Genomic DNA, 49,637 nt, shown 5'->3' with positions numbered 1-49,637 from the left:
GCGGTTTGCCATTCGTGAGGGTGGGCGGACCGTGGGCGCCGGCGTGGTCACCAAGATCCTGGAGTGAGGTGAGGCATGCCCAAGATCCGCATCAAGCTACGGGGCTTTGACCACAAGACCCTGGACGCCTCGGCCCAGAAGATTGTGGAGGCCGCCCGGCGCTCCGGGGCCCAGGTCTCGGGTCCCGTGCCCCTGCCCACCCGGGTGCGGCGCTTCACCGTGATCCGGGGTCCTTTCAAGCACAAGGACTCCCGGGAGCACTTTGAGCTTCGCACCCACCACCGTCTGGTGGACATCCTGAACCCCAACCGCAAAACCATCGAGAGCCTCATGTCCTTAGACCTGCCCACCGGGGTGGAGATTGAGATCAAGACCGTGGGGGGTGGCAAATGAAGGGCATCCTGGGCATGAAGGTGGGCATGACCCGGATTTACCGGGAGGACCGTGCCATTCCCGTCACCGTGATCCTGGCTGGGCCCTGCCCTGTGGTCCAGCGGCGGACCCCGGAGAAGGACGGGTACACGGCGGTCCAGCTGGGCTTCCTGCCCCAGAATCCCAAGCGGGTCAACCGGCCCATGAAGGGGCATTTCGCCCGGGCCGGGGTGGGTCCGGTGCGCATCCTGAAGGAGATCCGCGACTTCAACCCTGAGGGCGACGTGGTGACTGTGGAGATTTTTAAGGCTGGCGAGCGGGTAGACGTGACCGGCACCTCCAAGGGCCGGGGCACGGCGGGGGGGATGAAGCGCTGGAACTTCGCCGGCGGTCCTGACTCCCACGGCGCCCATAAGATCCACCGCCACCCGGGCTCCATCGGCAACCGCAAGACCCCGGGCCGGGTCTATAAGGGCAAGCGCATGGCTGGCCGCTACGGGGCGGAGCGGGTCACGGTGATGAACCTCGAGGTGGTGGACGTGATCCCCGAGGAAAACCTCCTCTTGGTCAAGGGGGCCGTGCCGGGACCCAACGGGGGCCTGGTGCTGGTGCGCCAGACCAAGAAGGTGGCCAAGTAAAGGAGGGCATGGTGTACCAGATTCCTGTTCTCTCCTCTTCCGGCAAGCGGGAGCTTGCCGCCGATCTCCCCCAGGAGGTTAACCCCCATCTCCTATGGGAGGTGGTGCGCTGGCAGCTGGCGAAAAGGCGCCGGGGGACGGCCAGCACCAAGACCCGGGGCGAGGTGGCTTACTCGGGCCGCAAGATCTATCCCCAGAAGCACACCGGGCGGGCCCGCCACGGGGATATCGGCGCCCCCATCTTCGTGGGCGGGGGTACGGTCTTCGGACCCAAGCCCCGGGACTACCGCTACACCCTGCCCAAGAAGGTGCGGCAGGCGGGGTTGGCCATGGCCGTGGCCGATCGGGCCAAGGAGGGCAAGCTCCTTCTGGTGGAGGACTTCGCCGGGGTTAACAGCAAGACCAAGGAGTTTCTGGCCTGGGCCAAGGCCGTGGGGCTAGATGGCTCGGAAAGCGTGCTCCTGGTGACGGCCAGCGAGCTGGTGCGCCGGGCTGCCCGGAACCTCCCTTGGGTGGTGACCCTGGCGCCGGAGGGGTTAAACGTCTACGATATCCTGCGCACCGAGCGCCTGGTCATGGACCTGGCGGCTTGGGAGGCCTTCCAGGCCCGCATGGGGGGTGAGGCATGAAGACCGCCTTTGACGTGATCCTGGCCCCGGCGCTTTCTGAAAAGGCTTACGCCGGCTTCGCCGAGGGCAAGTACACCTTCTGGGTCCACCCCAAGGCCACCAAGACGGAGATCAAGAACGCCGTGGAAGCGGCTTTTAAGGTCAAGGTGGTGGGGGTGAACACCATGATGGTGCGGGGCAAGAAGAAGCGCCTGGGCCGCTACCTGGGCAAGCGCCCCGACCGCAAGAAGGCCATCGTGCAGGTGGCCGCCGGGCAGAAGATCGAGGCCCTGGAGGGCCTCATCTAAACCTAAGCCGGGTGGGGAGCCCGGCCCCGATCCGGCAAGGGAGGCATAGAGGATGGCAGTCAAGAAGTTCAAACCCTACACCCCAAGCCGCCGTTTCATGACGGTGGCGGACTTCTCCGAGATCACCAAGACCGAGCCGGAGAGGTCCTTGGTCAAGCCCCTGAAGAAGACGGGGGGGCGGAACAACCAGGGCCGCATCACCGTGCGCTTCCGGGGGGGCGGCCACAGGCGGCTTTACCGCATCATCGACTTCAAGCGCTGGGATAAGGTGGGCATTCCCGCCAAGGTGGCGGCCATTGAGTACGACCCCAACCGTTCCGCCCGCATCGCCCTTCTGCATTACGCCGACGGGGAGAAGCGCTACATCATCGTTCCCGAGGGCCTGCAGGTGGGCCAGCAGGTGGTGGCGGGGCCGGATGCTCCCATCCAGGTGGGCAACGCTTTGCCCCTCCGCTTCATCCCTGTGGGCACCGTGGTCCATGCGGTGGAGCTGGAGCCCAAGAAGGGGGCCAAGCTGGCCCGCTCCGCCGGCACCAGCACCCAGATCCAGGGCCGGGAAGGGGATTACGTGATCCTGCGCCTGCCCTCGGGGGAGCTTAGGAAGGTGCACGGGGAGTGCTACGCCACCATCGGGACCGTGGGCAACGCCGACCACAAGAACATCGTCCTGGGCAAGGCGGGGCGCACCCGGTGGCTTGGCCGCAAGCCCCATGTGCGCGGTGCTGCCATGAACCCGGTGGACCACCCCCACGGCGGCGGCGAGGGCCGGGCACCCCGGGGCCGGCCTCCCGCTTCCCCCTGGGGCTGGCAGACCAAGGGCCTCAAGACCCGGAAGCGGCGGAAGCCCTCGAGCCGCTTCATCATCGCCCGCCGCAAGAAGTGAGGTGAGCCATGCCGCGTAGCTTGAAGAAGGGCGTTTTCGTAGATGACCACCTCTTGGAGAAGGTTCTGGAGCTCAACGCCAAGGGGGAAAAGCGGCTCATCAAGACCTGGAGCCGCCGCTCCACCGTCGTCCCCGAGATGGTAGGCCATACTATTGCGGTCCACAACGGCAAGCAGCACGTGCCCGTCTACATCACCGAGAACATGGTGGGGCACAAGCTGGGAGAGTTTGCCCCCACCCGCACCTACCGGGGGCACGGGAAAGAGGCTAAGGCCACCAAGAAGAAGTAGCCATGGAAGCGAAAGCCATTGCCCGTTACGTGCGCATCTCCCCCAGGAAGGTCCGCCTTGTAGTGGACCTGATCCGGGGGAAGAGCCTCGAGGAGGCCCGCGCCATCCTGCGCTACACCCCTAAGCGGGGGGCCTATTACGTGGCCAAGGTGCTGGAGTCCGCTGCCGCCAACGCGGTCAACAACCACGACATGCTGGAGGACCGGCTTTTTGTGAAGGCGGCCTTTGTGGACGAGGGGCCCGCTTTGAAAAGGGTGCTTCCCCGGGCCCGGGGCCGGGCGGACATCATCAAGAAGAGGACCAGCCACATCACGGTGATCTTGGGGGAGAAACATGGGAAATAAGATCCACCCCATTGGGTTTAGGCTCGGCATCACCCGGGACTGGGAGTCCCGCTGGTATGCGGGCAAGAAGCAGTACCGCCACCTCCTGGTGGAGGACCAGAAGATCCGCGAGGTCCTCACCAAGGAGCTCTACCCGGCTGGTTTGGCCCGCATCGACATCGAACGGGCTGCGGACAACGTGGCCGTGACCGTGCACGTGGCCAAGCCGGGTGTGGTCATCGGCCGGGGCGGGGAGAAGATCAAGGTCCTGAGGGACACCCTTTCCCAGCTCACCGGCAAGAACGTGGCCCTGAACGTCCAGGAGATCCACAACCCTAACCTCTCTGCTCCCCTGGTGGCCCAGCGGGTGGCGGAGCAGATCGAGCGCCGCTTCGCCGTGCGGCGGGCCATCAAGCAGGCGGTGCAGCGGGTCATGGAGGCGGGGGCCAAGGGGGCCAAGGTGATCGTCTCCGGCCGCATCGGCGGCGCCGAGCAGGCCCGCACGGAGTGGGCCGCCGAGGGCCGGGTGCCCCTTCACACCCTTCGTGCTAACATAGACTACGGCTTCGCTTTGGCCCGCACCACCTACGGGGTGCTGGGGGTCAAGGCTTACGTGTTCCTGGGCGAGGTGATCGGCGGACAGAAGCCCAAGGCCCGCCCCGAGGGGCCGAAGGCGGAGGAAAAGCCCCGCCGCCGCCGCCCAGCGGTGCGCGTGAAGAAGGAGGAATAGGCCATGTTGATGCCTAGGCGCATGAAGTACCGCAAGCAGCACCGGGGTCGCATGAAGGGGGCGGCCAAGGGGGGTGATTACGTGGCCTTCGGGGACTTCGGCCTGGTGGCCATGGAGCCCGCCTGGATCACCTCCCAGCAGATTGAGGCGGCCCGTGTGGCCATGGTGCGCCACTTCCGCCGCGGGGGCAAGATCTTCATCCGCATCTTCCCCGACAAGCCCTACACCAAGAAGCCCCTCGAGGTGCGGATGGGTAAGGGTAAGGGTAACGTGGAAGGGTATGTGGCGGTGGTGAAGCCGGGCCGGGTGATGTTCGAGGTGGCGGGCGTCACGGAGGAGCAGGCCCTCGAGGCCTTGCGCATCGCCGGCCACAAGCTTCCCATCCGGACCAAGATCGTGAGGAGGGACGCCTACGATGAAGCCCAGTGAGATCCGCAAGCTCTCTCCCAGTGAGATCGAGAAGCTGGTTCGGGAGAAGAAGCGGGAGCTGATGGAGCTTCGCTTCCAGGCCTCCATCGGCCAGCTCTCCCAGAACCACAGGATCCGGGAGACCCGGCGCCTCATCGCCCGGCTCCTCACGAGCCTGAACGAGAGGAGGAGGGCCAATGCCTAAGAAGGTGCTGACCGGGGTGGTGGTGAGCGACAAGATGCAGAAGACCGTTTCGGTACTGGTGGAGCGCCAGTTCCCCCACCCCCTCTACGGCAAGGTGATCAAGCGCTCCAAAAAGTACCTGGCCCACGACCCCGAGGGAAAGTACAAGGTGGGGGACGTGGTGGAGATCATCGAGTCCCGCCCCATCTCCAAGCGCAAGCGCTTTAGGGTGTTGCGTCTGGTGGAGGGGGGAAGGTTGGACCTGGTGGAGAAGTACCTGGTGCGTAGGCAAAACTACGCCAGCCTTTCCAAACGGGGAGGTAAGGCATGATCCAGCCCCAGACCTACCTGGAGGTGGCCGATAACACCGGGGCCCGCAAGATCATGTGCATCCGCGTGCTAAAGGGCTCCAACGCCAAGTACGCCACCGTGGGGGACATCATCGTGGCCAGCGTCAAGGAGGCCATCCCCCGGGGGGCGGTGAAGGAAGGCGACGTGGTGAAGGCGGTGGTGGTGCGCACCAAAAAGGAGGTCAAGCGCCCCGATGGCTCCGCCATCCGCTTTGACGACAACGCTGCCGTCATCATCAACAACCAGCTGGAGCCCCGGGGCACCCGCGTCTTCGGCCCCGTGGCACGGGAGCTCCGGGAAAAGGGCTTCATGAAGATCATCTCCCTGGCTCCGGAGGTGCTCTGATGCAGGCCAAGCTACATGTGAAGAAAGGGGACACGGTTCTGGTGGCCTCCGGCAAGTACAAGGGCCAGGTGGGCAAGGTGAAGGCCGTGCTGCCCAAGAAGGGGGCGGTCATCGTGGAGGGGGTGAACATCGTTAAGAAGGCGGTGCGGGTGAGCCCCCAACACCCCCAGGGTGGCTTTGTGGAGCAGGAAGCTCCCCTGCATGCCTCCAAGGTGCGCCCCATCTGCCCCGCGTGCGGCAAGCCCACCCGGGTGCGGAAGAAGCTCCTGGAAAACGGCCGCAAGATCCGGGTGTGCGCCAAGTGTGGCGGGGCTTTGGACGTGGAGGGATAAGATGCCGCTAGAGGTTGCTCTGAAGAAGAAGTACTACGAGGAGGTACGGCCCGAGCTCATCCGCCGCTTCGGCTACCAGAACATCTGGGAGGTGCCTCGCCTGGAGAAGGTGGTGATCAACCAGGGGCTGGGGGAGGCCAAGGAGGATGCCCGCATCCTGGAGAAGGCTTCCCAGGAGCTCGCCCTCATCACCGGCCAGAAGCCGGCCATAACCCGGGCCAAGAAGTCCATCTCCAACTTCAAGCTCCGCAAGGGGATGCCCATCGGCCTCAGGGTTACCCTGCGCGGCGACCGGATGTGGATCTTCCTGGAGAAGCTCCTTTCCGTGGCCCTTCCCCGCATCCGCGACTTCCGGGGGGTGAACCCGAACAGCTTTGACGGCCGCGGCAACTACAACCTGGGGTTGAGGGAGCAGCTCATCTTCCCGGAGATCACCTACGACATGGTGGACGCCCTTCGGGGAATGGACATCGCGGTGGTGACCACCGCCCGGACCGACGAGGAGGCCAGGGCCCTTTTGGAGCTTCTGGGCTTCCCCTTCCGCAAGTGAGGCGAGCATGGCGAGAAAAGCGTTGATCGAAAAGGCTAAGCGTACCCCCAAGTTCAAGGTGCGGGCCTATACCCGTTGCGTGCGCTGTGGGAGGGCCAGGAGCGTGTACCGCTACTTCGGGCTCTGCCGGATTTGCCTTAGGGAGCTGGCCCACAAGGGGCAGCTTCCCGGGGTGAAGAAGGCCAGCTGGTAGGCCGTGGCCGGTCGAGGGGGTTCCCTCGAAACCGCATGGTCCAGGAGTGAGGTAAAAGGAGAGAGGAAATGTTGACAGACCCCATTGCCGACATGCTGACCCGGATCCGGAATGCCACCCGGGTCTACAAGGAGAGCACCGAGGTACCTGCCTCCCGCTTCAAGGAGGAGATCCTCAAGATCCTGGCTCGGGAGGGCTTCATCAAGGGGTACGAGCGGGTGGAGGTGGACGGCAAGCCGGTTTTGCGCATCCACCTCAAGTATGGGCCCAGGCGCCAGGGGCCTGATCCCCGGCCTGAACAGGTCATCAACCATATCCGTCGCATCAGCCGTCCTGGGCGACGGGTGTACGTGGGGGTCAAGGAGATTCCCCGGGTGCGCCGCGGCCTGGGGATTGCCATCCTGTCCACGCCCAAGGGCGTCCTTACCGACCGGGAGGCCCGGCGTCTGGGCGTGGGCGGGGAGCTTATCTGCGAGGTGTGGTGATGTCTAGGATTGGCCGGCTTCCCATTCCCTTGCCCAAGGGGGTCACCCTGGAGGTGACCCCGGGGCTCGTCAAGGTTAAAGGCCCCAAGGGCGAACTTTCTGTGCCCATCTCCCCGGAGATGCGGGTGGTGGTGGACGGGGGGGTGGTGCGGGTGGAAAGGCCCTCGGATGAGCGCCGGCACAAGAGCCTGCACGGCCTCACCCGGACCCTCATCGTCAACGCCATCAAGGGGGTTTCCGAGGGGTACGTGAAGGAGCTCCTCATCAAGGGCATCGGCTACCGGGCCCGGCTTGCGGGACGGGCGGTGGAGCTCACCGTGGGCTTTAGCCATCCCGTGGTGGTGGAGCCTCCGGAGGGCATCACCTTCGAGGTGCCCGAGCCCACCAAGATCCGCGTTCTAGGTATAGACAAGCAGAAGGTGGGCCAGGTGGCCGCCAACCTGCGCGCCATCAAGAAGCCCAGCGCCTACCATGAGAAGGGCATTTACTACGCGGGCGAGCCCGTCCGCCTTAAGCCCGGCAAGGCCGGGGCCAAGAAGTAGGGGGAACCATGGCACGGCTTACCGCATACGAACGCCGCAAGTTCCGGGTGCGTAACCGCATCAAGCGCACGGGCCGGCTCCGCCTGTCCGTCTTCCGGAGCCTTAACCACATCTACGCCCAGATCATCGATGACGAGAAGGGCCATACCCTGGTGGCCGAGTCCAGCCTGGCCCTGAAGCTGAAGGGCAACAAGACCGAGGTGGCCCGGCAGGTGGGGCGGGCCCTGGCGGAGAAGGCCAAAGCGTTGGGGATCACCAAGGTGGCTTTTGACCGCGGCCCCTACAAGTACCACGGCCGGGTAAAGGCTCTGGCGGAAGGGGCCAGAGAAGGGGGCCTGGAGTTCTAGGTCGCTTAGCGAGGAGGAAGCATGCCCGAGACCGACTTTGAAGAGAAGATGATCCTGGTGCGGCGCACCGCCAAGACCTATCAGGGTGGCCGCCGCTTCCGCTTTGGGGCCTTGGTGGTGGTGGGTGACCGGCAGGGCCGGGTGGGCCTGGGCCTGGGCAAGGCTAAGGAGGTGCCCCTGGCGGTGCAGAAGGCGGGGTACTACGCCCGTCGCAACATGGTGGAGGTGCCCATCCAAAACGGCACCATTCCCCACGAGATCGAGGTGGAGTACGGGGCCTCCAAGATTCTCCTGAAGCCCGCAGCCCCAGGCACGGGGGTGATCGCAGGGGCAGTGCCCCGGGCCATCCTCGAGCTCGCGGGGATCACGGACATCCTCACCAAGGAGCTGGGGAGCCGTAATCCCATCAACATCGCTTACGCCACCATGGAGGCCCTCAGGCAGCTTAAGACCAAGCAGGATGTGGAGCGCCTGCGGAAAGGCGGTGAGGAGTGATGGCCAAGCTCAAGGTTAAGCTGGTGAAAAGCCCCATCGGCTATCCCAAGGACCAGAAGGCGGCCTTGAAGGCCCTGGGGCTGACCAAGCTCCACAGGGAAAAGGTCTTTGAAGACCATCCCGCCATACTGGGCACCATCAAGAAGGTGGCCCACCTGGTGCGCGTGGAGGTGCTGGAATGAAGCTTGCTGATCTAAAACCCAATCCTGGGGCCAACAAGAGGCGGAAGCGGGTGGGGCGGGGCCCTGGCTCCGGCCACGGCAAGACGGCCACCCGGGGTCACAAGGGTCAGAAGTCCCGCTCCGGTGGCCTTAAGGACCCGCGCCGCTTTGAAGGGGGGCGCTCCACCACCCTGATGCGCCTGCCCAAGCGAGGGATGCAGGGCCAGGTGCCCGGGGAGATTAAGAGGCCCAGGTACCAAGGCGTGAACCTGAGGGACCTGGCCCGCTTTGAAGGGGAGGTGACCCCCGAGGTGCTGGTCCAGGCTGGGATCCTGAAGAAGGGTTACCGGCTTAAGGTGCTGGGGGAAGGGGAGGCCAAGCCCCTTAAGGTGGTGGCCCACGCTTTTTCCAAGACCGCCCTGGAAAAGCTAAAGGCTGCGGGCGGCGAGGCCGTCCTACTGGTTGCTGTGCCCGAAGGGCAAACGCCTAAGGAGGCTTAGGATGCTTAAGGCCTTCCGGAGCGCCCTGGCCATTCCCGAACTGCGCCAGCGGATCCTCTTCACCCTGCTGGTGTTGGCCGCCTACCGCCTGGGGGCCTTTATCCCCACCCCAGGGGTGGACCTGGACAAGATCCAGGAGTTCCTGCGCACCACCCAGGGAGGGGTTTTCGGCATCATCAACCTCTTTTCGGGCGGTAACTTTGAGCGCTTCTCCATCTTCGCCCTGGGAATCATGCCCTACATCACCGCCGCCATCATCATGCAGCTTTTGGTCAATGTGATTCCCACCCTGGAGAAGCTTTCCAAGGAGGGTGAAGAGGGCCGCCGCATCATCAACCAGTACACCCGCATCGGCGGCATCGCTCTGGGGGCTTTCCAGGGTTTCTTTCTGGCCACCGCCTTCCTGGGGGCGGAGGGGGGGCGTTTCCTCCTTCCGGGCTGGTCCCCCGGTCCCTTTTTCTGGCTGGTGGTGGTGGTCACCCAGGTGGCGGGCATCGCCCTCCTCCTTTGGATGGCGGAGCGCATCACCGAGTACGGCATCGGCAACGGCACCAGCATGATCATCTTCGCCGGGATCGTGGTGGAGTGGCTGCCCCAGCTCGTCCGCACCATCGGCCTCATCCGCACCGGGGAGGTCAACCTGGTGGCCTTTCTTTTCTTCCTGGCCTTTATCGTCTTGGCCTTTGCCGGGATGGCAGCGGTGCAACAGGCGGAAAGGCGCATTCCTGTCCAGTACGCCCGCAAGGTGGTGGGCCGCAGGGTCTACGGGGGCCAGGCCACCTACATCCCCATCAAGCTGAACGCTGCCGGCGTCATCCCCATCGTCTTTGCTGCCGCCATTTTGCAGATTCCCATCTTCCTCACCGCCCCCTTCCAGGACAACCAGGTGCTTCAGGCCATCGCCAACTTCTTCAACCCCACCCATCTTTCCGGCCTGCTCATTGAGGTGGTGCTGATCGTTCTCTTCACCTACGTCTACACCGCGGTCCAGTTTGACCCTAAGCGGATCGCGGAAAGCCTCCGGGAATACGGGGGCTTCATCCCCGGCATCCGCCCGGGGGAGCCCACGGTCAAGTTCTTGGAGCACATCGTCTCCCGCCTCACCCTCTGGGGGGCCCTCTTCCTTGGCCTGGTGGCCGCCCTGCCCCAGATCATCCAGAACCTCACCGGGGTGAAGAGCATCGCCTTTTCCGGCATCGGCCTTCTCATCGTGGTGGGCGTGGCCCTGGATACCCTTAGGCAGATTGAGAGCCAGCTGATGCTAAGGAACTACGAGGGGTTCCTTTCCAAGGGCCGCATCCGCGGCCGCACGCGCTAGGAGGGGGGATGGGGGAAGCGGTGATCTTCTTGGGGCCGCCGGGGGCGGGAAAGGGCACCCAGGCGGCCAGGCTGGCGGAGGAGCTGGGCTTTAAGAAACTCTCCACCGGGGACATCCTGCGGGACCATGTGGCCCGGGGCACGTCCCTGGGGCAGCAGGTGAAGCCCATCATGGACCGGGGGGACCTGGTGCCGGATGAGCTCATCCTGGCCCTTATTCGGGAGGAGCTTTCGGAGCGGGTGATCTTCGACGGCTTTCCCCGCACCCTGGCCCAGGCGGAGGCCCTGGACCACCTGCTTCAGGCTACCGGGACCCGGCTCCTTGGAGTGGTGCTGGTGGAGGTGCCGGAGGAGGAGCTCATCGCCCGGATGCTCAAGCGGGCGGAGCTCGAGGGGCGCTCGGACGACAACGAGGAGACCATCCGGCACCGGCTCCGGGTCTACCGGGAGAAAACCGAGCCCTTGGTGCAGTATTATGAAAAAACGGGTGCCTTGAGGCGGGTGGACGGCCTGGGTAACCCCGATGAGGTCTACGCCCGCATCCGGGCAGCCCTGGGAATCTGATGGCCATCAAGCTGAAGAGTCCATGGGAGATTGAGCGCATGCGGGAGGCGGGTGCCCTCCTCACCGAGGTGGTGGAGGAGGTGGGCCGGCATGTGGAGCCCGGCATCACCACCAAGGAGCTGGACCGGATCGCCTACGAGGCCATAAAAAAGCGCAAGGCCAAGCCGGCCTTCCTGGGCCTTTACGGGTTTCCCGCCACCTTATGCACCTCGGTGAACGAGGTGGTGGTCCACGGCATTCCCTCCGATGAGCCCTTGAAGGAAGGGGATATCCTTTCCGTAGACGTGGGCCTTATCTACGGGGGCTTCGCCGCCGATATGGCCCGCACCTTTCCCGTGGGCAGGGTTTCCCCGGAGGCGGAAAGGCTCATCCAGGATACCGAGGCCGCCTTCTGGGAGGGGATGAGGTACCTCCGCCCAGGTTTCCGCATCGGGGATGTGGCCCATGCGGTGCAGACCTTTCTGGAAAGCCGTGGGTATGGGGTGGTGCGGGAGTTCGTGGGGCACGGGGTGGGGCGGGAGATCCACGAGGACCCGCAGCTGCCCAACTTCGGCAAGCCGGGAACGGGCCCCAAGATCCGGCCGGGCATGACCCTGGCCCTCGAGCCCATGGTCACCCTACGCCCGGCTTCTGTGGTAATATTGGAAGATGGCTGGACGGCGAGCGCCGGACCTGGCAACCTCGCCGCCCACTACGAGAACACCGTCTTGGTGACGGAGGAGGGCCCGGAGCTTCTCACCGGGGTTTCCCTAGTGCGGGCGCGGTAGGAGGGGTATGGCGAAGGAGAAGGACACCATTCGGGTAGAAGGCGTGGTTACCGAGGCTTTGCCCAACACCACGTTTCGGGTGAAGCTGGACTCGGGACCGGAGATCCTGGCCTACATCTCGGGCAAGATGCGCATGCACTACATCCGCATCCTGCCCGGGGACCGGGTGGTGGTGGAGATTACCCCCTACGACCCCACGCGGGGCCGCATCGTGTACAGGAAGTAGGAGGCGAGATGAAGGTACGGGCATCGGTTAAAAAGATGTGCGAGAAGTGCAAGGTGGTGCGCCGGCACGGCCGGGTGTACGTGATCTGCGAGAACCCCAAGCACAAGCAGCGGCAAGGGTAAGGAGGGAACGTGGCGAGGATTGCAGGTGTGGAGATTCCTAGGAACAAGCGGGTGGACGTGGCCCTCACCTACATCTACGGGGTGGGGCCGGCCCGGGCCAAGGAGGCTCTGGAGAAGACGGGCATCAATCCGGCGACCCGGGTGAAGGACCTTACCGAGGCGGAGGTGGTGCGCCTTCGGGAGTACGTGGAGAACACCTGGAAGCTGGAAGGTGAGCTCAGGGCTGAGGTGGCCGCCAACATCAAGCGCCTCATGGATATCGGCTGCTACCGGGGCCTCCGCCACCGCCGTGGATTGCCGGTGAGGGGGCAGCGCACCCGCACCAATGCCCGTACCCGCAAGGGTCCCCGCAAGACCGTGGCGGGCAAGAAGAAAGCCCCTAGGAAGTAGTTCTAGGGCCAGTGGATACTCCTAAGGCTGAGGGAGAGTATGGCCAGAAAAGCGACCAAGAAGAAAGTCAAACGACAGGTGGCCAGTGGGAAGGCGTACATCCACGCCTCCTACAACAACACCATCGTCACCATCACCGACCCGGACGGCAACCCCATCACCTGGTCCTCGGGTGGGGTTATCGGCTACAAGGGGAGCCGCAAGGGCACCCCGTATGCGGCCCAGCTGGCGGCCATGGATGCGGCCAAGAAGGCCATGGCCTACGGCATGCAGAGCGTGGACGTGATCGTGCGCGGCACCGGGGCGGGCCGGGAGCAGGCCATCCGGGCCCTCCAGGCCTCGGGCTTGCAGGTGAAGTCCATCGTGGACGACACCCCTGTGCCCCACAACGGCTGCCGGCCTAAGAAGAAGTTCCGCAAGGCTTCATAAGGAGTAGGAGAAGATGGGTCGTTACATTGGTCCAGTTTGCCGTCTTTGCCGCCGGGAAGGAGTCAAGCTTTACCTGAAGGGGGAGCGTTGCTACAGCCCCAAGTGCGCCATGGAGCGCCGCCCCTACCCTCCGGGGCAGCACGGGCAGAAGCGCACCCGCCGCCCTTCCGACTACGCGGTGCGCCTGAGGGAGAAGCAAAAGCTCCGCCGCATCTACGGGATCTCCGAAACCCAGTTCAAGAACCTCTTTGAGGAGGCCAGCCGCAAGAAGGGGGTTACGGGTACCGTCTTCCTAGGGCTTTTGGAGTCCCGCTTGGACAACGTGGTCTACCGGCTGGGCTTCGCCGCTAGCCGCCGCCAGGCGCGGCAGATGGTGCGCCACGGCCACATCACCGTAAACGGCCGCCGGGTGGACCTTCCCGCCTACCGGGTGAAGCCTGGGGATGAGATCGCCATCGCCGAGGGTAGCCGCAACCTGGCCTTCATCCGGGAGAACCTCGAGGCCATGAAGGGCCGCAAGGTGGGCCCCTGGCTCTCCTTGGATGTGGAGGGGATGAAGGGTAAGTTCCTGCGCCTGCCCGATCGGGAGGACCTGGCGCTTCCCGTGAACGAGCAGCTGGTGGTGGAGTTCTACTCCAGGTAGCCCTAAAGGGGCCCGGCTTGACCGGGCCCATGTGTTGCCGGCAAGGAGGTCTATGTTAGAGAGCAAGCTGAAAGCCCCGGTCTTCACGGTGCGCACCCAGGGGCGGGAGTACGGGGAGTTTGTCCTGGAGCCCCTGGAGCGGGGGTTCGGTGTCACCCTGGGCAACCCCTTGAGGCGGATTCTCCTTTCCTCCATTCCCGGGACCGCGGTTACCAGCGTCTACATTGAGGATGTCCTCCACGAGTTCTCCACCATTCCTGGGGTCAAGGAGGACGTGGTGGAGATCATCCTGAACCTCAAGGAGCTGGTGGTGCGCTTCCTGGACCCCAAGATGCAGACCACCACCCTGGTCCTGAAGGCGGAAGGCCCCAAGGTGGTCAAGGCGGGGGATTTCGTGGTGCCCCCCGATGCGGAGATCCTGAACCCGGACCTCACCATCGCCACCTTAGACAAGGGAGGCAAGCTTTACATGGAGGTGCGGGTGGACCGGGGCGTGGGGTACGTGCCCGCCGAGCGCCATGGCATCAAGGACCGCATCAACTCCATCCCCGTGGACGCCATCTTCTCCCCCGTGCGCCGGGTGGCCTTCCAGGTGGAGGATACCCGGCTTGGGCAGCGCACCGACCTGGACAAGCTGACCCTGCGGATCTGGACGGATGGCTCCGTCACCCCCTTGGAGGCCTTGAACCAGGCGGTAGAGATCCTCAAGGAGCACCTTTCCTATTTCGCCAACCCGCAGGCCACCGCCCTCCCTGCCCCGGAACCGGCTTCCGTGGAGCGCGCGGAAGGAGAGGAGGACCTGGACCTCCCCCTGGAGGAGCTTGGCCTTTCCACCCGCGTTCTCCACAGCCTCAAGGAGGAGGGGATCGAGTCGGTGCGGGCGCTTTTGGCCTTGAACCTCAAGGACCTGAAGAACATCCCCGGCATCGGGGAAAGGAGCCTCGAGGAGATCCGCGAGGCTTTGGCCAAAAAGGGATTCGCCCTAAAGGAGTAAGACCATGCGCCACCTGAAGTCTGGAAGAAAGCTGAACCGTCACTCTTCCCACCGCCTGGCCCTTTACCGCAACCAGGCCAAAAGCCTTCTCACCTACGGCCGCATCACCACCACCGTGCCCAAGGCCAAGGAACTCACCGGCTTCGTGGACCACCTCATCCACCTGGCCAAGCGGGGGGACCTGCACGCCCGCCGCCTGGTGCTGAGGGACCTGCAGGACGTGAAGCTGGTGCGGAAGCTCTTCGATGAGATCGCCCCCAAGTACCAGAACCGGGCCGGAGGGTACACCCGGGTGCTCAAGCTGGCGGAACGCCGGCGGGGGGATGGGGCGCCCTTGGCCCTGGTGGAGCTGGTGGAGTAGGGGCGCCGAAAAAGGGAAGGATGCCCGTGAGCGTCGGGCCCCGGGATAGGGTGCCGGCGCTTACGCGTTCTCTCCTCCCCGCCCCTGAAGGAGCCTTAGGAGCTGATCTTCCAGCTCGCCGATATAGGCGGCCAGGGTGTTCCCGTGCTTTTCCAGGGTTTCCGCCAGGCGGGCCTCGAGGGCCCGGATCTCCTCCTTCTCCGCCTCCGCTAGGCGCTTGAACTCCGCCTCCAAGTAGCCTCTAAGCTCGGTGTATCGGCTCTGCTCCGCCTCCTCGGCCAGCTTCTTGTAGTGGAGAAGCTCCCGGGCGTAGCGCCGCACCTCCAAAAGGGCGGCGGCCTCCAGGCCGATGGTGAAGATGAGGTAGAGGAGGGAAACCGCCCCCAGGGCCACCACCAGAACCAGGCCCAAGGGGGCCTCCACCCGGGTGAGGCCCAGGGATAGGGAGGTGGGCTTGGTGATCTCCCCCCAGTTGAGCCAGGAGAAGAGGACCAAAAGAAGGAGGACAAGGAGGGCAAAAAGGGTACGCGCGCTCATAGGTCGGCCTCCATAGGGCACTGGGGGGATTATACACTCTTCCCCATGGGATACCTGTACCTGCTCCTGGCCGCCTTCCTTTGGGGTCTCATCGGCCCCGTAAGCCGCCTGGCCTTTCAGGAGGGGCTTACCCCCCTGGCCGTGGCCTTTTTCCGGGCAGGCATCGCCTGGGTCTTCTTCGGCCTGCACGCCCTGCTCCTGCGCCAGGTCCGGGTGGAAAGGCGGGATGCCCTGCCCCTCCTTCTTTTCGGCCTGGTGGGGGTTTCCCTCTTCTACGGTTCCTATCAGCTGGCGGTGGTCTACGGGGGGGCGGCCTTGGCCTCCGTCCTCCTGTACACGGCCCCAGCCTGGGTGGCCCTCCTTTCCCTGGCGGTCCTAAAGGAGCCTCTGGACCGCACCGGCCTTTTGGCGGTGGCCCTGACCCTGCTGGGGGTGGGGCTTATGGGCGTGGGAGGGGGAAGCGGGGTGCGGGTCCTATCCCTCGCCCTTTTCTTTGGGCTCCTTTCCGGCTTCACCTATGCGCTTTACTACATCTTCGGCAAGCTCTACCTTCCCCGCTACGCCACCCCCACCCTCTTCCTCTACGCCCTGCCCGTGGGGGCCTTGGGGCTTTTGCCCTGGGTGGAGTTTGCGCCTTTGAGCCCAAGGGCCATGGAAGCCTTGCTCTTTTTGGGGGTATTTTCCACATACGGGGCCTATCTGGCCTACTATGCAGGGTTGAAGCGCCTTCCAGCCACCCGGGCCAGCGTGGTGGCCACCCTCGAGCCCGTGGTGGCCAACCTGTTCGCCTTCCTCCTCTTTAGGGAGGTGCTTTCCCTCTGGGCCTATCTGGGGGCGGGCTTAGTGCTTTTGGCGGTGGTCCTCACGGTGCGGCGCTAGGGGTTAGGACAACCAGGCCTGGAGGTAGGGCTGCCAGTCCTCGGGAACTTCCTTTAGATCGGAAAGAAAAAGGGGCGCCTTGGGCGCCCGGGGAGGCTTGAGCAGGCGCATCCCCGCCTCCTCGGGGGTGCGGTCCCCCTTCTTCAGGTTGCAGGAGCGGCAGGCGGCCACCAGGTTTTCCCAGGTGCTCCTCCCCCCCCGGCTTTTAGGAAGCACGTGGTCCACGGTGAGCTCCCCTCCCTGGCGGCCGCAGTACTGGCAGGTGTAGCGGTCCCGCCTCAGGATGTTGCGGCGGTTTAGGGGGATGCGGCTTGGCCCCCGCCGCACCAGGCGCTTCAAGCGGATGATGCTGGGGACCGGGATCTGGGTGGAGGGGGTATGCAGGTAGCGCCCGCTTTCCGAGAGCATCTCCGCTCCCCCGGAAAGCACCAGGAGGACGCTTCGCTTGATGCTGGCAAGCCCTAAGACCTCGTAGGCGGCGTTGAGGACCAAGACCCGGGGGGCATCCAGGTCCAGGGCCTTGCCCAAAGCAGGACCCACGCTCTTAGAATAACAAAGACCCTTCCCCTGGAGCTGTGCTATGCTTAAGGCAACGACGGGTTTGGAGGCCCTTATGACGAGACCTTTTCCCAAAGCCTTAACCCTTCTCCTGGGGCTGGGTCTGGCTTTGGCGCAGACCTCCTTGGAACGGGCGGAATCGCTGTTCAAGGGCGGGGAGTATGCCCAAGCCGTCCTGGCTTATGAGGAGGTTTTAGCCCAGGACTACGGCCGCTTCGAGGCCCATCTGGGCCTTGGGGTGAGCCTCTTCCGCTTGGGCCGCCTCGAGGAGGCCCGCTTTGCCTTTGACCAGATGGTCCGGGTTTTCCCCGACCGTTACGAGGGCCATTACAACCTAGGCCAGGTGTACCTGCGCCTGGGAAAGCCCAAGGAGGCGGCGGAGGCCTTTGCCAAGGCGGCGGAGCTTTCCCCCACGGAGGAAGCCTACCTGGGGTGGGCCAGTGCCCTCGCCGAGGCAGGCCAGGCCAAGGAGGCGGCGGAGGTTTTGCGCAAAGGGCTTAGCCCGGAGCGGAGCCCCGCTTACCACCTGGCCCTGGCCCAGGCCCTTTACGCCGCAGGGGCCCGGGCCGAAGCGGTGCCGGTGCTCTATGGCCTTCTCAATCGGGAGCCCAGGTCGGCCGAGGGCTGGGACCTGCTGGCCCGCATCCTGGCAGAGGAGGGCTTGAGGGAAAGGGCCCTGAGGGAGCTGGACCGGGGTCTTAAGGCGGTGGAGGGGAAGGCCAGGGCGAGACTCCTTCTGCGCAAGGCCCTTCTTTCCTCCCGCCCGGAGCCCCTGCTTAAGGAGGCTTATGCTTTGGATCCTTCCCTTTGGGAGGCCGCCTACCTCCTGGGGCAGGCCCGCCTCGAGGCGGGGGATGCCAAGGGGGCCCTGGACTACCTGCTTTCCGCCTACCGGACCAGCCCCGAGCCCCAGGTGGCCTTGGCCATGGCGGCGGCCTACCTGCGGCTTAAGGACTATAAGAACGCCTACCGGTATGCGGAGGAAGCGGGTCCTCCGGGGGGTTTCCTCAAGGCCCAGGCCGCCTACGCCTTGGGCCGGAGGGAGGAGGCTTTGAAGCTCCTCGAGGGGCTTACCTCCCCGGAGGCCCAGGCCCTTAGGGGCACGTTGTTGCTGGAGATGGGTCGCCTCGAGGAGGCCTTGGCCCTCCTGCGCCCCCTCTATGAGTCCGACCGCGATCCAGGGGTGGGGGTGAACCTGGCGGCAGCCTTGGTGGCCCTGGGGCGTTTCGGGGAGGCGGAGCTGGTCCTCAGAGAGGTGCTGGGAAAAGCCCCCAGGCAGGCGGCGGCTTGGTACAACCTGGGCCTGGCCTTAAAGGGCCTGGGCCGGGATGCGGAAGCCGAGCGGGCCTTGAGCCAGGCGGCGGCCCTAGGCTCGAGGGAGGCGCGGGCCCTGCTTCGGAGGTAGCATGCGCTGGTTACGGGAAAACTGGCTGGACTTCCTCATTTTTCTCCTCATCGCCGTGGTGGCGGCGGGCATTGTCCTTTACCTAACCGGCATCAATCCCTTTGCCCGGCCAAGGGAGAGTGCCTCGCCCATGCCCAGGCCTTCGGTCACCTCCTCGCCCCTTTCTTCCCCGGTCCAGCCTCCCAAGGTGGAGTCTGCCCCCCAGGTGCCCTCCCCTGAGGCCAAACCGGCCCCTGAACCCGTGGTCACCGTGCTTCCCCTGCCCCAGGCTCCAGCGGAGTCCAAGCCCGTGCCCCAGGAAAAAACCCCTGCCTTGTCTGGAGGATCCCCTCCAAGCGCGCCTGCTCCTTCGACGCCTGCACCGGGTGGAACCTACCGGGTGGCGGTGGGGGCCTTTGCCAATCCGGAAAACGCGTTCAGGCTTCGCCAGGAGCTGGCCCAGAAGGGGTACCCGGCTCGCCTGGAGCCTTCGGGCAACCTGACCCGGGTGGTGGTGGGTCCTTACGCCTCCGAGGCCGAGGCCAAACGGGTGGCCGAGGCCTTGGCCGCCTACGGGGCTCAGGTGTACCGCGGCCAGGGGGCCGCCCCGCCGGCCTCGGGCAGCCTTTACCTCCAGGTGGGGGCTTTCCAGAAGGAGGAAAACGCCTTGGCCTTAGCCGCCAAGCTTAGGGAAATGGGCCTGTCGGTGGTTATGGTGAAGGATGGGGTCTACCGGGTCCGGGTAGGTCCGGTGGCGGAAGGGGAAATGGGGAACGTAAAGGCCAAATTGCAGGCCTTGGGCCTCGAGGCCTTGGAGGTGCGATGAAGGTTCCCAGTGCAGCCATCAGCCGTTTGGTCACGTATCTGCGTATCCTGGAGGAGCTGGAGGCCAAGGGCATTCACCGCACCAGCTCCGAGCAACTGGCGGAGGAGGCTCAGGTCACGCCGTTCCAGGTGCGGAAGGACCTTTCCTACTTCGGTTCCTATGGCACCCGGGGGGTGGGCTACACGGTGCCCGTGCTCAAGCGGGAACTCCGCCACATCCTGGGCCTGAACCGAAAGTGGGGCCTGTGCATCGTGGGCATGGGACGTCTGGGTAGCGCTTTGGCCGACTACCCCGGGTTTGGAGAAAGCTTTGAGCTACGGGGATTCTTTGACGTGGATCCCGAGAAGATCGGCCGCCGGGTGAGGAATGGGGTGGTGGAGCCCATGGACCTGCTTGCCCAAAGGGTGCCCGGCCGCATAGAGATCGCCCTCCTCACCGTGCCCCGGGAGGCGGCGCAGGAGGCAGCCGATCGCTTGGTGGCCGCGGGGATCAAGGGCATCCTCAACTTCGCCCCAACGGTACTGGAGGTACCCAAGGAGGTGGCGGTGGAGAGCGTGGACTTTCTGGCGGGCCTGACCCGGCTCAGTTTTGCTATACTCAATCCCAAGTGGCGCGAGGAGATGATGGGATGAAAGGGTTTCTGGCTCGGTTGTCTCTTGGACTGCTGGTGCTAGGGCTTACGGCGTGTAGTACCCTCTTTGAGGGCGGGGGTGCCTTCGGTGGCCCTACGGTTTTGGTCTCTCGGGAGAACTTTTCCTTCCGGAGTGAAACGGATCAAGACGGGAATACTACCTACACCTACACCTATGAGATCGTGCTTTACGCTCTTCCGGGTTCGGGGGTAGGGTACGTGACGCTTTTGGATGCGGACGGTAATCCCGTGGAGTCGCCTTTTCTTATCTCACGGGTCTGTCCGATTTCTAACGCCGACCCGTGCGGTCCTTACACTCGGTCTGTAGCGAAGCAGTCGGCTGTTCCGCTGCCGCCCGCGCAGGTGGTGCAGTACAAAACCGCCACGGTCGACGGACAGTCTAAGATTGTCCGGCTGCCAACGCCTATAGAACTCTACTAGGCCTATACTGAAGGGCGTGACGGTCCTGCCCGACCTCGAGGCCCCCCTCCTCCGCTTTGAGGAGGCGCTTTCTGAGCTGGTCCAGTCCGAGGTCCTCTTCGTGCGCCTCATCCACCAAGACCTGGTGACCGCGGGGGGCAAGCGCATCCGCCCCCGCTTGGTCTTTTTGGCCTCGAGGGCCATCGGGGGGGCTCCCTTCGAGATGGAGCTGGCCTTGGCGGTGGAGCTTCTGCACTCCGCCACGCTTCTCCACGATGACCTCATCGACGATGCGGAGACCCGCCGGGGCAAGGAGACCGCCTTCCGTCGGTACGGGAATGCGGTTTCCGTGTTGGCAGGGGATTTCCTGCTCTCCCGGCTCCTCCATGTGATCGCCAAGACCGGGAGGATGGAGCTGGTGGAGCGCTTCGCTCAGGTGGCCAAGACCTTGAGCGAAGGAGAGGTTTTGCAGTTCCAGGTGGCGGCTTTGGAGGACTACTCCCTGGCGATCTACGAGCGCATCATCACCGCCAAAACGGCTGTACTAATGGAACTCAGCACGGAAGGCCCCGCCCTCCTCAAAGGGGTGGATGGGGAGGTGCGCGAGGCCTTGGCCCGCTTTGGCCTTTACTATGGCCAGGCCTTCCAGATGCGGGACGATTACCTGGACCTCATGGGCACCCCCGAGGCCTTGGGCAAACCGGTGGGGGGGGATGTGCGGGAGGGAAAGGCCACGTTGATCACCCTTCTCCTCATGGAGCGCTTTCCCGAGGTGCGGGAGATTCTAAGGCGGAAGGGACGGGAAGAGGGGGATCTGGACCGCCTGCGCATGCTGGCTTGGGAAAGCGGGGTGGCGGAGGAGGTGGAAAGGCGGATCCGGGAGAGGGCGCTTCTAGCCGCGGCGGCCCTTAAGCCCCTTCCTCCCTCCCCCTACAAGGAGGCCCTCGAGGCCCTGGCCTTAAAGGAAGCCGAGCGCCTTTCCTGACTTCTTGGAACCTGGAGCCGGGCGGGGCAGCCGTCCTTCCCCGAGCGGGGTATAATCCCCTCCGGTGAGGCTATGGCTATTCCCGCATACAAGTCCCCGGAGGACCCAGGCCTCTGGGAGGCCTTCCTGGAGCGATTGGAAAAGACCCTAAGGGTGGCGGCGATCCACCCCACCACGGTGGAGTACCTGACCCACCCCAAGCGCCTGGTCACGGTTTCCCTGCCCGTGGTCATGGATGACGGGAAGGTGCGGGTTTTCCAGGGTTATCGGGTGGTGCACGATATCGCCCGGGGGCCCGCCAAGGGGGGGGTGAGGATTCATCCCAAGGTAACCCTGGGCCAGACGGCGGGCCTGGCCGCCTGGATGACCTTGAAGGCCGCGGTTTACGACCTGCCCTTTGGCGGGGCGGCGGGGGGGATTGCCGCCGACCCCAGGCTCCTTTCCCGCAGGGAGCTTGAACGGCTGGTGCGCCGTTACACCGCTGAGCTGGTCAACCTGATTGGCCCGGACATCGACATCCTGGGCCCCGACCTGGGAACCGACCAGCAGGTGATGGCCTGGATCATGGACACCTACTCCATGACCGTAGGCTCCACGGTGCCGGGGGTGGTGACGGGCAAACCCCATGCCCTTGGGGGAAGCGAGGGCCGGGACGATGCCGCTGGGCTTGGGGTGGCCCTGGTGCTCAAGGAGCTTGCCCGGCGCCGGGGGCTTTCCCTGGAAGGGGCCAGGGTGGCGGTGCAGGGCTTCGGCCAGGTGGGGGGCAGTTTCGCCTTGCATGCCGAAGGGATGGGCTTGAAGGTGGTGGCGGTATCCATGGCCCGGGGGGCCATGTACCAGGAGGAGGGCCTCGAGGTGGCCGAGGTCCTACGCCACTACGAGGCCACGGGAGAGCTTCCCCGCTACGACCTTGCCCCGGAGGAGCTTTTCGCCTTGGATGTGGACTACCTGGTCCTGGCGGCCCTCGAGGGAGCCTTGAACGGGGACACCGCCAAGGCGGTGCGAGCCCAGGTGGTGCTGGAGGCTGCCAACTTCGGCCTGACCCCCGAGGGGGAGGCCTATCTCCTGGGCAAGGGAGTCCTGGTGGTGCCGGACCTCCTCACGGGGGGTGGGGGGCTTCTGGCGAGCTATCTGGAATGGGTGCAGGACCTTAACATGTTCTTCTGGAGCGAGGAGGAAGTGCGGCAAAGCTTCGCAAAGAGCGTGGCCAAGGCGGTGGCCGAGGTGTGCGATCGGGCCGAGTTCCTTTCCACCGACCTGCGCACCGGGGCCATGGCCCTGGCCTTGGAACGGGTGAACGAGGCCACGCGGCTAAGAGGCGTCTACCCCTAAGAGGAGTGTCTATGAAGAGCGAACCCCTTTCCTACCTGGGCAAGGACGGCGGTCCTTGGGAGATCTTCGTGGAGCAGGTGGACCGGGTGGTCCCCTACCTGGGGCGGTATGCCCCTTTGGCGGAAAGCCTCAAGCGCCCTAAGCGAGTCCTGATCGTGGATGTGCCCATCCATCTAGACGACGGCACCGTGGCGTATTTTGAGGGGTACCGGGTCCACCACAACACCGCCCGGGGGCCGGCCAAGGGTGGAGTGCGCTACCACCCCGAGGTGACCCTTTCCGAGGTGATGGCCTTGGCCGCCTGGATGACCATTAAGAATGCCGCCGTGGGCCTGCCCTATGGGGGTGGCAAGGGGGGCATCCGGGTGGACCCCAAGAAGCTTTCCCCGGGGGAGCTTGAGCGCCTGACCCGCCGCTACACCTCGGAGATCGGGATCCTTTTGGGCCCGGATCGGGACATTCCTGCTCCCGATGTGAACACCGGGGAGAGGGAGATGGCCTGGATGATGGACACCTTCTCCATGAACGTGGGCCGTACGGTGCCGGGGGTGGTGACGGGGAAGCCCATCGCCCTCGGGGGGTCCCTGGGGCGGCGGGACGCCACGGGGCGGGGGGTTTTCGTCACGGCAAGGGCGGCGGCGGAGAAGATAGGCCTTCCCATAGAAGGAAGCCGGGTCATCCTCCAGGGCTTCGGCAACGTGGGGAACGCTGCTGCCCGCATCTTCCACGACCATGGGGCCCGGATCATCGCCATCCAGGACCACACGGGCACCATCTACAACGAGGCGGGGATAGACCCCTACGACCTTCTCAAGCACGTGGCGGAGTTCGGGGGGGTGCGGGGCTACCCCAAGGCGGAGCCCCTGCCCAACCCCGAGTTCTGGGCGGTGCCCACGGAGTTTCTCATCCCTGCGGCTTTGGAGAAGCAGATCACCGAGCAGAACGCCTGGCGCATCCAGGCCAAGATCATCGCCGAGGGGGCCAACGGCCCCACCACCCCGGCCGCAGACGACATCCTCCAGGAGAAGGGGGTCCTGGTGGTGCCCGATGTCATCGCCAACGCCGGGGGCGTCACGGTGAGCTACTTTGAGTGGGTGCAGGACTTCAATTCCTATTTCTGGACAGAGGAGGAGATCAACGCTCGTTTGGAGCGGGTCCTTAGGAATGCCTTTGAGGCGGTGTGGCAGGTGAGCCAGGAGAAGAAGATTCCCTTGCGCACGGCGGCCTATGTGGTGGCCGCCACCCGGGTCCTCGAGGCCAGGGCCCTCAGGGGGCTTTACCCCTAAGCACCCCGTCGTGGCTTGCGCCACGGGGGGGACCCCCAAAGGGTCAAGGGCAAGCCGCATTCGCCCTTGCCGATAGGGCAGCCTTCGCGCATGGGCACTTGGCCTCCGTTAGGCTATTCGTGTGGACTGGCCCCGCTATGGCCGTGTTACCCTGAAGCCCTTTAGCGCGGGGCTCACCGAGGAGGAGTGGAAGGGGCTTTACGCGACCTTCCGCGACCCCGAGGTGGCGGAGTGGAATGGGTCAAGCCCCTTGCGCTCCCCCTTCTGGCTTTTCAAGCGCTTTGTGCTGGCGGAGATGCGCCGCAAGGACCGCCTGGCCTTCGCCCTCCTGGACGAGGGAGGGGAGTACTTGGGCACGCTGGAGCTCTACGACCTCACCCCCGAGGAAGCCACCTTGGGCATCCTCATCGGGCGGAAGGACCGCTGGGGCCAGGGCTACGGCACGGAGGCGGTGCGGGCGGCCTTGGCCTATGCCTTTGGGCCCTTAGGCCTAAAACGGGTGAAGCTCCGGACCTTTGCCCACAACCAAAGGGCCCGGCGGGCCTTCCAAAAGGCGGGGTTTCGGGAGGTGGGGTTGGGGCCCGGGCCCAGAGGCAGGGAGGACGTGTACATGGAGGTGCGCTGTGAGGATCTTGGCCCCGAGGTTTAGGGAAGAGGTCTTCGCCCTTCTGCCTGGGGGGGTGGAGGTGCGTTACCTGGACGAGCCTTGGCCCGAGCGGGCCGACTTCTTTCTTCCCCCCTTCGGGCAGGAGGAGGTGGTGCGGCAGGTTTTGGCCCAGGTGGAGGTGCGGGTGGTCCAGACCCTTTCCGCCGGGGTGGACTGGATCCTGCCCTTGGTGCCGCAGGGGGTGGTGCTTTGCGACGGATCGGGCATCCACGACGCTCCCGTGGCCGAGTGGGTGGTGATGAGCCTTCTGGCCCTTCTTAAGGACCTGCCTGCCTTTTTGCAGGCCCAAGGGGAAGGGCGCTGGGCTCCCAGGGTGCTTCCGGACCTGGAGGGGAAGCGGGTCTTGCTTCTTGGGTATGGATCCATTGGGCGTGCGGTGGAGGAGAGGCTTAGGGCCTTTGGGGTGGAGGTGCTTCCCGTGGCCCGGCGCGCCCGCCCTGGGGTCTACACCCCCCAGGACCTTCCCTATCTCCTGCCCCAGGTGGATGCGGTGGTGGTCCTCCTCCCCCTTACCCCCGAGACCCGGGGAATGGTGGACCGGGATTTCCTCGCCCGGATGAAGCCGGGGGCCCTCTTGGTGAACGCTGGCCGGGGGCCGGTGGTGGAGGCGGAAGCCCTCCTCGAGGCGCTTCGGGGGAGAAGGATTCGGGCGGCTTTGGATGTCACCGACCCCGAGCCCCTGCCCCAAGACCACCCCCTTTGGCAGGCCCCCGGGGTCCTCATCACCCCGCATGTGGCTGGGCTTTCCCAGGGTTTCCACCGCCGGGCGGCCCGGTTTTTGGCGGAGCAGGTGGGGCGGTACCTCCGGGGGGAGCCGCTCTTGAACGTGGTGCGGGAGGGGTACTGATACCCCCCTACCCCGGCCTCGCCAGGGGGGTCCCGGAAGGGAGGTAAAGGGTGGAAGTGATCCTGCACGGCGACCTCCGGCGCTTCGGGGAGCGCCTTTGGGTGGAGGCCAAGACGCCCAGGGAGGCGTTGGAAAAGCTGGGCATCCCTTTGCAGGAGGTCTGGCTCCTGGCGGTGGGGGAGAAGGTGGTGGGTTTGGACGACCCCGTGGAAGGTCCTTTGGAAGTCTACCCCCCCATCGCCGGGGGTGGTATACTAAAGATCCTGCCCCAAAAGGCAGGGGGCGCGAAAGGGGGGGAGCCGCCCAACGCCCACCCCGCGTAGAAAGGAGAAGGATGGAGAAGAAGGAACTCCTCTCTACGCCCGTGGTCCCCATCGATATCGAGGCCTTTGACGCTGGGCCCATCCTCGAGGCCATGGGCAAAACCGCCTTCCAGGCCAGGAACCTCCACCGGGCGGCGGAGATCTACCTCCGGATGCTGGAGGACGATGCCGCCGTCATCCTCACCCTGGCCGGGAGCCTGGTTTCCGCTGGGCAGGGCCTCATCATCCACGACCTGATACGCAAGGGCCTGGTGGACGCCATCGTGGCCACCGGGGCCAACATCGTGGACCAGGATTTCTTCGAAGCCCTGGGCCACCGCCATTACCAGGGAGACCCCAAGGCTGACGATGAAACCCTTAGGCGGCTTTGGATCGACCGCATCTACGACACCTACATCGACGAGGAGGAGCTCCGCCACACGGACTACACCATCGCCGAGATCGCCAATTCCCTGGAGCCTAGGCCCTACTCCAGCCGGGAGTTCATCTGGCACATGGGCCGCTACCTGACGGAAAGGGGCCTGGGGGAGAAGAGCATCGTCCGGGCTGCTTACGAGGAGGGGGTGCCCATCTTCGTGCCTGCCTTCTCCGACTCCTCCGCGGGCTTCGGCCTGGTCTACCACCAGGTGAAAAACCCCAAGGCCCACATGACCATAGACTCTGTGGCCGACTTCCGCGAGCTCACCGAGATCAAGCTCAAAGCCGGTACCACGGGCCTGGTGATGCTGGGGGGTGGGGTACCCAAGAACTTCGCCCAGGACATCGTGGTGGCCGCGGAGGTGCTGGGCCACCCGGTGGAGATGCACAAGTACGCCATCCAGATCACCGTGGCCGATGAGCGGGATGGGGGGCTTTCCGGCTCCACCCTCTCCGAGGCCCAAAGCTGGGGCAAGGTGGACGCGGCCCTTTCCCAGATGGTCTTCGCCGAGGCCACCTTGGCCTTCCCCCTCCTGGCCTCCTACGTGTATCACCGGGCTCCCATGCGGGCCAAGCGGCGCTACGCCGACCTCTTCACCGCGGAAGTGACTGTCTAGGAGCTGGTACCTTTGGGGGTCCCCGTTGCGGCCCAGGCCGCAACGGGGTGCTTTTTCCCGGGAGGCTTGGACGTCTGGACCCACCCCTTTTCCCTTTGGTAAACTCCCAGCAAATGCCCGATGACCTGAGGCTTTACCTGAAGGAGCGTTTTGGCGTTCTGGGGCCGGTGTCTCCCGGGCGCTTTGAAGCGGAGCTGGCCAAGCGGGTGGGAAGCCCTGCCAAGCGGGAGCCCGTTCTCAAGGCCTGGCGGGCCTATCTGTCGGGGGGCGGCAAGGAGGCGGTGCGAAGTTTCTACCAGGAGATCCTCAAGGTGCCCAAGGGGGAGGCCCTGGTCTACGGCATGCACCTGCCCTTTTTGGAGTTTTACGCCCGGGAGGTGCCTTCCCGCTTGGAGGGGCAGGTTTTGGAGGTGGGGGCCTTCACCGGGGCCTTGGTGGGTTATTTGCAAAGGAAGCGGCCCGAGCTTTCCTTCCATGCCCTGGACGGGGTGGCGGAGGCCGTGGAGCTTGGGAAAAAGCGGGTGCCTGAGGTGACCTGGCATGTAGCCTGGGCGGAGGAGGCGGAGCTTCCTCCCTTTGACACCCTGCTTCTCCTTTCCGTCTTCCCCGAGGGCTTTGTGGACCAGGAGCTGGAAAGCCGCCTCGAGGCCCCCTCTTTTTGGAAACGCTTCGGTTTCTTTGACCGCCTTCCCCTTTTTGCCCGGCTTTTGAAGCCCGGTGGGCTTTTGGTTTACGGCCACGGGCCCTTTTTGGGCAAGAGCCCGGAAGGGGTGGAGGAAGGGCTAAAGCACCTGGGATTTGACCCGGTGGAGCGGGTTGGGGAGGGAGAGTACTTTTTGGTGCTGGCGAGAAGGCCCGAGGCGCTGGAGGTTAAGGAGGAGGCCTGGTCCCAGGCAGTGGACGAGGAGGCTTCCTTGGACCTCGAAAAGGCGCCCCTGCAGGTTCCCGTTCTGGTTCAGGAGGGTCTTTCCGAGGTGCGGGAGCTTCTGGCCGCGGGGCGGTATGCAGAGGTGCTGGCCCATCTGCCCGAGGGGGTGGAAGGGGAGGCCGCATGCCTCAGGGGGCGGGCCCTTTTCGCCCTTTCCCGCTATGCCGAGGCGGAGGAGGTCTTAAGGCGGGCCCTTTCCGAGGAGGCGGAGGACCTAAGGGCCATGGTGCTGGTGGAGCTCGGGGAGTACGAGCGGGCCAGGCCCCGCCTCGAGGCCCTGGCGGGAAGGGGCGGGCGCTACCGGCTCTATTTGGGCCGGGTCTACCTGAGCCTGGGGCGGTATGCGGACGCCCTCAGGCAGTTTGTGGAGTCGGGCCTGCCCGAAGCGGAAGGGTACGTGCGGGAGGCCCTGGAGCGGATCACCGAGCGCATGCGCCGCTTTGCCCGGGAGGGGGAGTGGGCGGAGGTAAGCCGCCGGGCGGAGTTTGTGGAGGATCTTTCCCCAACCCTCCTGACCCGGGAGATGTTCCGGCTTGGCTTAAAGGCCGCCCTGATCCAGGGGCTTTTTGCCCGGGCGGAGCGGTATGCCAGGAGGCTTGCGGACCTGGACGAGGCCGAGGGCTTCTTGGGGCTCGCCTTGGTGGCCCTAAGGGTGCGCTCCCCTTTGGAGGTGCGGCCTCTAGAGGATTTAAAGCCGGTGGAGCCCTACCTCACCGAGGCTCTGGCCCGGGCGGAGATCCCCGAGGCCTTGCTGCTCCTTGGGATGCTCCGGGAACGGGAGGGGCGCCACCTGGAGGCCCTGCGCCTTTTGGAGCGCGCGGCCGAGCGGGGAATAGGGGAGGTGGCGGGCCTGGCCTACCACCACCTGGCCCAGGTGAAGAGGGCCCTCAGGCGGCCCCTTAAGGAGATCCTGGGGGACCACAAGCGGGCCCACGCCTTGAGGGCCTACCCTGCCCCCTACCTTTTCCAGCTGGCCCAGGAGGCCCTGAAGGGGGGAGAGGAGGTCTTGGCCAGGGAGCTTCTCTCCCGGGCCCGGGATGCCGGGCTTTCCGAGGTGGCCGAAGAGGACCTCATGGGGCTCCTTGCCCTTCTGGAGAGGCTGGAGGGTCCCTGGGCTGCCTTTAGCCTTCTCTACCAGGCCCTGGGCCGCACGCCCAAGCCCCCCCTGGAGCTTCTGGCCTTGGCCTACCGGCTTTCCCGTGGTTTCCGGGAAAGCCCCGAGGCCTCGGAGGTGCGGGGGCAGTACCTGGCGGCCCTGTATGCCGAGGGGCGGGGGGAGGAGGTGGAAAGGCTCCTGCTGGAGGAACTGAAGGCTGACCCCCAGGCTCTGGAGGTGCTCTTTGACCTGGCGGAGCACCACGAGGCCCAGGGCAACTGGCGGAAGGCGGCGGAGCACTGGCAGAAAGCCTTGGAGGTAGCCCTCTACCGGGAAAAGGACCTGGACCTTTCCCGGGAGGTCTTAAGAAACCTCCTCTTCCTGAGGCCCCACGACGAGAGCCTTTCCCTTTACCTGGAGGAGCTTAAGGCGGTGAGTCGGGGCCTGGAGGCCTTGGGGGAAAGCCCCAAGGCCCTGCCCGAGACCAAGGAGGAGCTCCTGCAGGAGGGCCTGCCCCAGTTTCACGGGGAGCACCTTTTGGTGGTGGGCGGACACACCCAGCTCAGGAGCCGGCTGGTTCCCCTCCTCGAGGCCCGGGGCCTCAAGGTGGACTGGTTTGACGCGGATACCGCCGGGGTGGGCAAGGAGGCCCTAAGGCGTATCCAGAACCGCCTGGAGAAGGCCCATGGCCTCATGATCGTTTCCAGCTACGTGGGTCACGACTTCTCCGAGCCCGTGCGCCTCGAGGCGGAGCGCCTGGGGGTTCCGGTCTACGTGATCCCGGGGCGGGCCCGGGGGGCCACGGGGTTTTTAAGGGCCCTCAAGGCCTTCGCCCCCGAGCTCTTCAAACGGGCCCTCAAGGGGGTACAGTAGGGTTCATGGAGGCGCCGGTTCTTAAGCTGGGCTACTCCCCCTGCCCCAACGACACCTTCATCTTCTACGCCCTCACCCATGGCCTTGTGGAAAGCCCCCTTCCGGTAGAGGCGGTTTTGGAGGACGTGGAGACCCTGAACCGCTGGGCTCTGGAGGGGAGGCTTCCTTTGACCAAGCTCTCCTATGCCGCCTATGGGAGGGTGCGGGACCGGTATGTGGCCCTAAGGAGCGGGGGAGCCTTGGGAAGAGGGGTAGGCCCTTTGGTGGTGGCCAAGAAGCCCTTGAGGGGTCTGAAGGGAGCCCGGGTGGCCATTCCTGGGCGGAATACCACGGCCTTTTTGCTCCTCTCCCTGTATGCGCAAGGGTTTGAGCCGGTGGAGGTGCGCTACGACCGGATCATGCCCCTGGTGGCCCAAGGGGAGGTGGAGGCAGGTCTTGTCATCCACGAAAGCCGTTTCACCTACCCGGAGTACGGCCTGGTCAAGCTTCTGGACCTGGGGGAGTGGTGGGAGAGGGAAACGGGCCTGCCCCTTCCCTTGGGGGCCATCCTGGCCCGGCGGGACCTGGGGAAGGAGCTCATCCAGGCCCTGGACGAAGCGGTGCGGTGGAGCCTGGAATACGCCTGGGCCCATCCCGAGGAAACCCTTCCCTACCTGAAAGCCCATGCCCAGGAGCTTTCGGAGGAGGTGATCTGGGCCCATGTGCGCACCTACGTGAACGGGTTCAGCCAGGACGTGGGGGAGGAAGGGGAAAAGGCGGTGGAGAGGCTCTTCGCTGAGGCCGAGGCCCGGGGGCTTATCCCTTCCTCCGAAGCCCCCCTCTTTTTGTAAACTCGGGGCATGTTCCAGGAGCTTTCCCTCGAGGCCCGGCGGGAGGCGGCCAGGGTGTTCCAGCCCAAGAGGGCCTTGCGGGGTACCCTCCTCTACGCCCTGGGGGACCGGGCGGACGGGGTGTACCTGGTGCGGGAAGGGCTTGTCTGGCTAGAAGGACCCCGCTCAGCGGAAGGGGAACCCGCCACCTTGGGGGTGGTGGGGCCTGGGGGGCTTTTTGGGGAGGAGGCCTTGGTGGGGGGAGGAAGGCGCACTTCAGGGGCCACCGCCCTGACCTACGCCGAGTTCCTCTTCGCCCCCCAGGAAGCCCTGACCTCCTTGCGGGTGCGCTTTCCCGAGGTGGAGCGCTTCCTCCTGGAGGCCCTGTACGCCCGGCTGAAGGAGGCGGAGGAGCGGCTTTGGGAACTGCGCCACCTCTCCGTGAGCCAGCGCCTGGCCCGGCTTCTCCTGAGGCTAAACCAGGCGGGGGAGGTGGCCTTTTCCCACCAGGACCTGGCCCGCATGGTGGGGGCCACCCGGGAGACCGTGACCAAGCTTCTGGGGGAGTGGGCCCTTTCGGGGGTGGTGGACCTGGGCTACCGTAGGGTGGAGGTCCGGAAACCCCAGGCCCTTGCCCGCCTGGCTGAGGCGCTTTAGGCTTTGAAGCATGGAAGCCCAGGTCCTGGCCCAGCTGTTGGGCCTACCCCAGGGGGAAGAGGTCCTCAAAGAGCGCTTGGGCCGGGAAGGCCATCCCCATCTGCCCGCGGCGCTTGCCGCCTACCTGAAGCGCCTGCAGGCACCACGGGAGGCCTTTGCGGCCCTCGAGGGCCTGGGGCAGGGGGCAGTGGTCACGGGCCAGCAGGCGGGGCTTCTGGGAGGGCCTGCCTTGACCTTCTACAAGGCCCACACCGCCTTGGGCCTGGCGGAAAAGGTGGGGGCGGCTTCCCTCTTTTGGGTGGCTTCCCAGGACCACGATGTGGAGGAGGTGCGCCACCTTCATCTTCTCCTGGAGGAGGAGGTGCGTATCCTCTCCCTGCCCCTGCCGCCCCTTCCCGCAGGGCGGATCCCTTTTGCGCCTTACCGAGAGGCGGTGAGGGAGTTTCTGGGTCCCTGGTCCAGGGATACCCGGGTGGCCTACGCCCTGGAGGGGGAGACCCTGTCCGAGTTTTTCGCCCGCACCCTTTTGGCCTTTTGGGGGGAGCGGGGCCTCATTCCCTTTGACCCCATGGCCCCGGAGCTTGCCCCCCTTTTCCAAAAGGCCCTGGAAAGGGCGCTGGAGGACCCCCTGGCCAGCGCCCAGGCCATCAACCAGGAGGCGGAGCGCATCCGCGCCCTGGGGGGCAAGCCTCCTCTGAAGCGCAAGCCGGGGGCCACCAATTTTTTTTGGAAACAGATCAAAGAAGGCTTCTCTTTTATCAGGAAGGAACCTTTACCGATGGGGTAAGGCGCTATAGCAAACAGGAGCTTCTAGAGATCCTCCGGACCGATCCCAGCCGTCTCACCCCTGCGGCGGGTCTGAGGCCGGTATTCCAGGACCTGGTTCTGCCCACGGCGGGCTTCGTGGTGGGTCCCAACGAGTTTCGGTATGTGGCCGAGCTCTCCCGGGTCTACGCCCTTTACGGCATCCCCATGCCCGCCTTGTTTCTACGCCTAAGGGCCCTGGTTTTGGAGCCTCCCATCCATCGCATTTTGCAAAGGTACCGCTTGGACCCCTGGGCGTTTGTGGAGGGGAGGGAGGATGCCTTCCTGGAGGCTGTCAAAGAGGTGCTGGAAGGGTTCAGGGGCCTCGAGGCGGAGCTTTCGCGCCTCTTGGAGGAGGTGGAGGCCCTGGGCCAGAAGGCCCGCGCCCTGGAGCCCACCTTGGAAAGGCCTTTTCGCCGCTTCCAGGCGAGGCTAAAGGGGGAGGGGGAAAGGCTTTTGAAGAAGCTTCTCCGCGCCCGCATGGGGCGGGATGCGGTCCTTCTGCACCATCTGGAACGCCTCAGGCGGCACCTTTTGCCTCGAGGCCTGCCCCAGGAACGGGTCTACCCCTTCGCCATGTACGCCTTGCGCCATCCGGAGGCCCTCCAGAGGCTCCAGAAGGCCCACATCTCGGGAAGGGCCACCCTGGTTTTGGACTAGACGATAGGATAGGGGCACGGTATGACGTACGGGTTAAAGGGTGCCCTTCTGGTTTGCCTCCTCCTTTTCCTGGTTTGGATCCTGCCCTCCCGGGGCCAGGAGAGGGACCTTCTCCTCAGGGTGCTCCTTAAGGAGGTGCCGGAAGGCCAGGAGGTATCCCTCCTCCTGCCGGAGGGTCAGGGAACCGTGCGGGCTAGGGGGGTGGCCCAAGGGGTCTGGGTGGAAGGCAGGCTCCAGCCCTTTTGGGAGTTTCCCGAGCCCTATTTCCGCTTGGAGGGGCGCACCTATAGGGGTGGGGTGCGCCTTCTTGCCCAGGGGGGAAGGCTTTGGGTGGTGAACCTGGTCCTTCTAGAGGATTACCTCCTCGGCGTTCTCCCCGCGGAGATGCCCGAGGGCTTTCCCCAAGAGGCCCTGAAGGCCCAGGCGGTGGTGGCCCGCACCTTCGCCGTGAACCGCTTGAATCCCCGGGCTCCTTACGACCTCTGCGCCAGCGAGATCTGCCAGGTCTACCTGGGCTTGGCCGTGGAAACCCCCAGGCATACTGAGGCGGTGAGGGGTACCCGGGGCAAGGTCTTAAGCTACCAAGGAAAAGCCATTTCTGCTCTCTACCACGCCGATTCCGGGGGCATGACCGCAGGTAGCGAGGAGGTTTTCCAAAAAGCCTTGCCCTATCTGCGGCCGAGGCCGGACCCCTATGCCCGGGGTCCCAAAAGCCAGTGGCAGGTTTCCGTGAGCCCGGAGAGGGCGGCGATGGCTTTGAGGGCCATGGGCCGTACTCCCCAGGCCGGCTCCCTTGGGGATTCCCCCGTGGTGCTGGAGCGAAGCGCCTCGGGCAGGGTATGGCGCCTACGGCTACTGGGGGTGGAGGTGCAGGGACCCGAGGCCCAGCGGCTGGTGCGGAACCTGGGCCTGCCCTCGGCTTTGGCGGAGTTCAAGGGCTGGCAGGCGGAGGGCCGGGGGGCAGGGCACGGGGTGGGCCTCTCCCAGTGGGGCGCCAAGGGCATGGCGGAGGCGGGATACGGGTACCGGGAGATCCTTGGGTATTACTTCCCCGGCACCTTTCTCTCCGACCTTTTGTTGGGTGGGGTTCCGGGCCCCGAGGGGGCCTGGGCTACCAAGTAGCTTCCCTCATTCCGCTAAGGCCCATGCTGATTCCCACGCCCATTGGTCCCTTGTGGCTCGAGGTCACCTCGAGGGGCGTGCGGCTTCTGGAGCCGGCCTTGTTGCCCCGGGGCCTCGAGGCCCGGGGCCCTTTGGCCGAAAGGGTACGGGAGCGGGTGCTGGCCTACTTCGCCGGGGAAAAGCCCGATTTTTTGGACATTCCCCTGGACTACATGGGGTTTGCCCCCATGCGGGTGGCCCTTTACGAGCGGGTGCGCCTTATCCCCTACGGGCACACGGAAAGCTACGGCTCCCTGGCCCGGGAGCTTGGCCTCTCCCCGCGGGCGGTGGGGGCGGGGATGCGGGCTTCGCCTTTTTTCCTCCTGGTGCCCGCCCACCGGGTGATCCACGCGGATGGGCGGATCGGGGGTTTCGCCGGGCAGGAGGGGCTCAAGGCCTGGCTTCTGCGCTTTGAGGGCGCCCTCCCTTAAACCTCCACCCAGACCGCCAGGGAGAAGGGCGGGAGCGTTGGCCCGCAGAGGCGCCCGCCCGCGGGGGTGCAGAGGGCCCCGGAGAGCAGATCCACCGCCTGGGCCCCTCGAGGCAGGGCCCCGTGCAGGGGGAAGTCCTGAAGGAAGGGTCCCGGGCTGGCGTTCACCACCACCAGGTAGGGCCCCCGGGTGAAGGCCAGGTGCCCGTCTGCAGCATAGACCCGCTGGTAGGGGGCGGTGCGGAGCTCGGGGTGTTCCTGGCGCAAGCGGGCCATGCGCCGCACCGTTTGCCGTATCTCCTCCTTCCATCGGCCCTGGTCCCAGACCATGCCCGCCCGGTTTTCCGGGTCGTGGCCTCCTTCCATCCCCACCTCCTCCCCGTAATAGACCGTGGGGTTTCCAGGCAGGAGGAAAAGGAGGGAAAGGGCCAGTTTAGCCCGCTCCACGCTTCCCCTAAGGAGGGTGAGGAGGCGGGGGGTGTCGTGGGAGGTGAGGAGGTTCATCTGGGCCCGCACCACCTCCGGACGGTAACGGGTAAAGAGGCCTTCCAGGCGGTGGCTGAAGGCCAGGGCCTGCAAGGGCTCGATCCGCCCTAGGCCCGAGCGGGAGGATAGCTCCTGGTCCAGGACCTCTCCCCCCACGAAGCCCAGGATGGCCCGGCTCAGGGGGTAGTTCATGGTGGCGTCGAACATATCCCCTTGGAGCCAGAAGTCGGCTTCCTCCCAGATCTCCCCTACGATGTAGGCCTCGGGGTTGGCTCCCTTGACCCTCCTGCGGAAGGCCCGCCAGAACTCGGGGTCAGGGATCTCGTTGGGCACGTCCAGCCGCCAGCCATCGGCCCCAAAGCGGATCCAGTACTCCGCCACCTCCAGGAGGTACTCCCGCACCGCCGGGGTTTCCACCCGGAGCTTGGGGAGCTCGGGGTTACCCCACCAGGCCTCGTAGTTGGGGTGGCGGCTATAGGCGTTCAGGGGAAACCCCTTCACGTAATACCAGTCCCGATAAGGGCTCGCCTCCCCGTTTTCCAAAAGGTGCTGGAAGGCGAAAAACCCCCTTCCCGTGTGGTTGAAAACCCCGTCCAGGATAACCCGCATGCCGTGGGCGTGGGCCACCTCCAGAAGGTGCCTTAAGGCGGCGTTCCCTCCCAGGACCGGGTCCACCTGGAAGTAGTCCGTGGTGTGGTAGCGGTGGTTGGCGGTGGAGGCGAAGATGGGGTTCAGGTAAAGGGCCTCCACCCCTAGGTCCTTGAGGTAGGGGATCCTCTCCGCAACTCCCCATAGGGTGCCTCCCTTGAACCCCCTAAGGGAGGGTGGCGCTTCCCAGGGTTCCAGGGGACCCGCTGGGGCGGGCTTGCCGGGAGGGCCGGCCCGGAAGTAACGGTCAGGCAAGATCTGGTAGAAAAAAGCGCCCTCGTACCAGGCCACGGGCCCAAGTGTACTACGGAGGCAGTGTGGGATGGATCACAAAAATCCTTGCCTCTTCGGGGTGGCTTTGGTATCCTCCCGGGGTGAAGGGTATGGGGGGCCGCCTTTTCGTCATGACCGGGGCCAGCGGGGTGGGGAAGGGCACGGTGCGGGCTAAGGTGCTGGAGCGCACCCGCCTCTTCTACTCCATCTCCATGACCACCCGTCCCCCGCGTCCCGGAGAACGGGATGGGGTGGACTACTACTTCGTGGATAGGGCTACCTTTGAAGCCCTGTTGCGGGAGGATGGGTTCTTGGAGCATGCCGAGTACGTGGGGCACCTTTACGGCACCCCAAGGGCCCCGGTGGAGCGGGCTTTGGCCCGGGGGGAGGATGTTCTTCTGGAGATCGAGGTGCAGGGGGCCCTGCAGGTGCGTGAGAAGATGCCCGAAGCGGTCCTCATCTTCCTCCTGCCCCCTTCCCTTTCCGAGCTGAAGCGGCGTTTGGTCTACCGGGGCAAGGACGCCCCGGAGAAGATAGAAAAGAGGCTGAAGCAGGCGGAATGGGAGATCCAGAACGCCCATCTCTTCGATTACGTGGTGGTGAACGAGGTGCTGGAGGAGGCGGTGGCCGACTTCCTGGCCATCCTTACCGCCGAGAGGCGGCGCACCCCTAGGATGGGCCCCGCCTTGGAGAGGGCCTTGAAACGGGATAAGGACCTGGAAGCCGAGCTGGACGAGATTCTGCGGAGGAATTATGGCGGAACCCGGGATTGACAAGCTTTTTGGCATGGTGGATTCCAAGTACCGGCTCACCGTGGTGGTGGCCAAGCGGGCGGAGCAGCTTCTTCGCCACCGCTTTAAGAACACGGTTCTGGAGCCGGAGGAGAGGCCCAAGATGCGGACCCTCGAGGGCATCCTGGACGACCCCAATCCCGTCACCTGGGCCATGAAGGAGCTGCTCACGGGGAGGCTGGTCTTCGGGGAGAACCTGGTGCCTGAGGATCGCCTGCAGAGGGAGATGGAACGGCTCTACCCGGTGGAAGAGGAGGCGTAGGTGGCCCGGGTTCTGGTGGCGGTGACGGGGGGGGTGGCGGCTATCAAGGCCCCCCACCTTCTCCGCCTCCTCAGGGCCCAAGGCCACGAGGTGCGGGTCCTGGCCACCCCCAGGGCCCTGGAGTTCATCACCCCCCTTTCCCTGGCGGTGGCCGCCGGGGGGGAGGTGGCCACGGAGGAGGCCTGGTTCAGGCCCGATGGCCGGGCCTTACACATAGAGCTCGCCCGCTGGGCCGATGTGGTCCTGGTGGCCCCGGCCACCGCCCACGCCATGGCCAAGGCCGCCTTGGGCCTGGCGGATGACCTCCTTTCCGCCACCCTCTTGGCGGGGGCTAAGCGGGTGGCCTGGGCCCCGGCCATGAACGAGGCCATGTGGCTTGCCCCCAAGACCCAGGAGCATGCGAGGAGCCTCGAGGCCATGGGCCACGCCCTCTTTGGCCCCGCCTACGGGCCCTTGGCGGCGGTGGGGGAGGGGGAAGGATGGGGACGGATGCTGGAGCCCGAGGAGCTTTTGGAGAGGCTTCAGGCCTTCCTTACCCCCAAGGACCTTAAGGGCCTGAGGCTTCTGGTGTCCGCCGGTCCCACCCGGGAGTACCTGGACCCGGTGCGCTACCTTTCCAACCCTTCCTCGGGCCGCATGGGCTACTCTGTGGCCGAGGCTGCCCGGGACCGGGGGGCGGAGGTGGTGCTCGTTTCCGGTCCCACGGCCCTGCCCGACCCCTGGGGGGTGGAGGTGGTGCGGGTGGAAAACGCCTTGGAGATGCGCGAGGCCATTCTGGGGCGCTATTCCTGGGCCCAGGCGGTGGTGATGGCGGCGGCGGTGGCCGACTACCGCCCGGCGGAGGTGAGCCGGGAGAAGGAGCCCAAGGTGGCGGCGGAGAAGGTTCTCCGCCTGGTACCCAACCCCGACATCCTCAAGGAGCTGGGGGAGAACAAGGGACCGAGGGTCCTGGTGGGCTTTGCCATGGAGACCGGGGAGGGCTTGGCGCGGGCCAAGGAGAAGCTTCTCCGCAAGAACCTGGACCTCATCGTCCTCAACTGGGTGAACCGGGAAGGGGTGGGCTTCGGCAGCCTCGAGAACGAGGTGGTCCTCCTCCTCCGGGATGGCCGGGTACTGAAACTCCCCCGCATGAAAAAGCGGCAGGTGGCCGACCGTATACTGGACTTGGTTAAAGAGTTCTGGAAGGGTTAGAGGGGTGTCTATGCGAAGCAAAGCGGAGCGGCACCGCGCCATTCAGGAGATCGTGAGCCGGGAGGAGATCGGCACGCAGAAGGAGCTGGTGGAGCGCCTGCGGCAGCTGGGCTTTGACGTGACCCAGGCCACGGTGAGCCGGGATATCGCCGAGCTGCGCCTGGCCCGAGTTTCCCTGGGCAAGGGGCGGCACAAGTACGCCCTGCCCTCTATGGAGCTTCCCGAGGACGTTTACGAGGAACTCAAGCGGCAGTTTGGCCTCTTCGTCAAGGACGTGGACCGGGGGGGGAATATCCTGGTGGTGAAGACGGCGGAGGGCCACGCCTCCGGCATCGCCCTTTTGATGGACCGCCTCAAGCGGGACGAGATCGTGGGCACCCTGGCGGGGGAGGATACCATCCTGGTGGTGGCCCGGACCGAGGAAGGGGCGAGGGCCCTGGAGGAGGAGTTCGGGGAGCTCCTCGTGACGGGAAAGATGCGCCTTTAGGCCCCCGTGCTGGAGCTTTTCCTCAAATCCTTCCTCACCCTCTTCGTGGTCATGGACCCGGTGGGGCTGGTGCCGGTTTTTCTGGCCCTGGCCGGGGACCGTCCTCAAAGGAAACAGGCCCAGATCGCCGGGAAGGCGGTGCTGGTGGCGGGGGGGCTCTTGGTCTCCTTTTTTTTCTTCGGGCGGGGGCTTTTGGGCTACCTGGGGATCAGCCTCGAGGCCCTGCGCATCGCCGGGGGCATCCTCCTCTTCCGCATCGCCACCGAGATGGTTTTCGCCCACCACGAGCGGGAAACGGAGGAGGAAAAGGATGAGGCCCGCCTCCGGGCGGATATCTCCGTCTTTCCCTTGGCCATCCCCTTGATCGCCGGCCCTGGGGCCTTGGCCAGCGTCCTCATCCTGGGCGGGGAGGCTAAGGGGGTGCCTTGGGGCTGGGCGGTGGTCCTCTTGAACGTTTTCTTGGTCCTTTGCCTGGCCTACCTCTTCCTGCGGGCGGCAGCTTCCGTGCGCCGGGCCCTGGGGCGGACGGGAGTGAACGTGGTCACCCGTGTCCTGGGCATCCTCCTGGCCGCCTTGGCGGTGCAGTACGTGGCGGATGGGGTTAAAGCCCTTTTCTAGCCCTCTTGGCCCGGTACATGCCTTTGTCGGCCTCCTTAAGGAGGGCCTCCAGGTCCTCCCCCTCCACCAGAAGCCCTCCTGCGGCCACCTGGTAGGGCAGGTTCTCCTGAAGCCGGGCGATGAGGGCGGGGATCTCCTCCGCCTTCAGGCCCAGGTGGAGGCTTACGAACTCATCCCCACCGATGCGGAAGGCCACGTCACGGCGGCGGGAGAGGTTTCTTAGGGCCTGGGCCAGGCTCTTCAGGGCCTGGTCGCCCACCGCGTGGCCCTCCCGGTCGTTCAAGGCCTTAAGGCCGTTCAGGTCCCAGTAGATCAAGGACAAAGGCTCCCCCAGGGTCCGGGCTTCCTGTAGGAGCAGGGGAAAGGCTTCCTCCAGGGCCCGGCGATTGCCCAAGCCGGTGAGGGGATCGGTGCGGGCGGCCTCCTGCAGGGCCTGGCGCTCCTTCAGGGCCTTGAGGAGGAGGGCGGCCTCGAGGGCAAAGGCCTAGGCCAGCTCCAGGGAAAGGGGGCTGAAGGCCTCGGGGTCCGAGAAGCTGTCCAGGTTCATGGTGGCCAGCACCTCCCCTTCCAGGACGATGGGCAGGCCCAGGGTGGCCTGGATCTCCAAAGGGCGGCCGTGCTCGAAGAAGAGGGGCCTGGCCTCCACGGTGCTCAGGTTGGAAAGGTACCGCACCTCCTCCCCTTTGAGGATCCGGGGCCGGCCCCTTTGCCAGTTGTCCACCCCCAGGCCGTACCAGAAGAGCTCCTCCTGGAGGGAGGTGCGGGCCATGAGCAGGCGTTCGCTGAAGCCTTCCTGGGCCACCAGGTAAAAGAACCCCCCTTCCCTTAAGAGGATGCTGCCCGCCTCGGCCCCCGGCACCACCGCCACCGCTTCGCGGATCAGGTCCTTGAGAAGGCCCTCGGGTTCCTCGTGTTGCATGAGTCCCTTCAGCACCCGAAGGAGGCTTTGGTAGGCCTTGGCCCGCACGGCGAGGTGGCTGACCTCGAGGAGAAGCAGGTAGGTGCCTTCCGGGGCGGGCAGGTGCACCACCTGGTAGGTCTTCGTCCCCACCTCCAGGGTGTCCCCTTGGGGGAGGGGGAGGCCTTCGGCCAGGGAGTTGCGCACCACCTCCGTTTCCCGGACAAGATAGACGGGGTAGGGAGCCTCGAGGGGATTCATTCCCGAGCCTCCACCCAACCTGGGGCAATCTGGTTCCCCTCCAGGAGGAGGCGGGCGTGGGCCAAAGCGGCCTCGGTGTACTGGCCGGAGAGGAGGCGGGCGAGCTCCCGTATGCGCTTCTCCCCTTCCAGCACCTCGATGCGCACCTCTTCCCCCTCCTTCACCACCCTGAGGTGCCTCTTCGCGCGGGCGGCGATCTGGGGCAGGTGGGTGACCACCAGGACCTGCCGGGCCTGGCCCAGCTGGGCAAGCCTTTCCGCCATCTTCCAGGCGGTTTCCCCGCCCACCCCGGTGTCCACCTCGTCGAAGACCACGGTGGGGGCCTCGGCCCCGGTGAGGAGGGCTAAAGCCAGGGCGATGCGGGAGAGCTCCCCGCCGCTGGCCGCGGAAAGGGGAGCGGGGGGAAGGTGGGGGTTAGCGGAGAAGCGGAAGAGGACCTCCTCCAGGCCCTGGGGTCCGGGTTCGGGAAGGGGCTTGAGCTCCACCTGGAAGCGGGCTTTGGGGAAACCCAGGGCGGAAAGCTCCGTCTCCATTTCCTTTTCCAGCCTCCTTGCCGCCTCGAGGCGGGCTTCGGAAAGGCGTTCCCCCGCCCTATACAGGGCTTCCGAGGCCACTTTTAAGGCCCTTTCCAGCTCCAAAAGCCGCTCTTCCCCTCCCTCCAGGGCCTTCAGCTCCTCCTCTGCCCTTTCCCGGTAGCGCAGGACCTCCTCCAGGGTGGGCCCGTACTTGCGCTTGAGCCTTTCCAGAAGGCCCAAGCGTTCCTCCAGCTGGGCCAGACGGCTGGGGTTTCCTTCCAGGCTTTCCAGGTAGTCCTCCAGCTCCCGGGTCACGGCCCGGCCACCCTCCAAAGCTGCCTCCAGGTCCCTGGCCAGGGCCTCGAGGGCTGGGTCAAAGCGGCTTCCCGCCCTTAGCTCCCGCAGGGCAGCCTGAAGAAGATCCAGGGCACCTCCTTCTGCCAGGAGGGCGTAGGCCTTCCCCGAGCGCTCCCTCAGGGTTTCCAGATGGCGAAGCCTTTGCGCCTCGGCCTCCAGCTCCTCATCCTCCTTGGGCCTGGGGTTCGCCTCCTGGATCTCCTTAAGCTGGAAGCGGAGGAGGTCCTCCCGCTCCGTCTTGGCCCTCAAGGCCTCCTCCAGGGCTCGTTTTTCCAGGAGGAGGGCCTGGTGTTTCTTGTACGCTTCCCCGTAGTCCTCCAGGAGGTTTGGGGGCAGCATGGCATCCAGAAGCTCCCGCTGCCTTTTTGGGGAAAGGAGGGCGATGGCCGTGTGCTGGGCGTGGAGGGAAAGCCACCTTTCCGCCTCCTCTTGGAGTTCTTTGAGGCTCACCACCTCCCCATCGATCCGAGGGGTGGAGCGGCCCCCAACGCGGCGGGAGAGGATGCGCTCCTCGCCCTCACCTTGGAAGAAGGCGGTCACCAGGAGGCTATCGCCAAAAGGCCCCAAAAGTCCCTCGGACCTGGCCCCCAGGAGGAGGGCTAAAGCGTCCACCAGGAGGCTTTTCCCCGCCCCGGTTTCCCCGGTGAGGACGTTGAGCCCAGGCCCAAGCTCCAGGGTAGCCTCGCGGATTACGGCGAGGTTACGCACCTCGAGGCGCTTGAGCATCTTCTTCCATTCTAAGGCTTCCCTAGGGCATGGGGTGGGCCAGGGCGAGCCGCCTAACCTCCTCCCGCAGGGCCTCCGAGGGCCCCTCCATGAGGGCTCGGTCGATGAGCTCTGCCACCAGGGGCATCTCCTCCGGGGTAAAGCCCCGGGTGGTGATGGCCGGGGTGCCGATGCGGATGCCGGAGGTGACCCTGGGGGGCTTGGGGTCAAAGGGGATGGCGTTCTTGTTCACGGTGATGCCCACGGCATCCAGCTTCTCCTCCGCCTCCTTGCCGGTCAGGCCCTTGGGGCGGAGGTCCAGGAGGAAGAGGTGGTTGTCGGTTCCCCCCGTGACCAGGCGGTAGCCCCTTTTGGCCAGCTCCTCGCCAAGGCGCTTGGCGTTTTCCACCACCAGGCGGCTATACTCCCGGAACTCGGGCTGCAGGGCCTCAAAAAAGGCCACCGCCTTGCCAGCGATCACGTGCTCCAAGGGCCCGCCCTGGATGCCCGGAAAGATGATCTTGTCGATCTTTTTGCCCAGATCCGGGTCGTTGGAAAGAATAAGCCCGCCCCTCGGGCCCCTTAGGGTCTTGTGGGTGGTGCTGGTGACCACATGGGCGTAGGGAAGGGGGTTGGGGTGGAGCCCCGCGGCCACCAGGCCGGCGAAATGGGCCATGTCCACCACCAGGTAGGCCCCCACCTCCTCGGCGATCTCCCGGAAGGCCTTAAAGTCCCAGAAGCGGGGGTAGGCGCTGGCGCCCGCCACGATCACCTTGGGCCGGTGCTCGAGGGCCAGGCGGCGCACCTCCTCTAGGTCGATGAGCTCGGTATCGGGCCGGACCCCGTAGGAAACCACCTTGTACAGTTTCCCGGAGAAGTTCACCTTGGAGCCGTGGGTGAGGTGGCCCCCGGCGGCCAGGTCCATGCCCATAAGGGTATCCCCCGGCTCCATGAGGGCCATGTACACCGCCATGTTGGCCTGGGAGCCGGAGTGGGGCTGGACGTTGGCCCAGGCGGCCCCGAAGAGCTCCTTGGCCCGCTCGATGGCCAGGCTTTCCACCTGGTCTATGATCTCGCATCCCCCGTAGTAGCGGGCCCCCGGGTAGCCCTCCGCGTACTTGTTGGTGAGGACGCTTCCCACCGCCTCCCGCACCTGGGCGGAGACGAAGTTCTCGCTGGCGATGAGCTCCAGGCCTTCCCGCTGGCGCTTTTCCTCCGAGGCGATCAACTGGAAAAGGGCCTCGTCCCGTAAGCTGGTCCTGACCATAGGCCGATTATAGGCCCTGCACCGGGGCGCTACCAGGTTATCCTTTCCGGGAACCGGAGCCTTAGGGGAAGGCGGAAGGACCCTGGAAAGGGCCTTCCCTTTGCTAAGCTTGGGGTATGAAAGGAAGCGTTTTCCCGATTTTGAAGTGGGGGCTTGCCCTGACCCTAGCTATCCTGCTTGTGGCCATTATTCTCATCAACTTTACCTCCAGCCGCGATCTGCCGGAGCTGGTCCGGGTGCAGGTGGAGCGGTATGCGGTGTGCAGCTACTGGTTCTTCGGCTGGCACCTGGCTTCCACCGGGGCTTTCGCCTTTATCTTCCTGCTGGTAGGGTTTCTTCTGGGCCTTGGGACGGGGTTTTTCCTAAGGCGGGGGGTGGCCTCGAGGGGCTAGTGCCCCCCTAGCTTGGCTAGGGTGGGGATTAGGGATAGGGCCTAGAGGATTTCCAAGGCCAGTTTTTCCCCTTCCACGGGCACCCCGGCCGGATAGCGCCCGTTGAAGCAGGCCAGGCACACGGGCCCTCCAATGGCCCGTTTCACCCCTTCCTCCGAGAGGAAGGCCAGGGTATCCGCCCCGATGAAGGCCCGGATCTCCTCCACGCCCTTCTCGGCGGCGATGAGCTCTTTGCGGGCGGCGGTGTCGATGCCGTAGTAGCAGGGGAAGCGGATGGGGGGGCTGGAAACCCGGAAGTGGACTTCCCGGGCCCCTGCTTCCTTCAGCATGGCCACGATGCGGCGGCTGGTGGTGCCCCGTACGATGGAGTCGTCGATGAGCACCACCCGCTTGCCCCGCACCGCCGAGGTGGGGGAGAGCTTCAAGCGGGTCTTGAGGTCCCTTAGCGCCTGGGTGGGCTGGATGAAGGTGCGGCCCGCATAGGGGTTCTTGTAAAGGCCGTACTCCAGGGGAAGGCCGCTAGCCTTGGCGTAGCCCACCGCCGCCCCGATGCCGGAGTCGGGCACCGGCACCACCATGTCCGCTTCCGCTGGCGCTTCCCGGAAGAGCTCCATGCCCATGCGCACCCGGGCCTCGTAGGCCTCCACCCCGTCCAGGAGGCTATCGGGCCTAGCGAAGTAGATCCATTCAAAGGCGCAGGGGGCGGGGTTTGGGGGAAGGGCCTGGAGGCTTTTAAGCTCGCCTTCCTCCACCCAGACCACCTCCCCTGGGCGCACATCCCGGAGGTAGTGGGCCCCCATGAGCTCGAGGGCCGGGGGCTCGGAGGCAAAGGCGTAGCCTTTGGGAAGCCTGCCGATGGCCAGGGGACGAACCCCGTGGGGATCCCGGAGGGCCACCAGGGTCCTGCGGTCCATGAGGAGGATGGAATACCCTCCCTCCAGGGCCTTCATGGCCTCGGCGGCCGCCTCAGGGAGGGAGAGGTGGCCCAAGCGGGCGAGGAGGAGGAGCATCACCTCGGTGTCCGAGGTGCTCTGGAAGGTGGCCCCTTCCTTAAGGAGCCGGTCGCGAAGGGGTTTGGCGTTGGTGAAGTTGCCGTTGTGCACGATGGCCAGGACCCCGTGGGCGGTGCGGGCGGTGAGGGGCTGGGCGTTGAAGCGCAGGTTGGATCCGGTGGTGGAGTAGCGGGTGTGGGCCAGGCCCAGCCGGACCCCCGCCAAGCGCAAGCGGGCCAGGCGCTCCTCGGTGAAGACCTGGTTCACCAGGCCGAGATCCTTCTCTACCAGGAACTCCTTCCCGTCCGATACGGCAATCCCTGCCGCCTCCTGCCCCCGGTGCTGGAGGGCGAGAAGGCCCAGATGGAGTAGCCCCGCCGCGTCCAGGGGTTCCTCGCTCCAAAGCCCCAAGACCCCGCACTCTTCCCTAGGCTTGTCCATCCAGCACCTCCCTCAGGGGCCGCTTCCAGGCGGCGAGGAGCTCTTCTACCTCCCACTCTAGCACCCCATCCGGGGTGAGGACCGTGAGGGTATGCCCCCCGGTTTCCCCCAAAACCCGGTAGGGGAGCCCCATCTCCTCGAGGCGGAAGGTGGTTTCCTTGAGGTGTTCCTTGTCCACGGTGAAGAGGATGCGGCTTGGGGCCTCGCCGAAAAGCAGGGCAAGGTGTCCCGACGGTGGCTCGGAGCCCCGGGTGCGCACCTCCACCGTGGCCCCCAGGCCATAGGGGAAGGTCATCTCCGCCAGGGCCGCCAAAAGCCCTCCTTCCGCCAGGTCGTGGGCGGTGCGGGTGAGGCCCAGGGCGATGAGTTCCCGGATGGCCTCCTGCACCCGCTTCTCCTGCTCCAAATCTAGCCTGGGGGGATGGCCCGCCTCGAGGCCCGAAAGGAGGTAAAGGACCTCGCTTCCCCCAAGCTCCCCTTTCTCCTCTCCCAACAGGAGGATCACCTCTCCCGGGCGGCGGAAGCCCATCTCCGCCCGCCTCCTGATGTCCAAGACCCCCACCACCCCCACCATGGCCGTGGGGGGGATGCGCCGGCCCCCGCTCTCGTTGTAGAGGGATACGTTTCCCGAAACCACCGGCACCCCCAAGGCCTCGCTGGCCTCTCGGAGGCCGGCGAGGGTTTCCTGGAGCTCAAAGTAACCCTCTGGGGTTTCCGGGCTTCCCAGGTTGAGGCCGTCGGTGTAGGCCAGGGGTTTTGCCCCCACCACGCTCACGTTGCGGCAGGCCTCGGCCAGGGCGTGCATGGCGCCAAGCCGGGGATGGAGGCGGCTATACCTGGGGTTCTGGTCCACCTTGGTGGCAATGCCCAGGTGGGTTCCCTTCACCCAGAGCACCGCCGCATCCCCCTTGCCCGGCACCAGGGTGGTCCTGGTTCCCACCTGGTGGTCGTAGCGTTCGTAAATGGCTTCCCGGCTCGCCAGGTTGGGGGAGGCGAGGAGCTGGGGAAGAATCTCCTGGGGGTTGGCGGCAAGCGGGGGAAGGGGCATCTCCCGGAGCCTTCGAATCTCGGGATCCTCCCTTCCGATGCGCACGTAGGTGGGGGCTTCCGCCAGGGCCTCCGTGGGGACCTCGGCCACCACCTCGCCCCGGAAGAGGACGCGGAAGACCCTCTCGGGGATGGTCCTGGCCACGGGCACGCAGTCCAAGCCCCACTTCCTGAAGACCTCCTCCAGCTCCCTTTCCCTGCCCTCCTTGGGTACCAGGACCATGCGCTCCTGGCTTTCGGAGAGAAGGAGCTCTATGGGCCCCATGTTCCTTTCCCGGGTGGGGACGCGGTCCAGGTCCAGCTCCACCCCCAGGCCCGACTTGAAGGCCAGCTCCGAGAGGCTACTGGTGAGCCCTGCTGCCCCCATGTCCTGGACGCCTTCCACCAGGTCCTTTTCGATGGCCTCGAGGGTGGCCTCCATGAGGAGCTTCCCCAAAAAGGGGTCCCCCACCTGGACTGCTGGCCGGTCCTCCTCCTTGTCCTCGGAAAGCTCCCGGCTGGCGAAGGCGGCACCCCCAATCCCATCCCTTCCCGTCTTGGCCCCGGCGTAGTAGATGGGCCGGCCTAAGGAAGCCTGGCTACGCCTTAAGTGCTCCTCCCTAAGAAGCCCCAGGCACATGGCGTTCACCAGGGGGTTTTCCCGGTAGCCCTCGTGGAAGTAGAGGTCCCCGCCCACCGTGGGGACCCCGATGGCGTTGCCGTAGTGGGCGATGCCGGAGACCACCCCCTTGAGGAGGTATCGGCTTCGAGCGTCCCCCAGGGGGCCAAAGCGCAAGGAATCCAGCAGGGCGATGGGCCGGGCCCCCATGCTCATGATGTCCCGGATGATCCCCCCCACCCCGGTGGCGGCACCCTGGAAGGGCTCCACCGCCGAGGGGTGGTTGTGGCTTTCGATCTTAAAGGCTACCGCCCAGCCCTCGCCGATGCGCACCACGCCGGCGTTCTCCCCCGGGCCCTGCAAGACGGCCTCCCCCTCCTTGGGAAGCTGCTTCAGGAGGGGCCGGGAGTTCTTGTAGGCGCAGTGCTCGCTCCACATCACCTTGAAGAGGAAAAGCTCCACCCGGTTGGGCTCCCGGCCAAGCCTCTGGGTGATCTCCCGGTACTCCTCTTCCGGGATGCCGATTTCTTGGGCTAGGGTTTCCATCACTGGAGAAGGGGAAGAAGCTCCCGGTGGTCCTTGATCTTGGCCGTGGGCTTGATCTCCCCGTTCACCTCCCTCAGGCCCACGTACTGCACCGCCCAGGGGTAGCCGGTGGCGAAGGCTCCCTTGATGTCCGTTTGGGGCAGGTCGCCCACGTGCAGGGCTTCCTCCGGGGCCACGTCCAGGGCCTCGAGGGCCACCCGGAAGGCCTCGGGTTTGGGCTTCACGTGGCCGGTTTCGTCGGAGAAGCTGTAGGCCTGGAAGACATCCAGCCCCTGCCGCTTCAGGTGTTCCCGGATGAGACGGCCCGGGGTGAGGCCGGTGTCGGAAACCAGGGCCAGGGGGTATTTCTTGGCCAGCTCCTTCAACGCCCCCACTCCAGGGAGGGCCTCGAGGTCCACCAGAAGGGAGCTTTCCTCCAGCTTCCTGGCGGTGAGGGCGATGAGCCCGGGGTCGTGGGGAGCCCCAAGAAGGGCGAAGATGCGGGACACCCGGTCGTATACGGACATATGTTCCCCGGCCTTCCAGGCCTCCTCAAAGGCGATGGCCGCCTGGCGGTAGGCTTCCCGCACCTCGTGCTCCTCCGCCGGGTGCCCGGCCTCGGATAGGGCATCCAGGAGGATCTCGTACCGGGCGGGCATGACCTTTTCCAAAAACGCCTTTCCCTCCGTGAAGAGGGTGCCCCAGAAGTCAAAGGTGATGGCCTTGGGTTTCATCCCGTTACCTCCTCTAAGAGCCCCAGGAACAAGGGGAGCCCATCCGTGCCGCCCAGAACCTCATCCACCGCCCGCTCGGGGTGGGGCATCATGCCGAGGACATTGCCCCTCTCGTTGGTGATACCGGCAATGTCGTGGAGGCTCCCGTTGGGGTTGTAGTCCGTTTCCCCCTTTAAGGGGGCGTAGCGGAAGACCACCAGGCCTTCTCCCTCCAGCCGGGCCAGGGTCTCGGCGTCCGCATAGTAGCGGCCCTCGGCGTGGGCGATGGGCAGGCGGAGGACCTGCCTCTTCTGGTAGAGGCGGGTGAAGGGGAGGTCGTTGCGCTCCACCCTTACCCCCACTTCCTTGCAGGTGAAGTGCAGGTTCAGGTTGGCGAGGAGGGCCCCGGGAAGGATCCCTGCCTCGGTGAGCACCTGGAAGCCGTTGCACACTCCGATCACGGGCCGCCCTTCATGGGCGAAGCGCCTTACCTCCTCCATCACCGGGCTTTTGGCCGCTAGGGCCCCGGCCCTCAGGTAATCTCCATAGCTGAAGCCTCCTGGCAAGAAGGCCCCGTCAAAGCCCTTCAGGCTCGTTTCCGTATGCCAGACGTACTCCGCCTTTAAGCCCGCCTTCTCCAAGGCGAAGCGGGCGTCCTCGTCGCAGTTGGAGCCGGGGAAGCGGATGATGGCCCACTTCATGGAAGTTCCTTTAAGGCCTCCAGGGTAAAGACCTCCATCACCGGGTTGGCCAAAAGCCTCCCCATGGCCCTGGCTTTCTCCTCCGCCTCCAGGAGGGTTTCCGCGGGGAAGACGATCTCGAGGACCTTCCCCACCCGCACCGAATCCACGGGGTGGCCCAGGTCCTTCAAAACCCCTTCCACCGCCCGGCCCTGGGGGTCCAGGATGCCCTCTTTGAGCTCGATGAGCAGGGTGGCCTGGTACTTGGGCATGGCTACCCCCTTAGAACCCGCCGGAGGACCTCCTGGTAGGCTTCCTCCACCCCTCCCAGGTCCTTGCGGAAGCGGTCCTTGTCCATGGGCTCTCCCGTCTTTTGGTCCCAAAGGCGCATGGTGTCGGGGGAGATCTCGTCGGCGAGGAGGATCTCCCCGTTCCTTTTGCCGAACTCCAGCTTGAAGTCGATGAGGTCCAGCCCCCTTGGGGCGAAGAAATCCCGCAATAGCTCCCCTACCTTCAGGGTGGTGGCCTTCACCCGGGAAAGCTCCTCCTCCGTGGCCAGGCCCAGGGCCAAAATGGCCTCGGGGCAGATCAAGGGGTCGCCCAGAGGGTCGCTTTTGAGGGAGTACTCCACCAAGGGAGCCCTTAGGGGGTTGCCCTCCTTCACCCCGTAGCGCTTGGCGAAGCTCCCCGCTGCTTTGAAGCGGAGGATGACCTCTAGGGGTAGGATCTCCACCCTCAGGACCCGCATCTCCCGCTCGGAGAGTTCCTCCAGGAAGTGGGTCTTCACCCCATGGCCTTCCAGGTAGCGAAAGAGGACGGCGGAAACCTTGTTGTTCACCACCCCCTTTCCCGGGATGAGGCCCCGCTTCTGGGCGTTAAACGCGGTGGCCTCGTCCTTGAAGTAGACCCTTAGGGCGTCCTCCCCCTCGGGGTAGAGGACCTTGGCCTTGCCCTCGTAGAGCTTTTCCATGCGCCTCCTTAGGGACTCAGGTCCCGTCTGGCCTCCATTTTAGCCCAGGAGGGGCTACACTGAAGGCATGCCCTTGTCCCTGGACCTTCTCCGCCCCATCGGGGAAAGGGAGCTTTGGCTCCTCTCGGAGCGCAACCCCGGCTATCAACTAGAGCTTTCGCCAGAAGGGAGGCTTTGGGTGAGTCCCACAGGAGGGCAAAGCGGCCGCCGGAGCCTTTAGCTGGCCTATCAGCTGGCCCGCTGGAACGAGGAAAGGGGTCTGGGGGGGGTCTTTGACGCCTCCACGGGGTTCCAGCTGCCGGGCGGGGCCATCCTGTCCCCGGATGCTTCTTGGGTGGGGAAAAAGGCGGTGGGAGGCTTTGTTGGAGGAGGAGAGGGAGGGGGTTTCCTCCTTTGGTCCCGGACGTGGTCTTTGAGGTGCGCTCCTCCTCGGAAAGGATAGAGGAGCTCAGGGCCAAGATGACCCTTTACCTTAACTCAAAACTTGCACTTATCCACCCCCCGCATACCCATGCGCCAGGGGACCACTTGAAAA

The 49,637-nt window shown here is 65.5% G+C and carries 68 protein-coding genes and 3 pseudogenes; 58 read left to right on the top strand and 13 right to left on the bottom strand.

Annotated elements, in window-relative coordinates:
- The 32 genes from C2847_RS13060 to rplQ form a co-directional block, all read left to right on the top strand.
- On the top strand, positions 1–67 hold a 67-nt coding region (locus C2847_RS13060), incomplete at its 5' end, for an EF-Tu C-terminal domain-related protein (RefSeq protein ID WP_164835696.1).
- Positions 68–75: 8 nt separating this feature from the next.
- Positions 76–393, top strand: coding sequence for a 30S ribosomal protein S10 (gene rpsJ / locus C2847_RS09600; RefSeq protein WP_015718109.1), 318 nt, complete (start codon positions 76–78; stop codon positions 391–393).
- Entirely contained in the window at positions 390–1,010 is a 621-nt protein-coding gene (gene rplC, locus C2847_RS09595; protein WP_105318135.1) for a 50S ribosomal protein L3, read from the top strand. Before rpsJ ends, rplC begins: the two co-directional genes overlap by 4 nt.
- 8 nt (positions 1,011–1,018) lie before the next feature.
- Positions 1,019–1,639, top strand: coding sequence for a 50S ribosomal protein L4 (gene rplD / locus C2847_RS09590; protein WP_164835694.1), 621 nt, complete (start codon positions 1,019–1,021; stop codon positions 1,637–1,639).
- On the top strand, positions 1,636–1,926 hold the full coding sequence (locus C2847_RS09585) for a 50S ribosomal protein L23 (RefSeq protein ID WP_105318134.1): 291 nt from the start codon (positions 1,636–1,638) through the stop codon (positions 1,924–1,926). The genes rplD and C2847_RS09585 overlap by 4 nt, the downstream gene beginning before the upstream one ends.
- Before the next feature lie 52 nt (positions 1,927–1,978).
- Positions 1,979–2,809, top strand: coding sequence for a 50S ribosomal protein L2 (gene rplB / locus C2847_RS09580; RefSeq protein WP_105318133.1), 831 nt, complete (start codon positions 1,979–1,981; stop codon positions 2,807–2,809).
- Positions 2,810–2,817: 8 nt separating this feature from the next.
- Entirely contained in the window at positions 2,818–3,099 is a 282-nt protein-coding gene (gene rpsS / locus C2847_RS09575; RefSeq protein ID WP_105318132.1) for a 30S ribosomal protein S19, read from the top strand.
- Positions 3,100–3,101: 2 nt separating this feature from the next.
- Positions 3,102–3,443, top strand: coding sequence for a 50S ribosomal protein L22 (rplV, locus tag C2847_RS09570; protein WP_015718104.1), 342 nt, complete (start codon positions 3,102–3,104; stop codon positions 3,441–3,443).
- Positions 3,433–4,152, top strand: a complete 720-nt coding sequence (rpsC, locus tag C2847_RS09565) for a 30S ribosomal protein S3 (RefSeq protein ID WP_105318131.1) — start codon at positions 3,433–3,435, stop codon at positions 4,150–4,152. The genes rplV and rpsC overlap by 11 nt, the downstream gene beginning before the upstream one ends.
- A gap of 3 nt (positions 4,153–4,155) precedes the next feature.
- Positions 4,156–4,581: a 50S ribosomal protein L16 gene (rplP, locus tag C2847_RS09560; protein WP_038058331.1), complete on the top strand. Its 426-nt coding sequence runs from the start codon at positions 4,156–4,158 to the stop codon at positions 4,579–4,581.
- On the top strand, positions 4,568–4,765 hold the full coding sequence (rpmC, locus tag C2847_RS09555; protein ID WP_105318130.1) for a 50S ribosomal protein L29: 198 nt from the start codon (positions 4,568–4,570) through the stop codon (positions 4,763–4,765). The genes rplP and rpmC overlap by 14 nt, the downstream gene beginning before the upstream one ends.
- Positions 4,758–5,075, top strand: a complete 318-nt coding sequence (gene rpsQ, locus C2847_RS09550; protein ID WP_015718100.1) for a 30S ribosomal protein S17 — start codon at positions 4,758–4,760, stop codon at positions 5,073–5,075. The genes rpmC and rpsQ overlap by 8 nt, the downstream gene beginning before the upstream one ends.
- Positions 5,072–5,440: a 50S ribosomal protein L14 gene (gene rplN / locus C2847_RS09545; RefSeq protein ID WP_105318129.1), complete on the top strand. Its 369-nt coding sequence runs from the start codon at positions 5,072–5,074 to the stop codon at positions 5,438–5,440. Before rpsQ ends, rplN begins: the two co-directional genes overlap by 4 nt.
- On the top strand, positions 5,440–5,772 hold the full coding sequence (gene rplX, locus C2847_RS09540) for a 50S ribosomal protein L24 (RefSeq protein WP_015718098.1): 333 nt from the start codon (positions 5,440–5,442) through the stop codon (positions 5,770–5,772). The genes rplN and rplX overlap by 1 nt, the downstream gene beginning before the upstream one ends.
- A 1-nt stretch (position 5,773) precedes the next feature.
- Positions 5,774–6,322 carry a 50S ribosomal protein L5 gene (gene rplE / locus C2847_RS09535; RefSeq protein WP_015718097.1) on the top strand — a complete coding sequence of 183 codons (549 nt, stop codon included), beginning with the start codon at positions 5,774–5,776 and terminating at the stop codon, positions 6,320–6,322.
- Positions 6,323–6,329: 7 nt separating this feature from the next.
- Positions 6,330–6,515, top strand: coding sequence for a type Z 30S ribosomal protein S14 (locus C2847_RS09530; protein ID WP_003043922.1), 186 nt, complete (start codon positions 6,330–6,332; stop codon positions 6,513–6,515).
- Positions 6,516–6,583: 68 nt separating this feature from the next.
- The gene (gene rpsH / locus C2847_RS09525) at positions 6,584–7,000 is read left to right on the top strand and encodes a 30S ribosomal protein S8 (RefSeq protein WP_015718096.1); all 417 of its coding nucleotides are present in this window, start codon (positions 6,584–6,586) and stop codon (positions 6,998–7,000) included.
- Positions 7,000–7,542: a 50S ribosomal protein L6 gene (gene rplF / locus C2847_RS09520; protein ID WP_105318128.1), complete on the top strand. Its 543-nt coding sequence runs from the start codon at positions 7,000–7,002 to the stop codon at positions 7,540–7,542. The genes rpsH and rplF overlap by 1 nt, the downstream gene beginning before the upstream one ends.
- 8 nt (positions 7,543–7,550) lie before the next feature.
- The gene (gene rplR / locus C2847_RS09515) at positions 7,551–7,889 is read left to right on the top strand and encodes a 50S ribosomal protein L18 (RefSeq protein WP_015718094.1); all 339 of its coding nucleotides are present in this window, start codon (positions 7,551–7,553) and stop codon (positions 7,887–7,889) included.
- Positions 7,890–7,910: 21 nt separating this feature from the next.
- Positions 7,911–8,384 carry a 30S ribosomal protein S5 gene (gene rpsE / locus C2847_RS09510; protein ID WP_015718093.1) on the top strand — a complete coding sequence of 158 codons (474 nt, stop codon included), beginning with the start codon at positions 7,911–7,913 and terminating at the stop codon, positions 8,382–8,384.
- Positions 8,384–8,566, top strand: coding sequence for a 50S ribosomal protein L30 (gene rpmD / locus C2847_RS09505; RefSeq protein WP_105318127.1), 183 nt, complete (start codon positions 8,384–8,386; stop codon positions 8,564–8,566). Before rpsE ends, rpmD begins: the two co-directional genes overlap by 1 nt.
- A complete protein-coding gene (gene rplO / locus C2847_RS09500) occupies positions 8,563–9,045 on the top strand; it encodes a 50S ribosomal protein L15 (RefSeq protein WP_105318126.1) in 483 nt (160 codons plus the stop codon). The genes rpmD and rplO overlap by 4 nt, the downstream gene beginning before the upstream one ends.
- A 1-nt stretch (position 9,046) precedes the next feature.
- Complete coding sequence (secY, locus tag C2847_RS09495) at positions 9,047–10,363, top strand: preprotein translocase subunit SecY (RefSeq protein ID WP_105318125.1); 1,317 nt, start codon at positions 9,047–9,049, stop codon at positions 10,361–10,363.
- An 8-nt stretch (positions 10,364–10,371) separates the two neighbouring features.
- Positions 10,372–10,926 (top strand): adenylate kinase, encoded by a 555-nt coding sequence (locus C2847_RS09490; protein ID WP_105318124.1) that lies wholly within the window; start codon positions 10,372–10,374, stop codon positions 10,924–10,926.
- Positions 10,926–11,693: a type I methionyl aminopeptidase gene (gene map, locus C2847_RS09485; protein ID WP_105318123.1), complete on the top strand. Its 768-nt coding sequence runs from the start codon at positions 10,926–10,928 to the stop codon at positions 11,691–11,693. The genes C2847_RS09490 and map overlap by 1 nt, the downstream gene beginning before the upstream one ends.
- Positions 11,694–11,700: 7 nt before the next feature.
- Positions 11,701–11,919: a translation initiation factor IF-1 gene (gene infA / locus C2847_RS09480; RefSeq protein WP_105318122.1), complete on the top strand. Its 219-nt coding sequence runs from the start codon at positions 11,701–11,703 to the stop codon at positions 11,917–11,919.
- A gap of 8 nt (positions 11,920–11,927) precedes the next feature.
- Entirely contained in the window at positions 11,928–12,041 is a 114-nt protein-coding gene (gene rpmJ, locus C2847_RS09475) for a 50S ribosomal protein L36 (RefSeq protein ID WP_014514895.1), read from the top strand.
- Positions 12,042–12,050: 9 nt separating this feature from the next.
- Positions 12,051–12,431, top strand: coding sequence for a 30S ribosomal protein S13 (rpsM, locus tag C2847_RS09470; protein WP_015718087.1), 381 nt, complete (start codon positions 12,051–12,053; stop codon positions 12,429–12,431).
- 39 nt (positions 12,432–12,470) lie between these two features.
- Positions 12,471–12,860 (top strand): 30S ribosomal protein S11, encoded by a 390-nt coding sequence (rpsK, locus tag C2847_RS09465; protein WP_015718086.1) that lies wholly within the window; start codon positions 12,471–12,473, stop codon positions 12,858–12,860.
- 13 nt (positions 12,861–12,873) lie between these two features.
- Positions 12,874–13,503 (top strand): 30S ribosomal protein S4, encoded by a 630-nt coding sequence (gene rpsD, locus C2847_RS09460; RefSeq protein ID WP_105318121.1) that lies wholly within the window; start codon positions 12,874–12,876, stop codon positions 13,501–13,503.
- A gap of 52 nt (positions 13,504–13,555) precedes the next feature.
- Positions 13,556–14,497 carry a DNA-directed RNA polymerase subunit alpha gene (locus C2847_RS09455; protein ID WP_038070443.1) on the top strand — a complete coding sequence of 314 codons (942 nt, stop codon included), beginning with the start codon at positions 13,556–13,558 and terminating at the stop codon, positions 14,495–14,497.
- Between the two features lie 4 nt (positions 14,498–14,501).
- Positions 14,502–14,858: a 50S ribosomal protein L17 gene (rplQ, locus tag C2847_RS09450; protein WP_105318120.1), complete on the top strand. Its 357-nt coding sequence runs from the start codon at positions 14,502–14,504 to the stop codon at positions 14,856–14,858.
- A 60-nt stretch (positions 14,859–14,918) separates the two neighbouring features.
- Here rplQ and C2847_RS09445 read toward each other — a convergent pair whose 3' ends face one another.
- Positions 14,919–15,395, bottom strand: coding sequence for a DNA cytosine methyltransferase (locus C2847_RS09445; protein ID WP_105318119.1), 477 nt, complete (start codon positions 15,393–15,395; stop codon positions 14,919–14,921).
- Between the two features lie 45 nt (positions 15,396–15,440).
- Between C2847_RS09445 and C2847_RS09440 the strand changes: the two genes are divergently transcribed.
- Positions 15,441–16,274, top strand: a complete 834-nt coding sequence (locus C2847_RS09440) for a DMT family transporter (protein WP_105318118.1) — start codon at positions 15,441–15,443, stop codon at positions 16,272–16,274.
- A gap of 3 nt (positions 16,275–16,277) precedes the next feature.
- Here C2847_RS09440 and C2847_RS09435 read toward each other — a convergent pair whose 3' ends face one another.
- Positions 16,278–16,790 carry an HNH endonuclease gene (locus tag C2847_RS09435; protein WP_105318139.1) on the bottom strand — a complete coding sequence of 171 codons (513 nt, stop codon included), beginning with the start codon at positions 16,788–16,790 and terminating at the stop codon, positions 16,278–16,280.
- 97 nt (positions 16,791–16,887) lie between these two features.
- Between C2847_RS09435 and C2847_RS09430 the strand changes: the two genes are divergently transcribed.
- The 16 genes and pseudogenes from C2847_RS09430 (at position 16,888) to C2847_RS09350 (ending at position 33,986) form a co-directional block, all read left to right on the top strand.
- Entirely contained in the window at positions 16,888–18,237 is a 1,350-nt protein-coding gene (locus C2847_RS09430) for a tetratricopeptide repeat protein (protein WP_164835693.1), read from the top strand.
- A gap of 1 nt (position 18,238) precedes the next feature.
- A complete protein-coding gene (locus tag C2847_RS09425; RefSeq protein ID WP_105318116.1) occupies positions 18,239–19,042 on the top strand; it encodes an SPOR domain-containing protein in 804 nt (267 codons plus the stop codon).
- Positions 19,039–19,674, top strand: a complete 636-nt coding sequence (locus C2847_RS09420; RefSeq protein WP_105318115.1) for a redox-sensing transcriptional repressor Rex — start codon at positions 19,039–19,041, stop codon at positions 19,672–19,674. The genes C2847_RS09425 and C2847_RS09420 overlap by 4 nt, the downstream gene beginning before the upstream one ends.
- A 465-nt stretch (positions 19,675–20,139) precedes the next feature.
- Positions 20,140–21,078, top strand: a complete 939-nt coding sequence (locus C2847_RS09410) for a polyprenyl synthetase family protein (protein WP_105318137.1) — start codon at positions 20,140–20,142, stop codon at positions 21,076–21,078.
- A 72-nt stretch (positions 21,079–21,150) separates the two neighbouring features.
- Positions 21,151–22,410 (top strand): Glu/Leu/Phe/Val family dehydrogenase, encoded by a 1,260-nt coding sequence (locus tag C2847_RS09405; protein WP_105318114.1) that lies wholly within the window; start codon positions 21,151–21,153, stop codon positions 22,408–22,410.
- 11 nt (positions 22,411–22,421) lie between these two features.
- Positions 22,422–23,696: a Glu/Leu/Phe/Val family dehydrogenase gene (locus C2847_RS09400; RefSeq protein WP_105318113.1), complete on the top strand. Its 1,275-nt coding sequence runs from the start codon at positions 22,422–22,424 to the stop codon at positions 23,694–23,696.
- Positions 23,697–23,817: 121 nt separating this feature from the next.
- Positions 23,818–24,345, top strand: a complete 528-nt coding sequence (locus C2847_RS09395; RefSeq protein ID WP_105318112.1) for a GNAT family N-acetyltransferase — start codon at positions 23,818–23,820, stop codon at positions 24,343–24,345.
- Positions 24,320–25,210, top strand: a complete 891-nt coding sequence (locus C2847_RS09390; protein WP_105318111.1) for a 2-hydroxyacid dehydrogenase — start codon at positions 24,320–24,322, stop codon at positions 25,208–25,210. The genes C2847_RS09395 and C2847_RS09390 overlap by 26 nt, the downstream gene beginning before the upstream one ends.
- Before the next feature lie 50 nt (positions 25,211–25,260).
- Positions 25,261–25,479: pseudogene (locus tag C2847_RS09385) on the top strand (hypothetical protein); the annotation flags it as partial.
- Between the two features lie 65 nt (positions 25,480–25,544).
- The gene (locus C2847_RS09380) at positions 25,545–26,567 is read left to right on the top strand and encodes a 1,9-bis(guanidino)-5-aza-nonane synthase (protein WP_105318109.1); all 1,023 of its coding nucleotides are present in this window, start codon (positions 25,545–25,547) and stop codon (positions 26,565–26,567) included.
- Positions 26,568–26,680: 113 nt separating this feature from the next.
- Positions 26,681–29,464, top strand: coding sequence for a tetratricopeptide repeat protein (locus tag C2847_RS09375; protein ID WP_105318136.1), 2,784 nt, complete (start codon positions 26,681–26,683; stop codon positions 29,462–29,464).
- A gap of 5 nt (positions 29,465–29,469) precedes the next feature.
- Positions 29,470–30,294: a menaquinone biosynthesis family protein gene (locus C2847_RS09370; RefSeq protein WP_105318108.1), complete on the top strand. Its 825-nt coding sequence runs from the start codon at positions 29,470–29,472 to the stop codon at positions 30,292–30,294.
- A 9-nt stretch (positions 30,295–30,303) separates the two neighbouring features.
- Positions 30,304–30,930, top strand: a complete 627-nt coding sequence (locus tag C2847_RS09365; protein WP_105318107.1) for a Crp/Fnr family transcriptional regulator — start codon at positions 30,304–30,306, stop codon at positions 30,928–30,930.
- A 10-nt stretch (positions 30,931–30,940) separates the two neighbouring features.
- Positions 30,941–32,394: pseudogene (bshC, locus tag C2847_RS09360) on the top strand (bacillithiol biosynthesis cysteine-adding enzyme BshC).
- Positions 32,395–32,415: 21 nt separating this feature from the next.
- Entirely contained in the window at positions 32,416–33,516 is a 1,101-nt protein-coding gene (locus C2847_RS09355; RefSeq protein ID WP_105318106.1) for a SpoIID/LytB domain-containing protein, read from the top strand.
- 23 nt (positions 33,517–33,539) lie between these two features.
- The gene (locus C2847_RS09350) at positions 33,540–33,986 is read left to right on the top strand and encodes a methylated-DNA--[protein]-cysteine S-methyltransferase (protein WP_105318105.1); all 447 of its coding nucleotides are present in this window, start codon (positions 33,540–33,542) and stop codon (positions 33,984–33,986) included.
- On the opposite strand, the gene C2847_RS09345 is transcribed toward C2847_RS09350, so the two are convergent.
- A complete protein-coding gene (locus C2847_RS09345) occupies positions 33,983–35,410 on the bottom strand; it encodes a glycoside hydrolase family 13 protein (protein WP_105318104.1) in 1,428 nt (475 codons plus the stop codon). The genes C2847_RS09350 and C2847_RS09345 overlap by 4 nt on opposite strands.
- 92 nt (positions 35,411–35,502) lie before the next feature.
- Between C2847_RS09345 and gmk the strand changes: the two genes are divergently transcribed.
- The 5 genes from gmk to C2847_RS09320 are packed head-to-tail and all read left to right on the top strand — an operon-like array spanning position 35,503 to position 38,741.
- Entirely contained in the window at positions 35,503–36,165 is a 663-nt protein-coding gene (gmk, locus tag C2847_RS09340; protein WP_105318103.1) for a guanylate kinase, read from the top strand.
- The gene (gene rpoZ, locus C2847_RS09335; RefSeq protein ID WP_105318102.1) at positions 36,146–36,445 is read left to right on the top strand and encodes a DNA-directed RNA polymerase subunit omega; all 300 of its coding nucleotides are present in this window, start codon (positions 36,146–36,148) and stop codon (positions 36,443–36,445) included. The genes gmk and rpoZ overlap by 20 nt, the downstream gene beginning before the upstream one ends.
- Complete coding sequence (gene coaBC, locus C2847_RS09330; protein WP_105318101.1) at positions 36,446–37,636, top strand: bifunctional phosphopantothenoylcysteine decarboxylase/phosphopantothenate--cysteine ligase CoaBC; 1,191 nt, start codon at positions 36,446–36,448, stop codon at positions 37,634–37,636. It abuts the gene before it with no gap.
- A gap of 10 nt (positions 37,637–37,646) precedes the next feature.
- Positions 37,647–38,123, top strand: coding sequence for an arginine repressor (argR, locus tag C2847_RS09325; RefSeq protein WP_105318100.1), 477 nt, complete (start codon positions 37,647–37,649; stop codon positions 38,121–38,123).
- Between the two features lie 6 nt (positions 38,124–38,129).
- Positions 38,130–38,741, top strand: a complete 612-nt coding sequence (locus C2847_RS09320) for a MarC family protein (RefSeq protein WP_105318099.1) — start codon at positions 38,130–38,132, stop codon at positions 38,739–38,741.
- Here C2847_RS09320 and C2847_RS12635 read toward each other — a convergent pair.
- From C2847_RS12635 to glyA, 4 genes are all read right to left on the bottom strand, one after another.
- The gene (locus C2847_RS12635) at positions 38,725–39,135 is read right to left on the bottom strand and encodes a GGDEF domain-containing protein (protein ID WP_244187412.1); all 411 of its coding nucleotides are present in this window, start codon (positions 39,133–39,135) and stop codon (positions 38,725–38,727) included. The genes C2847_RS09320 and C2847_RS12635 overlap by 17 nt on opposite strands.
- Positions 39,136–39,225: 90 nt before the next feature.
- Entirely contained in the window at positions 39,226–39,900 is a 675-nt protein-coding gene (locus tag C2847_RS12630; RefSeq protein ID WP_244187411.1) for a hypothetical protein, read from the bottom strand.
- On the bottom strand, positions 39,897–41,498 hold the full coding sequence (locus C2847_RS09310; protein WP_105318098.1) for a DNA repair protein RecN: 1,602 nt from the start codon (positions 41,496–41,498) through the stop codon (positions 39,897–39,899). The genes C2847_RS12630 and C2847_RS09310 overlap by 4 nt, the downstream gene beginning before the upstream one ends.
- 22 nt (positions 41,499–41,520) lie before the next feature.
- Entirely contained in the window at positions 41,521–42,744 is a 1,224-nt protein-coding gene (glyA, locus tag C2847_RS09305; RefSeq protein WP_105318097.1) for a serine hydroxymethyltransferase, read from the bottom strand.
- A 116-nt stretch (positions 42,745–42,860) separates the two neighbouring features.
- Between glyA and C2847_RS09300 the strand changes: the two genes are divergently transcribed.
- The gene (locus C2847_RS09300; protein ID WP_105318096.1) at positions 42,861–43,136 is read left to right on the top strand and encodes a hypothetical protein; all 276 of its coding nucleotides are present in this window, start codon (positions 42,861–42,863) and stop codon (positions 43,134–43,136) included.
- Positions 43,137–43,177: 41 nt separating this feature from the next.
- Here the strand turns inward: C2847_RS09300 and purF are convergent, their stop codons facing one another.
- From purF to purC, 6 genes are read right to left on the bottom strand one after another with little or no spacing between them, the layout of a single operon-like run.
- Positions 43,178–44,569: an amidophosphoribosyltransferase gene (gene purF, locus C2847_RS09295; RefSeq protein ID WP_105318095.1), complete on the bottom strand. Its 1,392-nt coding sequence runs from the start codon at positions 44,567–44,569 to the stop codon at positions 43,178–43,180.
- Positions 44,556–46,760, bottom strand: coding sequence for a phosphoribosylformylglycinamidine synthase subunit PurL (gene purL / locus C2847_RS09290; protein ID WP_105318094.1), 2,205 nt, complete (start codon positions 46,758–46,760; stop codon positions 44,556–44,558). The genes purF and purL overlap by 14 nt, the downstream gene beginning before the upstream one ends.
- Positions 46,760–47,473 carry an HAD family hydrolase gene (locus C2847_RS09285; RefSeq protein WP_105318093.1) on the bottom strand — a complete coding sequence of 238 codons (714 nt, stop codon included), beginning with the start codon at positions 47,471–47,473 and terminating at the stop codon, positions 46,760–46,762. Before C2847_RS09285 ends, purL begins: the two co-directional genes overlap by 1 nt.
- A complete protein-coding gene (gene purQ / locus C2847_RS09280; RefSeq protein WP_105318092.1) occupies positions 47,470–48,153 on the bottom strand; it encodes a phosphoribosylformylglycinamidine synthase subunit PurQ in 684 nt (227 codons plus the stop codon). Before purQ ends, C2847_RS09285 begins: the two co-directional genes overlap by 4 nt.
- Positions 48,150–48,404 carry a phosphoribosylformylglycinamidine synthase subunit PurS gene (purS, locus tag C2847_RS09275; protein WP_105318091.1) on the bottom strand — a complete coding sequence of 85 codons (255 nt, stop codon included), beginning with the start codon at positions 48,402–48,404 and terminating at the stop codon, positions 48,150–48,152. The genes purQ and purS overlap by 4 nt, the downstream gene beginning before the upstream one ends.
- Before the next feature lie 2 nt (positions 48,405–48,406).
- A complete protein-coding gene (gene purC / locus C2847_RS09270; protein WP_105318090.1) occupies positions 48,407–49,102 on the bottom strand; it encodes a phosphoribosylaminoimidazolesuccinocarboxamide synthase in 696 nt (231 codons plus the stop codon).
- Between the two features lie 67 nt (positions 49,103–49,169).
- Between purC and C2847_RS12625 the strand changes: the two genes are divergently transcribed.
- From C2847_RS12625 to C2847_RS12620, 3 genes and pseudogenes are all read left to right on the top strand, one after another.
- Positions 49,170–49,322 carry a hypothetical protein gene (locus C2847_RS12625; RefSeq protein WP_244187410.1) on the top strand — a complete coding sequence of 51 codons (153 nt, stop codon included), beginning with the start codon at positions 49,170–49,172 and terminating at the stop codon, positions 49,320–49,322.
- Entirely contained in the window at positions 49,323–49,544 is a 222-nt protein-coding gene (locus C2847_RS13055; protein WP_425275086.1) for a Uma2 family endonuclease, read from the top strand.
- Positions 49,508–49,637, top strand: a pseudogene (locus C2847_RS12620) (hypothetical protein); the annotation flags it as partial. The gene C2847_RS13055 and the pseudogene C2847_RS12620, both read left to right, overlap by 37 nt.

Origin of the sequence: Thermus tenuipuniceus (assembly GCF_002964845.1) — a bacterium.
GTDB lineage: Bacteria > Deinococcota > Deinococci > Deinococcales > Thermaceae > Thermus > Thermus tenuipuniceus.
This window is presented reverse-complemented; position numbering and strand designations above follow the sequence as displayed.

Excerpts from the sequence above, each read along its gene's own strand:
- rpmD (WP_105318127.1), top strand. The coding sequence starts at position 8,384 with ATGGCCAAGCTCAAGGTTAAGCTGGTGAAAAGCCCCATCGGCTATCCC.
- glyA (WP_105318097.1), bottom strand. The coding sequence starts at position 42,744 with ATGGTCAGGACCAGCTTACGGGACGAGGCCCTTTTCCAGTTGATCGCC.
- purQ (WP_105318092.1), bottom strand. The coding sequence starts at position 48,153 with ATGAAGTGGGCCATCATCCGCTTCCCCGGCTCCAACTGCGACGAGGAC.
- secY (WP_105318125.1), top strand. The coding sequence starts at position 9,047 with ATGCTTAAGGCCTTCCGGAGCGCCCTGGCCATTCCCGAACTGCGCCAG.
- C2847_RS09380 (WP_105318109.1), top strand. The coding sequence starts at position 25,545 with ATGGAGAAGAAGGAACTCCTCTCTACGCCCGTGGTCCCCATCGATATC.
- rplV (WP_015718104.1), top strand. The coding sequence starts at position 3,102 with ATGGAAGCGAAAGCCATTGCCCGTTACGTGCGCATCTCCCCCAGGAAG.
- purF (WP_105318095.1), bottom strand. The coding sequence starts at position 44,569 with ATGGACAAGCCTAGGGAAGAGTGCGGGGTCTTGGGGCTTTGGAGCGAG.
- rpmJ (WP_014514895.1), top strand. The coding sequence starts at position 11,928 with ATGAAGGTACGGGCATCGGTTAAAAAGATGTGCGAGAAGTGCAAGGTG.
- rpsQ (WP_015718100.1), top strand. The coding sequence starts at position 4,758 with ATGCCTAAGAAGGTGCTGACCGGGGTGGTGGTGAGCGACAAGATGCAG.
- C2847_RS09455 (WP_038070443.1), top strand. The coding sequence starts at position 13,556 with ATGTTAGAGAGCAAGCTGAAAGCCCCGGTCTTCACGGTGCGCACCCAG.
- map (WP_105318123.1), top strand. The coding sequence starts at position 10,926 with ATGGCCATCAAGCTGAAGAGTCCATGGGAGATTGAGCGCATGCGGGAG.
- rplC (WP_105318135.1), top strand. The coding sequence starts at position 390 with ATGAAGGGCATCCTGGGCATGAAGGTGGGCATGACCCGGATTTACCGG.
- rplQ (WP_105318120.1), top strand. The coding sequence starts at position 14,502 with ATGCGCCACCTGAAGTCTGGAAGAAAGCTGAACCGTCACTCTTCCCAC.
- rpsS (WP_105318132.1), top strand. The coding sequence starts at position 2,818 with ATGCCGCGTAGCTTGAAGAAGGGCGTTTTCGTAGATGACCACCTCTTG.
- rplR (WP_015718094.1), top strand. The coding sequence starts at position 7,551 with ATGGCACGGCTTACCGCATACGAACGCCGCAAGTTCCGGGTGCGTAAC.
- purC (WP_105318090.1), bottom strand. The coding sequence starts at position 49,102 with ATGGAAAAGCTCTACGAGGGCAAGGCCAAGGTCCTCTACCCCGAGGGG.
- C2847_RS09490 (WP_105318124.1), top strand. The coding sequence starts at position 10,372 with ATGGGGGAAGCGGTGATCTTCTTGGGGCCGCCGGGGGCGGGAAAGGGC.
- C2847_RS09585 (WP_105318134.1), top strand. The coding sequence starts at position 1,636 with ATGAAGACCGCCTTTGACGTGATCCTGGCCCCGGCGCTTTCTGAAAAG.
- rplF (WP_105318128.1), top strand. The coding sequence starts at position 7,000 with ATGTCTAGGATTGGCCGGCTTCCCATTCCCTTGCCCAAGGGGGTCACC.
- rpmC (WP_105318130.1), top strand. The coding sequence starts at position 4,568 with ATGAAGCCCAGTGAGATCCGCAAGCTCTCTCCCAGTGAGATCGAGAAG.
- rpsH (WP_015718096.1), top strand. The coding sequence starts at position 6,584 with ATGTTGACAGACCCCATTGCCGACATGCTGACCCGGATCCGGAATGCC.
- C2847_RS09285 (WP_105318093.1), bottom strand. The coding sequence starts at position 47,473 with ATGAAACCCAAGGCCATCACCTTTGACTTCTGGGGCACCCTCTTCACG.
- rpsD (WP_105318121.1), top strand. The coding sequence starts at position 12,874 with ATGGGTCGTTACATTGGTCCAGTTTGCCGTCTTTGCCGCCGGGAAGGA.
- rpsC (WP_105318131.1), top strand. The coding sequence starts at position 3,433 with ATGGGAAATAAGATCCACCCCATTGGGTTTAGGCTCGGCATCACCCGG.
- rplB (WP_105318133.1), top strand. The coding sequence starts at position 1,979 with ATGGCAGTCAAGAAGTTCAAACCCTACACCCCAAGCCGCCGTTTCATG.
- purL (WP_105318094.1), bottom strand. The coding sequence starts at position 46,760 with ATGGAAACCCTAGCCCAAGAAATCGGCATCCCGGAAGAGGAGTACCGG.
- C2847_RS09440 (WP_105318118.1), top strand. The coding sequence starts at position 15,441 with ATGGGATACCTGTACCTGCTCCTGGCCGCCTTCCTTTGGGGTCTCATC.
- C2847_RS12630 (WP_244187411.1), bottom strand. The coding sequence starts at position 39,900 with ATGAATCCCCTCGAGGCTCCCTACCCCGTCTATCTTGTCCGGGAAACG.
- rpsJ (WP_015718109.1), top strand. The coding sequence starts at position 76 with ATGCCCAAGATCCGCATCAAGCTACGGGGCTTTGACCACAAGACCCTG.
- C2847_RS09310 (WP_105318098.1), bottom strand. The coding sequence starts at position 41,498 with ATGCTCAAGCGCCTCGAGGTGCGTAACCTCGCCGTAATCCGCGAGGCT.
- rpsE (WP_015718093.1), top strand. The coding sequence starts at position 7,911 with ATGCCCGAGACCGACTTTGAAGAGAAGATGATCCTGGTGCGGCGCACC.
- C2847_RS09350 (WP_105318105.1), top strand. The coding sequence starts at position 33,540 with ATGCTGATTCCCACGCCCATTGGTCCCTTGTGGCTCGAGGTCACCTCG.
- C2847_RS09425 (WP_105318116.1), top strand. The coding sequence starts at position 18,239 with ATGCGCTGGTTACGGGAAAACTGGCTGGACTTCCTCATTTTTCTCCTC.
- C2847_RS09530 (WP_003043922.1), top strand. The coding sequence starts at position 6,330 with ATGGCGAGAAAAGCGTTGATCGAAAAGGCTAAGCGTACCCCCAAGTTC.
- C2847_RS09355 (WP_105318106.1), top strand. The coding sequence starts at position 32,416 with ATGACGTACGGGTTAAAGGGTGCCCTTCTGGTTTGCCTCCTCCTTTTC.
- C2847_RS09420 (WP_105318115.1), top strand. The coding sequence starts at position 19,039 with ATGAAGGTTCCCAGTGCAGCCATCAGCCGTTTGGTCACGTATCTGCGT.
- C2847_RS09400 (WP_105318113.1), top strand. The coding sequence starts at position 22,422 with ATGAAGAGCGAACCCCTTTCCTACCTGGGCAAGGACGGCGGTCCTTGG.
- rplE (WP_015718097.1), top strand. The coding sequence starts at position 5,774 with ATGCCGCTAGAGGTTGCTCTGAAGAAGAAGTACTACGAGGAGGTACGG.
- C2847_RS12625 (WP_244187410.1), top strand. The coding sequence starts at position 49,170 with ATGCCCTTGTCCCTGGACCTTCTCCGCCCCATCGGGGAAAGGGAGCTT.
- rplX (WP_015718098.1), top strand. The coding sequence starts at position 5,440 with ATGCAGGCCAAGCTACATGTGAAGAAAGGGGACACGGTTCTGGTGGCC.
- rpoZ (WP_105318102.1), top strand. The coding sequence starts at position 36,146 with ATGGCGGAACCCGGGATTGACAAGCTTTTTGGCATGGTGGATTCCAAG.
- gmk (WP_105318103.1), top strand. The coding sequence starts at position 35,503 with ATGGGGGGCCGCCTTTTCGTCATGACCGGGGCCAGCGGGGTGGGGAAG.
- C2847_RS09375 (WP_105318136.1), top strand. The coding sequence starts at position 26,681 with ATGCCCGATGACCTGAGGCTTTACCTGAAGGAGCGTTTTGGCGTTCTG.
- rplD (WP_164835694.1), top strand. The coding sequence starts at position 1,019 with ATGGTGTACCAGATTCCTGTTCTCTCCTCTTCCGGCAAGCGGGAGCTT.
- rplO (WP_105318126.1), top strand. The coding sequence starts at position 8,563 with ATGAAGCTTGCTGATCTAAAACCCAATCCTGGGGCCAACAAGAGGCGG.
- rpsK (WP_015718086.1), top strand. The coding sequence starts at position 12,471 with ATGGCCAGAAAAGCGACCAAGAAGAAAGTCAAACGACAGGTGGCCAGT.
- rplN (WP_105318129.1), top strand. The coding sequence starts at position 5,072 with ATGATCCAGCCCCAGACCTACCTGGAGGTGGCCGATAACACCGGGGCC.
- C2847_RS09365 (WP_105318107.1), top strand. The coding sequence starts at position 30,304 with ATGTTCCAGGAGCTTTCCCTCGAGGCCCGGCGGGAGGCGGCCAGGGTG.
- C2847_RS09405 (WP_105318114.1), top strand. The coding sequence starts at position 21,151 with ATGGCTATTCCCGCATACAAGTCCCCGGAGGACCCAGGCCTCTGGGAG.
- rplP (WP_038058331.1), top strand. The coding sequence starts at position 4,156 with ATGTTGATGCCTAGGCGCATGAAGTACCGCAAGCAGCACCGGGGTCGC.
- infA (WP_105318122.1), top strand. The coding sequence starts at position 11,701 with ATGGCGAAGGAGAAGGACACCATTCGGGTAGAAGGCGTGGTTACCGAG.
- argR (WP_105318100.1), top strand. The coding sequence starts at position 37,647 with ATGCGAAGCAAAGCGGAGCGGCACCGCGCCATTCAGGAGATCGTGAGC.
- C2847_RS09445 (WP_105318119.1), bottom strand. The coding sequence starts at position 15,395 with ATGAGCGCGCGTACCCTTTTTGCCCTCCTTGTCCTCCTTCTTTTGGTC.
- C2847_RS09370 (WP_105318108.1), top strand. The coding sequence starts at position 29,470 with ATGGAGGCGCCGGTTCTTAAGCTGGGCTACTCCCCCTGCCCCAACGAC.
- C2847_RS09430 (WP_164835693.1), top strand. The coding sequence starts at position 16,888 with ATGACGAGACCTTTTCCCAAAGCCTTAACCCTTCTCCTGGGGCTGGGT.
- purS (WP_105318091.1), bottom strand. The coding sequence starts at position 48,404 with ATGCCCAAGTACCAGGCCACCCTGCTCATCGAGCTCAAAGAGGGCATC.
- C2847_RS09300 (WP_105318096.1), top strand. The coding sequence starts at position 42,861 with ATGAAAGGAAGCGTTTTCCCGATTTTGAAGTGGGGGCTTGCCCTGACC.